General features: G+C 57.6%; 60 protein-coding genes and 2 tRNA genes (1 of these 62 only partly in view). 27 read left to right on the forward strand and 35 right to left on the reverse strand.

Features of this window, described 5'->3' with window-relative positions; all coding sequences use genetic code 11:
• Positions 1 to 143: 143 nt before the first annotated feature.
• Positions 144 to 359 carry a toxin-antitoxin system HicB family antitoxin gene (locus tag RCH06_RS09605; RefSeq protein WP_327081238.1) on the reverse strand — a complete coding sequence of 72 codons (216 nt, stop codon included), beginning with the start codon at positions 357 to 359 and terminating at the stop codon, positions 144 to 146.
• Complete coding sequence (locus tag RCH06_RS09610) at positions 356 to 784, reverse strand: PIN domain-containing protein (protein ID WP_327081239.1); 429 nt, start codon at positions 782 to 784, stop codon at positions 356 to 358. Before RCH06_RS09610 ends, RCH06_RS09605 begins: the two co-directional genes overlap by 4 nt.
• A gap of 72 nt (positions 785 to 856) precedes the next feature.
• Between RCH06_RS09610 and RCH06_RS09615 the strand changes: the two genes are divergently transcribed.
• Both RCH06_RS09615 and RCH06_RS09620 read left to right on the forward strand, forming a co-directional pair.
• The gene (locus RCH06_RS09615) at positions 857 to 4,252 is read left to right on the forward strand and encodes a type ISP restriction/modification enzyme (protein ID WP_327081240.1); all 3,396 of its coding nucleotides are present in this window, start codon (positions 857 to 859) and stop codon (positions 4,250 to 4,252) included.
• An 86-nt stretch (positions 4,253 to 4,338) separates the two neighbouring features.
• On the forward strand, positions 4,339 to 4,668 hold the full coding sequence (locus RCH06_RS09620) for a cupin domain-containing protein (RefSeq protein ID WP_327081241.1): 330 nt from the start codon (positions 4,339 to 4,341) through the stop codon (positions 4,666 to 4,668).
• A 51-nt stretch (positions 4,669 to 4,719) separates the two neighbouring features.
• Here the strand turns inward: RCH06_RS09620 and RCH06_RS09625 are convergent, their stop codons facing one another.
• The 4 genes from RCH06_RS09625 to RCH06_RS09640 all read right to left on the reverse strand — a co-directional run bounded on the left by RCH06_RS09625 (position 4,720) and on the right by RCH06_RS09640 (position 7,275).
• The gene (locus RCH06_RS09625) at positions 4,720 to 5,787 is read right to left on the reverse strand and encodes an NAD(P)H-dependent glycerol-3-phosphate dehydrogenase (protein ID WP_327081242.1); all 1,068 of its coding nucleotides are present in this window, start codon (positions 5,785 to 5,787) and stop codon (positions 4,720 to 4,722) included.
• Positions 5,788 to 5,832: 45 nt separating this feature from the next.
• Complete coding sequence (secB, locus tag RCH06_RS09630) at positions 5,833 to 6,312, reverse strand: protein-export chaperone SecB (protein WP_327081243.1); 480 nt, start codon at positions 6,310 to 6,312, stop codon at positions 5,833 to 5,835.
• Between the two features lie 175 nt (positions 6,313 to 6,487).
• Positions 6,488 to 6,748: a glutaredoxin 3 gene (grxC, locus tag RCH06_RS09635; protein ID WP_327081244.1), complete on the reverse strand. Its 261-nt coding sequence runs from the start codon at positions 6,746 to 6,748 to the stop codon at positions 6,488 to 6,490.
• 116 nt (positions 6,749 to 6,864) lie between these two features.
• Entirely contained in the window at positions 6,865 to 7,275 is a 411-nt protein-coding gene (locus tag RCH06_RS09640; RefSeq protein ID WP_327081245.1) for a rhodanese-like domain-containing protein, read from the reverse strand.
• 134 nt (positions 7,276 to 7,409) lie between these two features.
• Between RCH06_RS09640 and gpmA the strand changes: the two genes are divergently transcribed.
• The 3 genes from gpmA (at position 7,410) to RCH06_RS09655 (ending at position 10,771) form a co-directional block, all read left to right on the forward strand.
• Positions 7,410 to 8,156 carry a 2,3-diphosphoglycerate-dependent phosphoglycerate mutase gene (gene gpmA, locus RCH06_RS09645; protein ID WP_327081246.1) on the forward strand — a complete coding sequence of 249 codons (747 nt, stop codon included), beginning with the start codon at positions 7,410 to 7,412 and terminating at the stop codon, positions 8,154 to 8,156.
• A gap of 262 nt (positions 8,157 to 8,418) precedes the next feature.
• Positions 8,419 to 9,858, forward strand: coding sequence for a S41 family peptidase (locus RCH06_RS09650; protein WP_327081247.1), 1,440 nt, complete (start codon positions 8,419 to 8,421; stop codon positions 9,856 to 9,858).
• 133 nt (positions 9,859 to 9,991) lie between these two features.
• Positions 9,992 to 10,771: a HesA/MoeB/ThiF family protein gene (locus RCH06_RS09655; RefSeq protein WP_327081248.1), complete on the forward strand. Its 780-nt coding sequence runs from the start codon at positions 9,992 to 9,994 to the stop codon at positions 10,769 to 10,771.
• A gap of 23 nt (positions 10,772 to 10,794) precedes the next feature.
• On the opposite strand, the gene RCH06_RS09660 is transcribed toward RCH06_RS09655, so the two are convergent.
• The gene (locus RCH06_RS09660) at positions 10,795 to 12,816 is read right to left on the reverse strand and encodes an AsmA family protein (protein ID WP_327081249.1); all 2,022 of its coding nucleotides are present in this window, start codon (positions 12,814 to 12,816) and stop codon (positions 10,795 to 10,797) included.
• 356 nt (positions 12,817 to 13,172) lie between these two features.
• On the opposite strand from RCH06_RS09660, the gene RCH06_RS09665 reads away from it, so the two are divergent.
• Positions 13,173 to 13,574 carry a response regulator gene (locus RCH06_RS09665; protein ID WP_327081250.1) on the forward strand — a complete coding sequence of 134 codons (402 nt, stop codon included), beginning with the start codon at positions 13,173 to 13,175 and terminating at the stop codon, positions 13,572 to 13,574.
• A 134-nt stretch (positions 13,575 to 13,708) separates the two neighbouring features.
• On the opposite strand, the gene RCH06_RS09670 is transcribed toward RCH06_RS09665, so the two are convergent.
• A complete protein-coding gene (locus RCH06_RS09670) occupies positions 13,709 to 14,341 on the reverse strand; it encodes a response regulator transcription factor (RefSeq protein ID WP_327081251.1) in 633 nt (210 codons plus the stop codon).
• 133 nt (positions 14,342 to 14,474) lie between these two features.
• Between RCH06_RS09670 and RCH06_RS09675 the strand changes: the two genes are divergently transcribed.
• From RCH06_RS09675 to RCH06_RS09705, 7 genes are all read left to right on the forward strand, one after another.
• Entirely contained in the window at positions 14,475 to 15,815 is a 1,341-nt protein-coding gene (locus tag RCH06_RS09675; protein ID WP_327081252.1) for a CHASE3 domain-containing protein, read from the forward strand.
• 244 nt (positions 15,816 to 16,059) lie between these two features.
• Entirely contained in the window at positions 16,060 to 16,200 is a 141-nt protein-coding gene (locus tag RCH06_RS09680; RefSeq protein ID WP_327081253.1) for a DUF1328 family protein, read from the forward strand.
• A 76-nt stretch (positions 16,201 to 16,276) separates the two neighbouring features.
• The gene (locus RCH06_RS09685; RefSeq protein WP_327081254.1) at positions 16,277 to 16,675 is read left to right on the forward strand and encodes a hypothetical protein; all 399 of its coding nucleotides are present in this window, start codon (positions 16,277 to 16,279) and stop codon (positions 16,673 to 16,675) included.
• Between the two features lie 55 nt (positions 16,676 to 16,730).
• Positions 16,731 to 17,096: a hypothetical protein gene (locus RCH06_RS09690; protein WP_327081255.1), complete on the forward strand. Its 366-nt coding sequence runs from the start codon at positions 16,731 to 16,733 to the stop codon at positions 17,094 to 17,096.
• A gap of 24 nt (positions 17,097 to 17,120) precedes the next feature.
• The gene (locus RCH06_RS09695; protein WP_327081256.1) at positions 17,121 to 17,567 is read left to right on the forward strand and encodes a hypothetical protein; all 447 of its coding nucleotides are present in this window, start codon (positions 17,121 to 17,123) and stop codon (positions 17,565 to 17,567) included.
• A 26-nt stretch (positions 17,568 to 17,593) separates the two neighbouring features.
• Positions 17,594 to 18,106 (forward strand): ferritin-like domain-containing protein, encoded by a 513-nt coding sequence (locus tag RCH06_RS09700; RefSeq protein ID WP_442799636.1) that lies wholly within the window; start codon positions 17,594 to 17,596, stop codon positions 18,104 to 18,106.
• A gap of 95 nt (positions 18,107 to 18,201) precedes the next feature.
• Positions 18,202 to 18,516, forward strand: a complete 315-nt coding sequence (locus RCH06_RS09705) for a BON domain-containing protein (RefSeq protein ID WP_327081258.1) — start codon at positions 18,202 to 18,204, stop codon at positions 18,514 to 18,516.
• Positions 18,517 to 18,719: 203 nt separating this feature from the next.
• Here RCH06_RS09705 and RCH06_RS09710 read toward each other — a convergent pair whose 3' ends face one another.
• The 8 genes from RCH06_RS09710 to hrcA form a co-directional block, all read right to left on the reverse strand.
• Positions 18,720 to 19,271, reverse strand: coding sequence for a BON domain-containing protein (locus RCH06_RS09710; protein WP_327081259.1), 552 nt, complete (start codon positions 19,269 to 19,271; stop codon positions 18,720 to 18,722).
• Between the two features lie 390 nt (positions 19,272 to 19,661).
• On the reverse strand, positions 19,662 to 20,495 hold the full coding sequence (locus tag RCH06_RS09715; RefSeq protein ID WP_327081260.1) for a DUF429 domain-containing protein: 834 nt from the start codon (positions 20,493 to 20,495) through the stop codon (positions 19,662 to 19,664).
• Between the two features lie 58 nt (positions 20,496 to 20,553).
• Entirely contained in the window at positions 20,554 to 20,976 is a 423-nt protein-coding gene (locus RCH06_RS09720; RefSeq protein WP_327081261.1) for a BLUF domain-containing protein, read from the reverse strand.
• 10 nt (positions 20,977 to 20,986) lie between these two features.
• Complete coding sequence (folE, locus tag RCH06_RS09725) at positions 20,987 to 21,703, reverse strand: GTP cyclohydrolase I (RefSeq protein ID WP_327081262.1); 717 nt, start codon at positions 21,701 to 21,703, stop codon at positions 20,987 to 20,989.
• Between the two features lie 146 nt (positions 21,704 to 21,849).
• Positions 21,850 to 22,035, reverse strand: a complete 186-nt coding sequence (locus tag RCH06_RS09730; RefSeq protein WP_327081263.1) for a hypothetical protein — start codon at positions 22,033 to 22,035, stop codon at positions 21,850 to 21,852.
• Positions 22,036 to 22,101: 66 nt separating this feature from the next.
• Complete coding sequence (gene nudB / locus RCH06_RS09735; protein ID WP_327081264.1) at positions 22,102 to 22,566, reverse strand: dihydroneopterin triphosphate diphosphatase; 465 nt, start codon at positions 22,564 to 22,566, stop codon at positions 22,102 to 22,104.
• Positions 22,567 to 22,647: 81 nt separating this feature from the next.
• Positions 22,648 to 22,724 (reverse strand) — tRNA-Ile (locus RCH06_RS09740).
• Between the two features lie 25 nt (positions 22,725 to 22,749).
• Positions 22,750 to 23,763 carry a heat-inducible transcriptional repressor HrcA gene (gene hrcA / locus RCH06_RS09745; RefSeq protein ID WP_327081265.1) on the reverse strand — a complete coding sequence of 338 codons (1,014 nt, stop codon included), beginning with the start codon at positions 23,761 to 23,763 and terminating at the stop codon, positions 22,750 to 22,752.
• A gap of 48 nt (positions 23,764 to 23,811) precedes the next feature.
• Between hrcA and RCH06_RS09750 the strand changes: the two genes are divergently transcribed.
• The 3 genes from RCH06_RS09750 (at position 23,812) to rapZ (ending at position 27,362) form a co-directional block, all read left to right on the forward strand.
• Positions 23,812 to 24,687, forward strand: coding sequence for an NAD kinase (locus RCH06_RS09750; protein ID WP_327081266.1), 876 nt, complete (start codon positions 23,812 to 23,814; stop codon positions 24,685 to 24,687).
• Between the two features lie 36 nt (positions 24,688 to 24,723).
• Entirely contained in the window at positions 24,724 to 26,373 is a 1,650-nt protein-coding gene (recN, locus tag RCH06_RS09755) for a DNA repair protein RecN (protein ID WP_327081267.1), read from the forward strand.
• A 131-nt stretch (positions 26,374 to 26,504) separates the two neighbouring features.
• Complete coding sequence (rapZ, locus tag RCH06_RS09760) at positions 26,505 to 27,362, forward strand: RNase adapter RapZ (RefSeq protein WP_327081268.1); 858 nt, start codon at positions 26,505 to 26,507, stop codon at positions 27,360 to 27,362.
• A 24-nt stretch (positions 27,363 to 27,386) separates the two neighbouring features.
• Here rapZ and mutY read toward each other — a convergent pair whose 3' ends face one another.
• From mutY to mutM, 3 genes are all read right to left on the reverse strand, one after another.
• Positions 27,387 to 28,466 carry an A/G-specific adenine glycosylase gene (mutY, locus tag RCH06_RS09765; protein WP_327081269.1) on the reverse strand — a complete coding sequence of 360 codons (1,080 nt, stop codon included), beginning with the start codon at positions 28,464 to 28,466 and terminating at the stop codon, positions 27,387 to 27,389.
• A 46-nt stretch (positions 28,467 to 28,512) separates the two neighbouring features.
• A complete protein-coding gene (locus RCH06_RS09770; RefSeq protein WP_327081270.1) occupies positions 28,513 to 30,501 on the reverse strand; it encodes a dynamin family protein in 1,989 nt (662 codons plus the stop codon).
• 62 nt (positions 30,502 to 30,563) lie between these two features.
• The gene (mutM, locus tag RCH06_RS09775) at positions 30,564 to 31,379 is read right to left on the reverse strand and encodes a bifunctional DNA-formamidopyrimidine glycosylase/DNA-(apurinic or apyrimidinic site) lyase (RefSeq protein ID WP_327081271.1); all 816 of its coding nucleotides are present in this window, start codon (positions 31,377 to 31,379) and stop codon (positions 30,564 to 30,566) included.
• Between the two features lie 110 nt (positions 31,380 to 31,489).
• Between mutM and RCH06_RS09780 the strand changes: the two genes are divergently transcribed.
• The 7 genes from RCH06_RS09780 to pth all read left to right on the forward strand — a co-directional run bounded on the left by RCH06_RS09780 (position 31,490) and on the right by pth (position 37,664).
• Entirely contained in the window at positions 31,490 to 33,277 is a 1,788-nt protein-coding gene (locus tag RCH06_RS09780; RefSeq protein ID WP_327081272.1) for a tetratricopeptide repeat protein, read from the forward strand.
• A gap of 24 nt (positions 33,278 to 33,301) precedes the next feature.
• Positions 33,302 to 33,811, forward strand: coding sequence for an outer membrane lipoprotein LolB (locus RCH06_RS09785; protein WP_327081273.1), 510 nt, complete (start codon positions 33,302 to 33,304; stop codon positions 33,809 to 33,811).
• A 45-nt stretch (positions 33,812 to 33,856) separates the two neighbouring features.
• Positions 33,857 to 34,750 carry a 4-(cytidine 5'-diphospho)-2-C-methyl-D-erythritol kinase gene (ispE, locus tag RCH06_RS09790; protein ID WP_327081274.1) on the forward strand — a complete coding sequence of 298 codons (894 nt, stop codon included), beginning with the start codon at positions 33,857 to 33,859 and terminating at the stop codon, positions 34,748 to 34,750.
• A gap of 75 nt (positions 34,751 to 34,825) precedes the next feature.
• Positions 34,826 to 34,902, forward strand: a tRNA-Gln gene (locus RCH06_RS09795).
• Between the two features lie 218 nt (positions 34,903 to 35,120).
• Positions 35,121 to 36,101 (forward strand): ribose-phosphate pyrophosphokinase, encoded by a 981-nt coding sequence (locus RCH06_RS09800; protein ID WP_327081275.1) that lies wholly within the window; start codon positions 35,121 to 35,123, stop codon positions 36,099 to 36,101.
• 107 nt (positions 36,102 to 36,208) lie between these two features.
• Entirely contained in the window at positions 36,209 to 36,865 is a 657-nt protein-coding gene (locus RCH06_RS09805; protein WP_327081276.1) for a 50S ribosomal protein L25/general stress protein Ctc, read from the forward strand.
• Positions 36,866 to 37,004: 139 nt separating this feature from the next.
• The gene (gene pth, locus RCH06_RS09810) at positions 37,005 to 37,664 is read left to right on the forward strand and encodes an aminoacyl-tRNA hydrolase (protein ID WP_327081277.1); all 660 of its coding nucleotides are present in this window, start codon (positions 37,005 to 37,007) and stop codon (positions 37,662 to 37,664) included.
• A gap of 97 nt (positions 37,665 to 37,761) precedes the next feature.
• Here the strand turns inward: pth and RCH06_RS09815 are convergent, their stop codons facing one another.
• The 5 genes from RCH06_RS09815 to RCH06_RS09835 all read right to left on the reverse strand — a co-directional run bounded on the left by RCH06_RS09815 (position 37,762) and on the right by RCH06_RS09835 (position 42,180).
• Positions 37,762 to 38,031, reverse strand: coding sequence for a YfhL family 4Fe-4S dicluster ferredoxin (locus RCH06_RS09815; protein ID WP_327081278.1), 270 nt, complete (start codon positions 38,029 to 38,031; stop codon positions 37,762 to 37,764).
• 2 nt (positions 38,032 to 38,033) lie between these two features.
• Entirely contained in the window at positions 38,034 to 38,531 is a 498-nt protein-coding gene (gene coaD, locus RCH06_RS09820; RefSeq protein ID WP_327081279.1) for a pantetheine-phosphate adenylyltransferase, read from the reverse strand.
• An 86-nt stretch (positions 38,532 to 38,617) separates the two neighbouring features.
• On the reverse strand, positions 38,618 to 39,301 hold the full coding sequence (gene rsmD, locus RCH06_RS09825) for a 16S rRNA (guanine(966)-N(2))-methyltransferase RsmD (RefSeq protein ID WP_327081280.1): 684 nt from the start codon (positions 39,299 to 39,301) through the stop codon (positions 38,618 to 38,620).
• Positions 39,298 to 40,650: a M16 family metallopeptidase gene (locus RCH06_RS09830; RefSeq protein ID WP_327081281.1), complete on the reverse strand. Its 1,353-nt coding sequence runs from the start codon at positions 40,648 to 40,650 to the stop codon at positions 39,298 to 39,300. Before RCH06_RS09830 ends, rsmD begins: the two co-directional genes overlap by 4 nt.
• Before the next feature lie 30 nt (positions 40,651 to 40,680).
• Positions 40,681 to 42,180, reverse strand: coding sequence for a M16 family metallopeptidase (locus RCH06_RS09835; protein ID WP_327081282.1), 1,500 nt, complete (start codon positions 42,178 to 42,180; stop codon positions 40,681 to 40,683).
• Between the two features lie 28 nt (positions 42,181 to 42,208).
• On the opposite strand from RCH06_RS09835, the gene ftsY reads away from it, so the two are divergent.
• From ftsY to rpoH, 3 genes are all read left to right on the forward strand, one after another.
• The gene (ftsY, locus tag RCH06_RS09840; protein ID WP_327081283.1) at positions 42,209 to 43,363 is read left to right on the forward strand and encodes a signal recognition particle-docking protein FtsY; all 1,155 of its coding nucleotides are present in this window, start codon (positions 42,209 to 42,211) and stop codon (positions 43,361 to 43,363) included.
• Between the two features lie 79 nt (positions 43,364 to 43,442).
• Positions 43,443 to 43,712, forward strand: a complete 270-nt coding sequence (locus RCH06_RS09845; protein ID WP_327081284.1) for a hypothetical protein — start codon at positions 43,443 to 43,445, stop codon at positions 43,710 to 43,712.
• A gap of 365 nt (positions 43,713 to 44,077) precedes the next feature.
• Positions 44,078 to 45,016 carry an RNA polymerase sigma factor RpoH gene (gene rpoH / locus RCH06_RS09850; RefSeq protein WP_327081370.1) on the forward strand — a complete coding sequence of 313 codons (939 nt, stop codon included), beginning with the start codon at positions 44,078 to 44,080 and terminating at the stop codon, positions 45,014 to 45,016.
• Positions 45,017 to 45,081: 65 nt separating this feature from the next.
• Here rpoH and RCH06_RS09855 read toward each other — a convergent pair whose 3' ends face one another.
• From RCH06_RS09855 to RCH06_RS09875, 5 genes are all read right to left on the reverse strand, one after another.
• On the reverse strand, positions 45,082 to 45,714 hold the full coding sequence (locus RCH06_RS09855) for an SCO family protein (protein WP_327081285.1): 633 nt from the start codon (positions 45,712 to 45,714) through the stop codon (positions 45,082 to 45,084).
• Positions 45,711 to 46,628, reverse strand: a complete 918-nt coding sequence (cyoE, locus tag RCH06_RS09860; protein WP_327081286.1) for a heme o synthase — start codon at positions 46,626 to 46,628, stop codon at positions 45,711 to 45,713. The genes RCH06_RS09855 and cyoE overlap by 4 nt, the downstream gene beginning before the upstream one ends.
• Positions 46,625 to 47,809, reverse strand: a complete 1,185-nt coding sequence (locus RCH06_RS09865; protein WP_327081287.1) for a COX15/CtaA family protein — start codon at positions 47,807 to 47,809, stop codon at positions 46,625 to 46,627. The genes cyoE and RCH06_RS09865 overlap by 4 nt, the downstream gene beginning before the upstream one ends.
• Before the next feature lie 224 nt (positions 47,810 to 48,033).
• Positions 48,034 to 48,666, reverse strand: coding sequence for a hypothetical protein (locus RCH06_RS09870; RefSeq protein WP_327081371.1), 633 nt, complete (start codon positions 48,664 to 48,666; stop codon positions 48,034 to 48,036).
• Positions 48,667 to 48,764: 98 nt separating this feature from the next.
• Entirely contained in the window at positions 48,765 to 49,508 is a 744-nt protein-coding gene (locus RCH06_RS09875) for an SURF1 family protein (protein ID WP_327081288.1), read from the reverse strand.
• 18 nt (positions 49,509 to 49,526) lie between these two features.
• On the opposite strand from RCH06_RS09875, the gene RCH06_RS09880 reads away from it, so the two are divergent.
• Positions 49,527 to 49,748 (forward strand): twin transmembrane helix small protein, encoded by a 222-nt coding sequence (locus tag RCH06_RS09880; RefSeq protein WP_327081289.1) that lies wholly within the window; start codon positions 49,527 to 49,529, stop codon positions 49,746 to 49,748.
• Positions 49,749 to 49,839: 91 nt separating this feature from the next.
• On the opposite strand, the gene RCH06_RS09885 is transcribed toward RCH06_RS09880, so the two are convergent.
• The 6 genes from RCH06_RS09885 to coxB all read right to left on the reverse strand — a co-directional run.
• Positions 49,840 to 50,721 (reverse strand): cytochrome c oxidase subunit 3, encoded by an 882-nt coding sequence (locus RCH06_RS09885; protein ID WP_327081290.1) that lies wholly within the window; start codon positions 50,719 to 50,721, stop codon positions 49,840 to 49,842.
• Between the two features lie 58 nt (positions 50,722 to 50,779).
• On the reverse strand, positions 50,780 to 50,998 hold the full coding sequence (locus tag RCH06_RS09890; protein WP_327081291.1) for a DUF2970 domain-containing protein: 219 nt from the start codon (positions 50,996 to 50,998) through the stop codon (positions 50,780 to 50,782).
• Positions 50,999 to 51,000: 2 nt separating this feature from the next.
• Positions 51,001 to 51,609: a cytochrome c oxidase assembly protein gene (locus RCH06_RS09895; RefSeq protein ID WP_327081292.1), complete on the reverse strand. Its 609-nt coding sequence runs from the start codon at positions 51,607 to 51,609 to the stop codon at positions 51,001 to 51,003.
• Between the two features lie 34 nt (positions 51,610 to 51,643).
• Positions 51,644 to 51,766: a cytochrome oxidase small assembly protein gene (locus tag RCH06_RS09900; protein WP_327081293.1), complete on the reverse strand. Its 123-nt coding sequence runs from the start codon at positions 51,764 to 51,766 to the stop codon at positions 51,644 to 51,646.
• 5 nt (positions 51,767 to 51,771) lie between these two features.
• Positions 51,772 to 53,409, reverse strand: a complete 1,638-nt coding sequence (gene ctaD / locus RCH06_RS09905; RefSeq protein WP_327081294.1) for a cytochrome c oxidase subunit I — start codon at positions 53,407 to 53,409, stop codon at positions 51,772 to 51,774.
• 94 nt (positions 53,410 to 53,503) lie between these two features.
• On the reverse strand, positions 53,504 to 54,438 hold the 3' portion of the coding sequence (coxB, locus tag RCH06_RS09910) for a cytochrome c oxidase subunit II (protein ID WP_327081295.1). Its footprint extends 253 nt past the window's final position; 935 of the gene's 1,188 nt are visible here — the last part of the coding sequence; its start codon lies beyond the right edge, outside the window — the gene reads right to left on this strand; its stop codon occupies positions 53,504 to 53,506.

A 54,438-nucleotide genomic window follows, 5' to 3' on the forward strand; every position in this document is an offset into this window, starting at 1 on the left:
CTCGTCCTTTTGCGCAGGACTGAGTTCGCTGAGATCGGGCAGGCTGGGCATTGCTCTTATTCTCGCTTATCACTTCGAGGGAGCTGAGTAGTTACAAAAAATGATTAGTTGGCGCATTAGAAACGGCTAAAAATCTCCCTGCTTCAGCCCAGCGCCTTGCCCAGCAGCGCCAAACCCCGTTCAGCCTGGCCAGCACCGGCCTGCGCACGCACCCGAAAGCGCGTTTCAGCATCAAACTCGGCCAGCATCAGACTGGTCATTTCATCCATTAATCGATTGATGGTGGTGCCCCGACTGCGGGCCAGCAGGCGCAGGCGCTGGTGTTTGTCGTCTGGCAACCGGAGGGTCAAAGCGCTCATGATGAGATCTCCTTCAAAAAAGTTTCAGGACTGACGATTCGCAGCCCAGGGAACGCCAATTCGCTGGCTGCAAAGTCGCGCAAATTTCGTGTGACCAGGTAGTGTGCGCCGCCTGCTACGGCAAGTTCCATCAAATGGTTGTCACCCTCGTCACGCAGATTGGGGCGCCAGCCAAAATATATCCGCGTCCATTCACAAGTAGCCAGATAGATGTCCAGCAACTCAGACCTTTCTGGCTGCGTTAGCCGGCAAGAGGCAAACAACGCATCGCGCCCAAGAACTGCCTCATGCTCCAGGAACAAGGCCGAGCCCATCAACGGCAAATACAAGCCCTGCAAACCGGCGGCAAGCGCCTGATTTGAAGCACCAACCCCCAGGCAAGCGCCAATAAATATGTTGGTATCGAGAACTACTCGCAATTTCATACCTAAATGGTATCATTTTCGATACCAAAAATCACTTTCTCCCCAAAAACTACAACCATAAGACTCGGCTTCATGGCAAAAACGCTTTCTCTTGAAACATTCCTTCATGCCGTGCGCGGCGTTCATGGCAGCGGCGGCGGAACGAAAGAAACCTCCTGCTACACCGCGCTGAACAACCTGTTGGACGCCGTCGGCCACGCGCTCAAGCCGCGTGTGCGCTGCGTGATGCAACTCAAGAACCTGGGCGCCGGCAACCCCGACGGCGGCCTGTTCACCGCTGACCAGTTCGACCGCGCCAGCGCCGAAGTGAAAAACCTGGGCGCTCCGGCGCGCGGCGTGATTGAGGTCAAAAGCCCCGCCGAGCCCGTCAACGACACGGCCACCAGCCAGCAAATCAGCAAATACTGGAGCCGCTACCAGCTGGTGCTGGTCACCAACCTGCGCGACTGGCTCTTGATTGGTGAGCGCGGCGGCCAGCGCGTCACGCTGGAGCGCTTCACCCTGGCTGCTGATGAAGCCAGCTTCTGGGCGCTGGCCGCGCATCCGACCAAGGCCCAAACCGACCAGGGCGAAGCGTTTGAAGACTTTCTGGCCCGCGTGCTGCTGCACAAAGCCCCGTTGTCCGACCCCAAGGATTTGGCCGCCTTGCTGGCCAGCTATGCGCGGGAGGCGCGTCACCGCATCATGGCAGCGGGCGACGTGGCCATTGCGCCCCTGAACGCCCTGAAAGCCAGCCTCGAAAAAGCCCTCGGCCTGACGTTTGAAGGCGACAAGGGCGAGCAGTTTTTCCGCTCGACGCTGGTACAAACCCTGTTTTACGGCATGTTTGCCGCCTGGGTGTTGCAGCATGAATCCGATGCGCCGCCAGAGAACTTTGACTGGAAAACCGCCGCTCACAGCCTGCATGTGCCCATGGTCTCGGCACTGTTCGAGCAGCTCACGCTGCCCAGCAAGCTCAAGCCGCTGAACCTGGCCGAAGTACTGGACTGGGCCGCAGACGCGCTGAATCGGGTGGACAAACCCGCTTTTTTCAGCAAGTTTGAAGCCGACCGGGCGGTGCAGTATTTCTACGAGCCCTTTCTCGAAGCGTTTGACCCGGACCTGCGCCGCGAACTGGGCGTCTGGTACACGCCCGAAGAAATCGTGCGCTACCAGGTGGCGCGCGTCGATGAGCTGCTGCAAACCGAGCTGGGTTTGCCCGACGGGCTGGCCGACCCGAACGTGGTGGTGCTCGACCCGTGCTGCGGTACGGGCGCCTATCTGGTGGAAGTGCTGCGCCTGATCGGTGAAAAATTCAAGGCGCAAGGCATGGACGCCATGACCGCCCATCAGCTCAAGCAGGCCACCACCACCCGCCTGTTCGGCTTTGAGCTGCTGCCCGCGCCTTACGTGGTGGCGCATTTGCAGATGGGACTGGTGCTGCGCAAGCTCGGCGCGCCGCTGCAGGACGGCGAACGCGCTGGCGTGTACCTGACCAACTCGCTCACCGGCTGGGAGCCGCCGCCGCCCGGCTCGCCCAAGGAGCAGATTGAGCAGTTCCCCGAAATCGCCCAGGAGCGCGAAGCCGCAGAAAAAATCAAGCGTGGCCAGCCGATATTGGTGATTATTGGCAACCCGCCCTACAACGGTTACGCGGGTGCCAGCATGGCCGAAGAGCGCGACCTGAGCAACGCCTACCGCGTCGCCAAAACCGGGCCACAGCCGCAAGGCCAGGGGCTGAACGATTTGTATGTGCGCTTTTTCCGCATGGCCGAACGCCAGATTGCCGAACATGCCGGACGCGGCATCGTCAGCTACATCAGCAATTACTCGTGGCTCGATGGCCTGAGCCACCCCGCCATGCGCGAGCGGTTTTTGGATGTGTTCGACCAGATTTGGATCGACAACCTGCATGGCGACAAATACCGCACCGGCAAACTCACGCCAGAAGGCCTGCCCGACCCCAGCGCCTTTTCCACGCCCAGCAACCGCGAAGGCATTCAAGTCGGCACCGCCATTGCCACGCTGCTTTGCACCGGACGTAACCACGGGGAAAAAAGCCTGCAGCTCGCCAACAGCGCAGCACCGCCCGCCCATGCGAAAGCGCCCGTTCATGTGCGTTCTTTCTGGGGTGCGGGCAAGCGCAAGCTGCTGGCTGAGTGCGACGGGGTATCCGGCCCTGTGTGGCAAAGCATTGCGCCCGCCGCCGTTCTGGGTCACGTCTTGGCACCGCTGGCGACTGCCGTGAACTACCTCGACTGGCCGCGCCTGCCCGAACTGTTTCCGGTGTCTTACCCTGGCGTGAAAACCAGCCGCGATGCCGCGCTGATCGGGATGGACCGCACCGAACTTGAGCAGCGCATGCAGCGTTATTTCAACCCGGACGTGACCGATGCCAGCATCGCGCAAGAAATACCGGCGCTCATGCAAAGCGGCGGACGTTTCAATGCGGCCCAGGAACGCAAGGAAGCCATCCATCACGGCATGGAGGTCGGAAGTTATGTTCGTTACTGCTATCGCCCAATGGATATGCGTTGGCTGTTTTGGTATCCGATTGGCAAATTGCTGGACGAAAAGAGACCGGATTACGCACCGCAGGCATTTGCAGGCAATCTATGGATTTTTACAACCGCTCGCACCCGCAAGGAAACACCGGAACCCGCCTTTGCCACCCATCTACTGGCAGACTTGAATTTGCAAGACAGCGGAACGCGGGGAATTCCCCTCTATTTGAGCGATGAAACACAGGCTTCGACCGATTCATCGCATTGGCGTGAAAACCTGACGGCAACAGCGGTTCACTATCTGGAACAAGTCCAGGCCGGGGCGAAAGATCTTTTTTTCCATAGCCTGGCGGTGATGCAATCCCATAGTTACCTCACCGGCAACTCCGGCGGTTTGCGCCAGGACTGGCCCCGCATTCCCCTGCCCGCCTCGCGGGGCGCCCTGCTGGCGTCTGCCGCGCTGGGCCGTCAGGTCGCCGCCCTGCTCGACACCGAAACCCCGGTGCCCGGCGTGACGCAAGGCGCGATACGCGATGAACTCAAGCCTATCGCCGTCATCAGCCGCACCGGCGGGGGCGCGCTCACACCCGCCGAATTTGCCTTGACGGCCGGCTGGGGCAGCGGCGGCCAGGGCAGCATCACCATGCCGGGCAAGGGCAAAACCGAGCCGCGCGCGCCCCAGCCCGGCGAGCAAGCCGCTGCCTTGGGCAGCACGCCGACGCTGGACGTGTACCTCAACGCCACGGCCTGCTGGAAAAACGTGCCCCAGCCGGTCTGGGACTTCACGATCGGCGGCTACCAGGTGATCAAAAAGTGGCTCAGCTACCGCGAGCAACGCGTGCTGGGCCGCGCCCTGACGATGGCCGAGATCATGGAAGTCACCGCCATGGCGCGGCGCCTGGCGGCGCTGGTGCTGCTGCAACCCCGGCTGGACGAAAACTACCAGGCAGCGGCAGCCGCAACCTGGACACCGCCAGCGGTTTAAGCCACGCCCTCACAATGGCTTTGCCCGCGCTGCGCGGTATAAACTTTGTAAAAACCTTTCATCTCCCGTTTTCAAGGAACTTCACTATGGCCATTACCCACGCCGCCCCCGGACAACTGGTTGACGTTCAGCCGCTGGGCGACCAGCTGTCTGAGTCGCGCAATGTCGCGCTGTTCAAAAGCGATGAACTGGAGGTCATTCGCTTGGTCATGCCGGCGGGCAAAAGCATGCCGTCGCACGGGGTCAGGGGCGACATCATGATTCACTGTCTGGAGGGCGCGATTAACCTGACGGCAGGCGGGCAAACCCGGCAAATGATGGCCGGTCAGCTGATCTGGCTCGAAGGCGGCGTCGACCACGCGCTGGAGGCGGTGCAGGATTCGTCGCTGCTGCTGACCATCGTGCTTCGGAAATAATGATCAAATATGCCTATCCCGCAACCGGGACGGGCGTGACCAGCTATTGAATCAATAGCATGCCATTTCGGCTTTTGGCTCGCGCTCCATCAGCAGCGCGACCGCTTCGGACGGCTTGAGCTTGCCGTCGAGCAAGGCCACCACGCTCTGCGCAATCGGCATGTCCACGCCCAGGCCGGCGGCGCGTTGCACCACGGTGCGGGCGCAATAAACCCCTTCAGCCACATGGCCGAGCGACGCCAGCACTTCGGGCAGGCTTTTGCCTTGCGCCAGCAGCAGGCCGACCTTGCGGTTGCGGCTCAGGTCGCCAGTGGCCGTCAGCACCAGGTCGCCCAGGCCCGACAGGCCGGTAAACGTCTCGGGTCGCGCGCCCAGCGCCACGCCCAAGCGTGTCATTTCGGCCAGACCCCGGGTGATCAGGGCGGCGCGGGCATTCAGACCCAGCTGCAGTCCGTCGCACAGGCCGGTGGCAATCGCCAGCACGTTCTTGACAGCCCCGCCGACCTCGACACCCACCACGTCGTCGGTGGCATACACCCGCAGGCTGGGACTGTGAAAGGCCGCCACCAGCGCCGCGCGCACTTCGGCGTGTTCACTGGCAGCCACCAGCGCCGTCGGCTGGCCGCGCGCCACTTCCAGCGCAAAGCTCGGGCCGCTGAACACACCTGCTCTTAAATGAATAGCGACTTGCGCCCGTACTTCATGCACCATGCGGCCAAAAGGTGCTGAAAGCGCAGTTGAAGCCAAATCTGGCGCAACCGGCGCAACCGGCGCTTCAAACCCTTTGCTGAGCCACGCCAGCGGCACTGTCACGTGCTGCAGGCGCTGCAACATGCCGCGTGCGGCGGCAACCGGGGTGGCGAGGATGATCAGGTCTTGTCCGCTGACCGCCTGGGCCAGCGACGCTTCGCCGCCGCCATGCAGCAGCAGGCTTTCAGGCAAGGCGATGCCGGGCAGGTAGCGGGTATTGGCGCGCTCGGCCTGCAGCGACTGCACTTGTGCGGCATTGCGTGCCCACAGGGTGACCTGGTGCCGCGTCATGCCGGCATGGGCAGCGCGTGCGGCATTCACGGCCAGGGCAGTGCCCCAGGCACCGGCTCCCAAAACAACTATTTTCATGGCGATTCAGCGTGACGGCCCGGGACATTCATCCCGGGCCGACCATCAGACAATGATTTGCGGCGCTTCAGGCAGGGGCATGGCAGAAGCCATCGCGGCGTCGGCCTGCTGCTGCTCGTACATGGCCTGGAAGTTGATTTCGGCCATGTGCACGGGCGGAAATCCGGCGCGCTGAACGACGTCGGCCACATTGCTGCGCAGGTACGGGTAAACGATTTGCGGGCAGGCAATGCCGAGGAGCGAGCTCATCTGCTCGTCCTGGATATTGCGGATTTCAAAAATACCGGCTTGCTTGGCTTCGACCAGAAACACGGTCTTGTCTTCGATCTTGGTGTGCACCATGGCGGTCACGGTGATTTCAAACAGGCCTTCGGCGACCGGCTTGGCGTCCACGCCGAGCTGGATTTCGACGCTGGGCTGCTCCTGGTTCAACAGGATTTCAGGCGAATTGGGTTGCTCGAGCGACATGTCCTTGAGGTAAACGCGCTGGATCTGGAATACGGGATCAAGATTGGTTTCGGCCATGGTGTTCTTTCGTCAGGGTGCTAAAAAATCGGAAGGGATCAATCTGCCTCGGTGTCGGCCAGCGCCCGTCAAAGGCACCGGCCCAGAGGCAGGCTGAGGCGCATTATCACCGGCCAGCCGCCCGCAAAAGCGGCCCTCCGGCGGCATCAATCACGCCATGCAGGAAAGCGCTGGATCAAGCGCCAGCCAGCAAGGGAAGCAAGCCGCCACGCTCGTCAAGGGCGACCAGATCGTCGCAGCCGCCCACATGGGTGTTGCCGATAAAAATCTGCGGCACGCTGCGCCGGCCGGTGATTTCCATCATTTTCTGGCGCTCACCGGGCACCAGATCAACCCGGATTTCGTCGAGTTCGGTGACGCCGCGCTGCTTGAGCAGTTGTTTGGCCTGAATGCAGTACGGGCAGGAGCCGGTGGCGTAAATCTTGACGGTTTGCATGGGGAGTTTCTCCGGGTCAGTGCCCGCGCATGTGGCGGGCAGGAAAGAAAGGGATCAGTTCAATGCTTGGCCGCTGCATTAAAAGCAGCCGGGCATCTACAAGAACTGGCGCCTGTTCAGGCTTTTTCAATCGGCAGATTAGCGTCTTTCCACGCCTTAAGTCCACCGCCCAGCGATTGGGCTTGCTCGTAGCCGAGTTTTTTGGCAATCGCCACTGCGCGGCCGGAACGCGCGCCGGTGGCGCATACGATGATCAGCGGCAAGGCTTTGTTCTTGACCACCAAAGGCAGTTTGGCCTCTAGCTCGCCCAAGGGCACGTTTTTGGCGCCGCCGACATGGCTGGCAGCAAATTCAGCCGGCTCGCACACATCAATGACCACGGCTTTTTCGCGGTTGATAAGCTGCACCGCGCCGCTGGCATTCAGCGCACCGGCATTCATGCCGCCGGCAATCATGGGCCAGAGCAGCATGCCGCCAGAGGCAATGGCTATCGAAATCAGCATCCAGTTATCGATCAGAAATTTCACGTAGACCCTTTGTATGTTTTTCACTCAAGCGGTGATTTTAGAATGGAGGCAGACGTTAGCCTAAGGGCATGCCCTTTATTCCGCGCTTATGACTATTTCCAACTCTTTTCAATTCTTTTAAACCTTCAAAAACCATGTACAAACTCGTGCTCATCCGCCACGGCGAATCAACCTGGAATCTGGACAACCGCTTTACCGGCTGGACCGATGTCGACCTTACCGAAACCGGCATCGCGCAAGCGAAAAATTCAGGCCAGTTGCTCAAGGCAGAAGGTTATGAATTTGACATGGCCTATACCAGCGTGCTCAAACGGGCGACCCGCACGCTTTGGCATGTGCTGGACGAGATGGACCAGACCTGGTTGCCGGTGGTGCACAGCTGGCGGCTCAACGAACGGCATTACGGCGACCTGCAGGGGCTGAACAAGAGTGAAACCGCCAAGAAGTTTGGCGACGAGCAGGTGCTGGTCTGGCGCCGCAGCTACGACACGCCGCCGCCGCCGCTGGCCGCCGATGACATCCGCAGCGAACGCAGTGACCGGCGTTACGCCAAGCTGCAGCCCGGCCAGGTGCCGCTGACCGAGTGCCTCAAGGACACCGTAGAGCGCGTCATGCCGTTCTGGACAGAAGCCATGGCGCCCGCCATCAAGGCCGGCAAACGCGTCGTGGTGGCCGCGCACGGCAATTCGATCCGGGCGCTGGTGAAGTACCTGGACAACATTTCAGACAGCGACATCGTCGGCCTGAATATTCCGAATGGCATCCCGCTGGTGTATGAACTGGACGCTGAACTCAAGCCGCTGCGCAGCTATTACCTGGGCGACCAGGAAGCCGCAGCCAAAGCGGCCGCAGCGATTGCGGCACAGGGGAAATCGGCATAAAACCGGATGAATCACCCGGCAAGCGCCCTGAAAAGCTTGCCGGGACTGCCAGTGCGCGCAGCCATGAATGCCACTGATGCGCACATTGGCCGCCAGATTTGTAAAAATCCGGTAAAGCCTTGCAAAACCAGTCCGTCAGCCGCACTTTTAGAAGGTCGCGGTGCGCGGCGGGTGGAACTGAAATGTTCAGCGTATCTCCAAGGTGTATATTTCTTCGATACCAAGGAGCATGGGTTCCTCAACAGGCTTAGGAAAATTTTTTATGGGTCAGAAGCTCAAGATAACAGGCTGGATTGCCATTGGCGCAATGGCAGGAGCACTTACCACGGTGCAACTGCAGGCGGTCGCCCGTGCCGGCATGGCACCTTTGCCACTGGAAGAATTGCAGCAGCTCGCAGCAGTTTTCGGCATGGTCAAAACTGACTATGTGGAGCCCGTGGACGAAAAGAAACTGATCACCGACGCCATCACGGGCATGGTGGCCAGTCTGGACCCGCATTCGGCGTATTTTGACAAGAAGTCGTACAAGGAATTCCGCGAGGGCACGTCGGGCCGTTTTGTCGGTGTGGGCATCGAAATCACCCAGGAAGACGGATTGGTCAAGGTGGTCTCGCCGATCGAAGGCTCGCCCGCCGACCGCGCCGGCTTGAAGCCGAACGACCTGATCACGCGCATTGATGACACGGCCGTCAAGGGCTTGAGCCTGAACGATGCCGTCAAAAAAATGCGGGGCGAACCCCAGACCAAGGTGCTGCTGACGATTTTCCGCAAAGATGAAAGCCGCACCTTCCCGGTCAGCATCACGCGTGAAGAAATTCGCACGCAGTCGGTTCGCAGCAAAGTCATTGAACCCGGCTATGCCTGGATTCGCCTGAGCCAGTTTCAGGATCGCACGGTGGATGACTTTGTCACCAAGATGGAGCAGATTTACAAGCAGGAACCCAACCTGAAAGGCTTGGTGCTTGATCTGCGCAATGACCCGGGCGGCTTGCTGGATGCTGCGGTTGCGGTGTCAGCCGCCTTTTTGCCTGAGAACGTGACGGTAGTTTCGACCAACGGGCAGCTGCCCGAAAGCAAATCCACTTTCAAGGCGTCGCCCGAGTTTTACCAGCGCCGCAGTGGCGCTGACCCGCTCAAAGGTTTGCCAGCAGCCCTTAAGACGGTTCCGCTGGTGGTGCTCGTCAACGAAGGCTCGGCCTCGGCCAGTGAAATCGTAGCTGGCGCATTGCAAGACCACAAACGCGCCATTATCATGGGCAACCAGACTTTCGGCAAAGGGTCGGTGCAGACAGTGCGTCCGCTGGGGCCTGACACGGGCATCAAGCTGACCACGGCGCGCTACTACACGCCAAGCGGCAAGTCGATTCAGGCACGCGGTATCGTGCCTGACGTGATGGTGGATGAAACCGCCGAAGGCAGTCCTTTTGCCGCATTGCGCACCCGTGAAGCCGACCTGGAAAAGCACCTCAACAGTGGCCAGGGCGCTGAAGTAAAAGACGCAGGCCGTGAAAAAGCCCGCGAAGACGCATTGAAGCGGCTTGAAGAAGAAGCGAAAAAGACACCTGAACAACGTCGCCCGCCCGAACTGGGCAGCGACAAGGACTTTCCGCTGGCGCAGGCCCTCAATCAACTCAAGGGCAAGCCTGTACTGGTCAGCAAGACAGCAGTGGTTGAACCCAAGAACGAGAAAAAAGATAACTAAGCGAGTCTGATCTCAGTCTCTGGTCACAAAAGGCCGGCTCTTGCACAATCAAGACGCTGGTTTATCCTTTTTTAATTTTTGAAGTCATCAACCTGCCGCGTCGCCTTCAAGCGGCCGGCTTTTTTACTTTTCCATGAACGACGAACAGCTGCTTCGCTATTCCCGGCACATCCTGCTCGACGAAATAGGCATTGAAGGGCAGGAAAAGCTCCTTGCATCGCATGTGCTGATCATTGGCGCTGGCGGTTTGGGCTCGCCGGTCGCTTTGTACCTGGGTGCGGCGGGCGTTGGACGCATCACCCTGGTAGACCATGACCGCGTGGACGCTACCAACCTGCAGCGCCAGATTGCCCATACCCTGGAACGAATTGGCGAATTCAAGGCGGATTCGGTGGTGCAGGCGGTTGCCGCTCTCAACCCCGATGTAAAAGTGATCCCGGTGACTGAGCTGGCTGACGACAGCCTGCTTGAACGGCTAGTGGGCGGAGTCGACCTGGTGCTGGACTGCACCGATAATTTTGCGACCCGCCACGCCATTAACCGGGCCTGTGTCAAACATTCAAAACCTCTGGTCTCGGGGGCGGCGATACGTTTTGACGGACAGGTAACGGTGTATGACCTGCGCAGTGCCGCCTCGCCCTGCTATGCCTGCATTTTTCCGGAAACAGACCTGTTGGAAGAAACGCGATGCGCCGCCATGGGCGTGTTTGCGCCTCTGGTGGGCATTATCGGCACGGTTCAGGCCGCAGAAGCCCTGAAAATTTTGTGCGGTATTGGCCAATCACTCACAGGAAGACTGCTGATGCTTGACGGGCGGAATATGGAATGGCATGACATGAAACTGATGCGTAATCGGGCCTGTTCGGTTTGTGCCGGAACCGCCCCGGAAGGCTCCGCCACATCAGCCTTCTGACCAATCGCCCGGTCCGGCAAAAATTACTTTTTGACAGTCGATGAAGATTTCGAGGTTGACTTGCGTTGGTCAGCTTCCTTGAGAACGGCAGCGCAATCTGCATTGACGCCGGGGCCGGTTTCTATCGTTGCAGCCAGCGCCAGCAATGGATTGATAGCCCCCAGAAGCAGCGCCAGACCGGCCCGGCCGGCCAAAGCTGCTTTTTCCGGCCCTGCTGACATATCGGCGAACGTACCGCCAATTCGCAGTGGTGACCGCAGACTCAAAATACTCATGTCTTTGGGTTTTGGCTTGAGCAAGATATCGAGCGTTTCGTTGCGCAGACTGATCTGCCCTTCTCCGGTAATCACGGTGTCACTGGTATCAAGCACGATGGCGCGGCTGCTCATCAGGCCCTGCTTCACATCAAAGGCCGCTGCAGCGCACCTTAACTGCACATTACGGTCGCCTCTCAACAGGAACTTGATCACTTCGCCGCCGTCGAGTCCCATGAATTCGAGCAGGATGTTGCTGATTTCGCCTTTACCCATCAAAACCGCCACATTGCCTGACGCAGAGCCCAGCATTTCAGCCACTGAATTGCCACGCCCTTTCAAGTCAAACTGTCCGCTGATCTTGCCCAGGCTGGTTTTGGTGTTCTTGACAGTCGGAAACAACTGGTTGAGCTGCAAAGCGCGCGCGTCCAGGTTAGTGGTGAAGGACGCAGGCATCACATTGGCATCAATGCGGATCGTGCCAGCCAGTGCGCCGCCAGCTATTCCGAGTGAAATAGGTTCGAGCTGCAGCAGCCCTGCATTGAGCTTGATGTGAACAGAACCCTTGTCAAGCGGCAATTCGCGCACGTGCCGGATGTCAGCGGCTGCGTATGTCACATCAGCATTCATGGCTTTGAGTTTGGTGACATCCAGCGGTGTTGTGGGCAACACCTTGCCCGGAGCAGTTCCAGCGGTAGCGGCACGTTTGCCTGAAGTGGCAGCCGATGGCTTGGCTTTTTTGTTATGTGCAGCGGCCACTGCTTTTGGGGCTGAGCTGCTGGAGGGCTCCAAACCAATGATGGGCCCCAAATCCGCAAAGTCCATTATTTTTGAATGTATTTTTCCGCTTAAAAGAGGTGTCGCCGCAGACTGATCAAAACTCAATACACCGCTGAGATCGGACTTGCCGAGCAGCCCCTGCATCTGAGTGACTGCCCAGAGCTTTTCCTTTTTTTCCAGCTTACCGCGCAGTTTGTAAGGTGGCGTTGATGGCATCACTACGCCCAGCAGCGTGTACAGATCGTCCAGATTTTGACCCTGCAAGTCGAACGTCGCATCAATCCCCTCCAAGTCGGCAAGATTAGCAATCGAACCCTTGGCTTTCAAGGTGGTTCTTCCTGCCACGGCGTTTACCTCAATCGGAAAAGGCGCTTGCGTGTCCTTGCTGAATTTCAATACGCCCCCCGTACGACCGTTGGCCGTAAATGCGCCATTTTTCCATTTGCCGCTTGCTTTGTAGCTCAGGGGAAGCGGATTGCCTGACTCCGGGGCTAGAGAAAAATCGATATCCAGATCGGCACCTTGCTCTCTGGCGAGGTAATTCACACTGCCCTTATCCACTATGACAGCGCCAATCTCTGGCACCGCACTGGTGTCAGAAGTGTCCCGCGAAAGCGCCCAGGTTCTTCTGCCATCGGGCTCAATCTGCAGGCCAGCCTTGGGTTCGGTCAGAGAAATTCGGGACAGCACCACTTTTCCGAAGAGAAGCGGAAACAGCCTGATGTCAAATTCGGCCGCAGTGGCTTTCAGTAGGTAGGGGTCATGGGCCCATTCAGGATTGGCAATTTCTACCCCTTGCGCCCGAACCGTGGTGGTGCGTCCAACATCTACAGACAGGTGTTGCGTAATCTCAAAACGCCGACCCAACTGCTCTGAGACATAACGATTGATAGGTCCTCGCAAGAGATCCCAAGGGAAAAAATAAACCAGCAAGACAAGCATGACCAGCAATGCCGCAAGTCCAGCCAGCCAGCGGCGAAAAGTGGTCGATAACAACAGGGAATACTTCATGCTTGGGTACAGGGGTTATTCGCCATTTCCAGAATACGCGCGCTGCACTGAAGATTCAGATCAAATAACACGCAAGAATGCCGCTGGGCATGCCTCTGACTATTGCCCAGGTCTTGGCTTTTGATCGTCAGAAAGCGCGATAAAAAACTGTCGGCACCTGCCTACAGGGCATTGACATAAAACCGTCGGAAATGCCCTACAAATACTGGCAAAGGCCGCTGGCACAATAAACCACTACGAAACGGATACAGTAACTTACAAGCCAAGCTGGCATCTTCTGGCTCTTGCCAGCCGTATTGGTCGGAATTTTCGCAACTCATACCGAATTTACTGCCACCGTTAACTGGACATGAGCCGTGAGACTGAAAACATACATCGTCGAAGACAACCCCACTATCCGGGAAAATCTGATTGGCACTCTGGAAGAGCTTGCATGCATCATTGCTGTAGGAACAGCAGAAACTGAAAATGATGGCAAAGCCTGGTTGACCGACAACTCCCAGGAATGGGATCTGGCCATAGTCGATTTATTTCTGAAGCAAGGAAGTGGATTGGGCGTGCTGGCCGCTTGCAGGGATCGCCCTTCGCGGCAGAAGGTAGTGGTTCTAAGCAACTACGCCACAGCAGATATCCGCCAGCGGTGCGCGCAGCTTGGCGTAGATGCAGTGTTTGACAAATCCAATGAGATTGATGCCTTGATCGACTACTGCCTTGAACAAAACAGTACGGCTATCGACGCTGAAAAACCTTCCAGCTGAGCCAATGGCCGAGCACGGCTTGCGCAGCCATAAGCCTTTATCCGGCACAAGAGCAAAAAACAATAAGTAACGCGTTTAACCATTGAATTTATAGCCGCGCATTCTTTAAAGAATTTTGCGGCTACAGCAGTTTCTCAGTCAATCAGCTTGTTTTTAAGCGCGTAATAAGTCAAGTCGCTGTTGGAAGCAAGGCTCATCTTTTCCATCACGCGGGTGCGATAGGTGCTGACTGTTTTCACGCTCAGAGAAAGTGCTTTGGCAATATCGCCCGCAGTTTCACCCTTGGCCAACTTGAGGAAAACCTGGAACTCACGCTCGGACAACTGCTCATGCGCAGCCACGTCCTTGGGACGATTCAGCTGCTGCGCCAAAAGCTCCGCAACGGCCGCAGTGATGTAGCGCTTGCCCAGCGAAATCACCCGAATTGCATCAACAATTTCAGATGGATCGCATTCCTTGTTCAGGTAGCCGCTCGCGCCCTGACGAATCAGGTTGACCGCGTAATGCTCTTCCGGATAACCGCTCAGGATCAGGATACCTACATCAGGCGCTTTGGCACGTATCATGGCCAGCGCATCAATTCCGCTTTGCCCTGGCATAGATAAATCCATGACCAGAATGTCCAGTTCGACATTGCGAACCAGATCAATCGCTTCGCGTCCGTTTGCAGCTTCGCCGACAACACGCAAGTCCACCTGGTCCGAAAAAAACTGTTTCAGTCCAGAACGCACAATCGCGTGGTCATCCACAATTCCAATTTTTATCATGTCGCTCTCTTTCTATAAAACCTGTATTGCCCGGCAATCTCAACCCAAACTATTGTTGAACCGGGACAACTGCATTGATTATCAGCGCTCATTATTGACGAGTTATTCATTGAAGTACTGATTGGAGCTTGCCTTGAAAAATTTTGCCCTGCCCAAGATGGCCATCAGCATGCCACTGGCCGTCTTGGCCGCAGCCTTTCTTATTTTCATCAACGAAGTCAGTTTTCAGCAGTCGACCACTGCGGTCGCCAACTTTGAGCAGGCTCAACAGACCCGCAACGCCATCAACCAGCTGATTCGTCAGGTGCTCGATGCGGAAACGGGTCAGCGGGGTTATTTGCTGACAGGGGACTTGCGCTACCTGGCGCCTTACCACGCGGCGGTAGGAGACATCAGCGAAAACCTTGACCTCTTGCGCAAGCTGTTCATTGCAGAACCGTCGCAACTTAACGACTTTGACATCCTGTCGCGTCATGTGTCGCAAAAGATGGCCGAGATGGACTTGAGCGTGCGCATGCGCAGGGATGGCAACGAAGATGGCTGGAAATTTGTCCTTACCACCGATGTGGGCAAGGAGCAGATGGATGCCATTCGTGAGCAATCGAGCAAACTTTCGGCGACCAGCATCCAGAAGATGGAAAAGGGACAAAGCCAGATCAAAAAAGCGCTGCAGCTGTCGCGCATCGGCATTGCCGCGACGGCACTGGTGGGGCTGCTGGCTTTTTACATGTACCTGATACAAACCAAAGTACTCCTTGCATCGGGCCAACGTGAGCAAGAGGCGCTAGAACGCGAACGTGATCTGCTTGAAAAACAGGTCAGAGACCGTACTGCCAGCCTGGCCGAACTGGCAACCCATTTGCAAAATGTGCGTGAAGACGAACGCGGCCATCTGGCACGCGAGCTGCACGATGAACTGGGAGCATTGCTGACGGCGGCAAAACTTGATGTTGCGCGGTTGAAGTCGCGACTGGCTGGAAACTTACCTGAAGCCCTGGAACGGCTTGAACACCTGACTCGCACCCTGAATACCGGCATTGCCCTGAAGCGCCGCATCGTGGAAGACTTGCGCCCGTCGTCCCTGTCCCACTTGGGCTTGGTAGCCTCACTGGAAATCCTGGCACGAGAATTTGAAGAACGATCCGGACTTTCTATCGCGACAGATCTTGAAACAGTAGAACTCGGTGGTGCAGCGCAACTCACTGTTTACCGGCTGGTTCAGGAGTCACTGACCAATATAGCCAAGTATGCCAATGCCACCCAAGTAGAGATCAGCCTGCATGACTTTGAGAGCTACATCAGCATTGACGTCAAGGACGACGGCCAAGGCTTCAAGGTGGAAAGCATCAGCCCTGGAAGCCACGGGCTGGCTGGAATGCGTCATCGTGTTGAAGCCGCTGGCGGCAAATTAACTGTGACCAGCACCGAAGGAGACGGCACCCAGGTGGGTGCGGTATTGCCGAAAGATGCATGAAAAAATTTAGCGTTCCCACACCCCGAAATCCAATTCAACCCAGCAAAACTGCGCGTAACAAAATGTCGTCTTTTTCCTACAAGGCAGCATCCAAGCCACTGACAGACGTATAGGTCTAAAGCTGATGAAGAGCTGCCGTGTCGTGGGTTAACCTACGTTGACCTAATTCAAAGAAGAATCGATATGCGAAAACCCATAAAAGCATAACAAGGATATCGAGATGCCTCATTAGTCAGTTGTCTTCTTGGTGATCACCCTGATTGCAGCTGTTTTCGGCTTCGGTGGCATCGCTGCTGGCGCTGCAGAGATTACCAAAATTCTTTTTTTTCTGTTCGCTATCATGGCCATAGTAAGTCTTGTGGTTAGCCCGACAAGGAAAGAATAATTTTTAAGTTACTCGTTTCACTTTTCAGCACTTTTTTTCTGCTATCTTTTTCATTTAACTACCAAGGAACCTAGACATGAATACCCCTTCAAACATTGCTCATGATGCTGCACCTGCAATTCGCAAAGCTTCAGACGACATGCTTCAATCTGCTGGCAAAGCGCTTGATACCACCCGCGAGCACGCCAACGATGCACTGGACAAGGCTGAAAGCAAGGTACGCGAATTGCGCGGCAGTGTCGACCCTGTAGTTGATATGCTGGCATCCAAAGCCCAAAAGTTGGCACGCCAAAGCCTGGACATGGCTTCAGAAGCCAAAGAGCGCGCAGAAAAATCTTTCAAGCAAGCCGCTGACGCCACCACGCGTTATGTCTCCGATCAGCCGATGCGCTCAGTGTTGATGGCCGCAGCTGTAGGTGCGACGGTAGCCTTGCTGGTTTCTGCATCGCGCCACCGCAATCGCAACCGTTATTGAAAACTGCGCCTGACCGCCCCTGACAACCGTCAATAACCAACCCGACTCCTTATTTATGCTGCATCCTCTTTTTTCAACGATTGTGCAAAGGCCGGATCTGGTCATGGACCATCTCTCAGCCTACGGCTCGTTGTTCCATAAAGAGGCCACAACCGCAGGTTCGGAGTTGTTGGCGCGCGTGGTGGCGGGCGTCGTGGCTATTTTGGCACTGGTGGTTTTTCTGGGTCTCTCCGGAACCGCCGTGATGCTGGGGCTTCTTCAGAATCAATTTCACTGGGCATTGGTAGCTGTGCCAGGCTTTGCGCTGGCCTTGTTGATTGTTGCTGTCATGATCGCTATGAAACCGCTCAAAAGTGAGCGATTTCCAGAGCTCAAAGCCCAGATTGACAGCGATGCGCAGGCATTGCGCACGGTTGCTTGAAGAGTTCTACGGAAAGACACTGGCATGGCCCCCCTTATCGAACTTACTCCTCAAGAGCGCTTGGCGATCAGCCGCAGGGCCATCATCAGGCACATGAACCGACATAGCCTTGAAGTCGATACTTTGGGTGATGAAGGTTTTGACGACTCAGATGAGCCTCGCCAAAATTCTGTCGGCACGATGGGCATCATCAAACATGCCATGCGCGTGTGGTGGCACCGCAATCCGGCCAGCACTGCCGTTGAACTGGCCAGCCCTCTGTTGGACGACTACGCAAAAGCACATCCCTTTAAACTGATCAGTATTTCAGCAGGTGTTGGTGCCGCAGTGGTTGTGATTCGGCCGTGGCGTATGGTTTCAACGGGTACCTTGCTGGCTGCAGCCATAAAGTCATCAGGCCTTACCAGCGCTCTGATCTCCATGCTTTCTTCTGTAGCCTATCACCCCCAAAACACGGACAAGACACCATGACTACAAAATCCAACGATTCAAGCGAAATGAAACTTGACCAAGCCGCACTCGATGCAGTGCGCACCAGTCTTGACCAAGGTGCGATTACACCGGCTTATGGCCCACATCGCGATGCCATCATCAAGCTGCTGAACGACGCACTGGCCACCGAACTGGTGTGTGTGCTACGCTACAAACGCCATCACTTTATGGCCAGTGGCGCATCGTCTCCCAAAATTGCCGAAGAGTTCATGGAGCACGCCAATGAAGAAGCGGGCCATGCAGACCGCATTGCCGAACGTATTGTGCAGCTGGGCGGCGAACCTGACTTTTCGCCTTCTACACTGCTGCAACGCAGTCACGCCGACTACAACGAATCCAATGATTTGAAAACCATGATTCGGGTCAATCTGGTCGCTGAGCGGATCGCCATTGAAGCCTACCGCCAGATGATCGCGCTGCTTGGAGACAAAGACCCCACAACCCGACGCATGCTGGAAGATATATTGGCAGTCGAAGAAGAGCATGCGGATGAGCTCAAGGACTGGCTGGACATTTAAAAACCAGGTGCAGGTTGATGAGCGTGGTGCCGCTGATCAACAGGCCTTTTAAACTTTGCACTAACTCAACTAAATCAACTCGAAGAGGAAACCCTATGAAATACGCTCGCGCAATCGCATTCGCCGCATTGGCCGGAATCACCATCATTGGCAGCGGCTGCGCCGTCGGGCGTGGTCAGCAGACCGCTGGTGCCTATGTCGATGATGCTGCCATTACGACGGCGGTCAAGGCCAAGTTCGCAGAAGACAAGACCGTGTCGGCGACCTCCATCAGCGTTGAAACGCTCAATGGCACCGTGCAATTGTCGGGTTTTGCCAAATCAGGCACCGAAAAAATGCAGGCTGACAACATTGCCCGTGGCGTGAAAAACGTCAAGAGCGTTCGCAACGACATCGTCGTTCGTCCTTAAGCGACTCTTGCAGTCTCTTGCACCGTCTGATAAAGACGGTGCAGATCAAGCAGGCAATGAACTTGTTCATTGCCTGCTTTTTTATGAGCGCTTGATTCGCCATCGCAAACCCATGCACCCATAAAAATCGGGCTACAGCCCGAAGTTTTTTAGCAGACGGCCCTGTACTTATTTCAAGCTACAGGCCGTTCAGAATGAAGTGGTCAAGCTGGTTTAACAATCAGCTTGTTGTCCACCGACAGTACACCGCTGAATTTTTTGGCAATCGCGCTAGCGCGTTCGCGCGCGGCTTCATTCGGGGCAGAGCCGTTCAAAGTGACTGCGCCATCCTTGGTATCCACATTAATTTTAAGAATGCTGAGGTCGGGATCTTTGCCCAGCTCTGCTGAAATCGCCGTGCTGATAGCCATATCGTCCATTTTTTCAACGGCTTTACCGGCGACCTCTTTTGCAGAAGACTCGGCATTTTGCGTAGCATCTTTCAATGCGGCGCCTGCATTGGCAAATGTTTCTTCAGTTTTGGCTTTGACCTGGGACGCCGATTGCTCGGTTTTCAGCTTGGCCTCTTCTGCAGCCTGCCCGGTTTTGGCAATGGCCGAATCGAGTTTTTGACCTGCAGTCTGATTGTCGTCCTGCTTGCCACAAGCGCTTAATGCAAGCGCCAGCGTGAGTGATGTGAGCACAAGCAGCGGCGTATTGAGGCGACTGGGTTTGTTGGTTGGACGATTGGATACGTGCAAAATTTGAGTGTTCATGGTGATTTCCTATTCTTGAGTTCGGTCTACTCAAAGACCGAATATTTGCCGGGAAAGGTTGACACAGCGCCTTTGAGGCAGGTCGGCTTGACTCTAGCTTGTGGACGACCTTCAGGTAGTGCGCATCTGCCGAAGTGGCCGTAGGATAAAAGACAGAGTTGTATTCTTGGATAAAGTAAAACATGTTGAATGCTATTAATTTTATAGCTATATACGCCCGTCTATACTGCACAAAGCCAATATTTCATGCATAAAACGGTGTCATCACATTCATCTGACGCATGAAGGCATAAAAGAAGATTTTCTCGTGATCAATAGCGCTTGGGGAAAGCCGCTTGCAATTGAAGTGTGCGCATCAGGCTGGGCAGTGCCCGCCCCGTACTCTGCCTTTCAGGTCGTCACAATCCAGCCTTCAAGCGAATCCATCTCGGCAGGCAACCCATAAGCCGGCGCGCCCTGCCCTGCAGCCCACGCTGCTTGCAACAGGCACAACACGGCATCCAGACTGTCGCCGCTGGCATCATCGACCAGCGCGTCTCGCTGGGCATGACTGACTTTGAGGCGCAGGCCGAGCCGGTTTTGGCCGTGCTCCAACGCAGTAATCAAGTCCTTGCGGGCAATCAAACGCTCGGGCGTCTGTTTGGCCTTGTCATCGCTTTTGTAAGAACGGTTTCCCAGCACTTCGCGCGCCAGCATGCCCGGATAACCTTCCAGCGCAACGCGCCGGATGTCACCGTCGTGAAGGCCAGGCAGATGAACGTCGGCAGCCAGCAGTCGCGGCACGCCAGCATGCAGCATGTACGCCACCGGTGGATTGACCCACTTCATGGATGGACTGGAGCCAGCGGGCTTGTCGGTGCTGCGGTGAGCAAATTTGTGGCCGGCCGGACGTGCATCGCAAAACGCAGCAAAAGTGTTGCGTATCTCAGGCCGGCTCAGGCTTGCATAGTGGCGCATCAACTCAAGCCATTGCGTGGGCCAGCCTAGGTGCATGACCAGCTCGCGCGGCAGGCCGAAGGGAAAGTCAAAAGCGCCTGTCCACGCACGTTCTTGGCGCAGCCACTGCTCAAAGCTGTCAAGCGAATCCAGCCGCTCCAGATTGGCCAGCACCACGCGCCCTTTGAGCGCGCTGCCTGTGGCCATCATGATGGGCTTGCGGCGGCTCGGACTGGATGAAAAGTCGCAGCCGACCAGAAGTTCGGAAATAGCAGCCCGTGTACTCATCTTGACGCTTTACCCGCAGTGCGTAGCGTGTCGCACTGGCAAGGCAAATGGGGATTTCTCAGGCGCGGCCGATGATGGCGGCTGTGGCCATCAATTCTTCCAGCAATGCCAGTGATACCTTGCCCGAAGCCAAATACGGATCGAGTTCGGCTTTTTCCGAGTATTTGAGCAAAATGGAATGGTTCAACTTGAGCAGGTTGACCGTTCCCATCGTCCAGCCGCCAAAGCGGCGTTCGGAAATTTCTTCATAGTCCAGCAACACCACATCTTTATGACGCAGGTCTTTCTGGATGTGGCCGTAAAGCTCATTGACGGCCATGCGGCCGCCTTCAATCGCCTGCAGGAAAATTCCGCCCCCGTAGCAAAGAATGCCGGTAATACCGCAGGTCGGGTTGTACTGGCGGGACTGGGCCAAAATCGCTTCAATCGCGCTGGCGCCGGTGTCTACAGCGCGGCTGGCGTACAGCAAACGTACCAACATGATTTGATCCTTAGCGTGGAATGAGCGCGAGAAATTCACGGCGCAGGGTTGAATCTTTCAAAAACACGCCGCGCATGACCGAGTTGATCATCTTGCTGTCCATGTCTTTGACGCCGCGCCAGGCCATGCAGTAGTGGCTCGCTTCCATCACAATGGCAAGACCGTCAGGCTGGGTTTTTTCCATGATCAGGTCGGCCAATTGCACCACCGCCTCTTCCTGGATCTGCGGACGGCCCATCACCCACTCGGCCAAACGCGCATATTTGGAAAGGCCAATCACATTGGTGTGTTCGTTGGGCATGATACCGATCCAGATTCTCCCGATGACCGGGCAAAAATGGTGCGAGCAGGCGCTGCGAACGGTAATCGGCCCGACGATCATCAACTCATTGAGATGCTCGGCGTTGGGGAATTCGGTAATTCTGGGTGGCGCGACATAGCGGCCATTGAATACCTCTTTGAGGTACATTTTTGCGACCCGGCGCGCCGTATTGCCCGTGTTGTGGTCGCCGACGGTGTCGATCACCATGCTGTCGAGCACGCCCTGCATCTTGACTTCCACCTCGTCGAGCAACAGTTCGAGTTCACCCGGCTCAATAAATTCGGCGATGTTGTCATTGGCATTGAAACGCTTGCGCGCCAGCACCAGGCGTTCGCGAATCTTGACCGATACAGGCGTTCCTTCATCAGTCACGTCTTGGGGATGCGTAGTAGTTTTCATAAGCATGTTGGATATTACCAGCCTGCCAAAAACCGCTCTGACCGCCTGTTTATAGACCTTTCAGGCCCCATGCGCTTTACCTGCCTGCGTATCCAGCTATGTATTCAATAGCAAAGGTTTGCGACTGATGGTGCGCTGACCTGCAAGAAGCGTCAATAACGCTGACCCGTCAACAGCAGCGCCAGCCGCATCAAGGCATAGGCGACCCCGCCCTGCCCACGCATGACCAGAGAGCGCTGGCTATAAGCTGCCGCATCAAGGCGCTGTCCGCGGTGGGCCACGGCTTCATGCACACAAGCACGCAGTTGCCCGGCAAAGGCTTTGTCCTTGATTACCACGTTGGCTTCGCGTGCCAGCAGTATTCAGCGCACTCTCTGAACAGCAGCGCAAAGCTTCAGCGCGCTTTAATCCTTTGAATCCACGAACCTCGGCAACAGCAAAACAGCCTCGGCATTGGAGGGCGAAAAGCAGGTATCGGCAGCAGTCCGATACGGCAGCCACTGCCAGGCAATGTGTTCACTCGGACTGAGCGTGACAGCGCAGGTCGTTGGCACGGTCAGACCGAATACATGCTCTGCGTTGCGCGTGACACCGGGCGCATAACGGTGCCGCCAGGCCGGGTAAATGTCGTACACATTTATCAAGCCCCAGTCGCGCAGTTGGGCCGGCGTGGCCGCAATGCCGGTTTCTTCAAATACCTCGCGCCGCGCTGTCTCGGCCAAGGGTTCGTCCAAAGCATCCCTGGAGCCCGTGACACTCTGCCAAAACCCCGCATGGCCGACACGCTCAATCAGCAGCACGTCAAGTTGTGGCGTGTAAATGACGACCAGTACGGATTCAGGAATTTTGAAGAGGCTGGCTTGGGTCATGGTGAATTATTGCGGTTTGAGCAAACGCAGCCCATAAAAAAGCCTGCTACTTTGTAAGCAGCAGGCTTTCCATATCTAGCGTGGTAGGGCGTCACAGACTTGAACTGTGGACCAAAGGATTATGAGTCCTCTGCTCTAACCAACTGAGCTAACGCCCCATGCCACCGGCAGATTGTAGTGGCTCTATTTGCTGTGGCTCAGGGCGGTGCTGACCAGTTTGGACGTGATGTCGACAATATGGATCATTTTTTCGTACGGCATGCGCATCGGGCCAATCACGCCCAACGTTCCCACGACCTGCCCGTCGACTTCGTAAGGTGCGGTGACCACCGACAGTTCCTGATACGGAATGACCTGGCTTTCGCCGCCGATGTAAATCCGCACGCCCTCTGCCCGGCTGGACACATCGAGCAGGCGCATCAGTTGCGCTTTCTGCTCAAACAGGTCAAACAACTTGCGAAGATTGCCCATGTCGCTGGAAAAATCACTGATGGCCAGCAGGTTGCGCTCGCCGGAAACGACAACCTCGTCGCGTGACTCGATGGCTTCTGAGCTGACCAGCACCGCTTCCTGCATCAAGGTGGCAATTTCGCCCCTGAGCGCTTCGACTTCATTTTTCAGGCGCTCGCGCACTTCTTCTATCGCCATGCCGGCATAGTGCGAATTAAGAAAATTCGACGCCTCAACCAGTTGCGAAGCGGTGTAGTCGGCCTCGGTAAAGATGACGCGGTTTTGCACATCGCCGTCCGGGGAAACAATGATGACAAGAAACCGCTTTTCAGACAGGCGTAAAAACTCGATGTGTTTGAACACCGAAGTGCGGCGCGGCGCCATCACCACGCCCACAAACTGCGACAGGCTCGACAGCATGTGGGCTGCGTTGCTGATGACTTTCTGGGGCTGATCCGGTGCGATACGCGCCATGTGCGAGGCAGCCGAGAACGGATCGCGCTGCGTGGTGAGCATGGTATCGACGAACAGGCGATAGCCTCTGGCGGTGGGAATGCGGCCCGCAGAGGTGTGCGGGCTGACGATCAGGCCCATATCCTCCAAGTCGCTCATCACATTGCGGATGGTGGCGGGCGACAGTTCAAGGCCTGAAGCCTTGGACAGCGTACGTGAGCCGACCGGGTGGCCATCGGCAATATAGCGCTCAACGAGCGCTTTCAACAACAAACGGGCACGACTATCAAGCATGGGAACATTTTACGAAGCTTGCAAAGAATGTTGTGATGTAATTTGACGATGAAGTCGCAATTCCGCCATGTCGCCCTGATCGGCAAATACAACGCCCAAGGCTCTCGTTCCGCACTGGAGGACATTGCGCAGTTTCTGGGCACCCAGGGCTGCGAGGTCACGCTTGAGGAAGACACCGCCCGCAATACCGGTTTGAGCCAGTTTCCTACCCTTAATGCAGCCGGAATCGGCGCTCACTGCGATCTGGCGCTGGTCGTGGGCGGCGACGGCACCATGCTGGGCATTGGTCGCCAGCTGGCTCAATTTGGCGTGCCCGTGGTGGGCATCAATCAGGGGCGGCTCGGCTTCATCACTGACATCGCCTTTGAAGACTATCAGGACACGCTCAAACCCATGCTGCGCGGCGAGTACGAAGAAGACCGGCGCGGCATGATGACAGCCAAGGTCATGCGCGACGGTCACTGCGTTTTCAGCGCAACGGCCATGAACGATGTCGTGGTCAATCGCGGCGCGACTTCCGGCATGGTCGAATTGCGCGTTGAAGTCGATGGCCGCTTTGTGGCCAACCAGCGTGCCGACGGCTTGATCATTGCGTCGCCGACCGGCTCCACCGCTTACGCGCTGTCTGCGGGCGGCCCGATGCTGCATCCTTCCATCGCCGGCTGGGTGTTGGTGCCCATTGCCCCCCATACCTTGTCAAATCGGCCTATCGTGCTGTCTGACTCAGGGGAGATAGCTATCGAAGTTGTAGCAGGCAGGGATGCGAGCGCAAGTTTTGACATGCAGTCGCTGGCCAGCTTGCTGCACGGCGACCGGATCGTCGTCAGGCGGTCGGAGTTCCAGATGCGTTTTCTGCATCCCAAGGGCTGGAGCTACTTCGATACCTTGCGTAAAAAACTGCACTGGAATGAAGGCGTGGCCTGAGCGCACACGGCTTCGCCGCCTGATCTGGATGGAGTCATGAGCCTTAAAAGCATTAGCCTGCGCGATTTCGTCATCGTCCGCGAAATGAACCTCGATTTGACAGATGGATTTACGGCGCTCACAGGAGAAACCGGCGCCGGCAAATCGATCTTGATTGGCGCTTTGCAACTGGTGCTAGGCGCACGCTCGGATGCCGGCGTGGTCCGCGAAGGCGCTGCCCGCTGCGAAATCAGCGCAGAATTTGACAGCCCGGCGCGGCTGACACCGTGGCTGGAGCAAGCCGGCCTTGAAGCGTGTGAAACCCTGCTGCTGCGCCGCACGGTCGATGCGCAGGGAAAAAGCCGGGCCTGGATCAACGGCAGCGCCGTCACCGCCACCCAACTCAAGGAATTCGCGGGCCAGCTGGTTGATATTCATGGTCAGCATGCATGGCAAAGCCTGACACGCCCCGAGGCCGTTCGCGGCCTGCTGGACTCTTATGCCCAGGTTTCCTCCGAAGCGTTGTCTTTGCTCTGGCAGCAATGGCGTCAGGCGCAGAAAGCACTGACCCAGGCACAAGGCGCACAAGACAGCCTGCTGCGTGACCGGGAACGGCTGGCATGGCAAATTGGCGAGCTGGAAAAGCTGGCCCCTGACGCCGGCGAATGGGAAGAGCTCAATACGCAGCACGGACGGTTGTCAAACGTCCAGGCTTTGCGCGAAGCGGTGCAGACTGCGGTCGATGCCTTGCAGGAAGCCGACGACAACGCGGCCACGCTGCTTTCCCGCGCCATCAGCTCACTACAAAATCAGGAGCACATAGAGCCCGAATTCAAAGCGCTTACCGAGCTTTTGAACGCGGCACTGGCACAAATGGAAGATGCCGTGCATTCCTTGCGCGGCTATGCAAGGCACGCCGAACTGGAGCCACAGCGGCTGGCCGAACTCGATGAACGTCTGGGCCAATGGGTCAGCCTGGCACGCCGCTACAAACGCAAGCCGGCCGAGCTGCCTGAATTGCTGGCGTCCTGGCAGCTGGAACTGCATCAGCTTGATAAAGCGGCGGACCTGGTCCAGCTTGAAAAAAATGAAGCCCACGCCCAAGCGGCTTATTTGCAAGAGGCGCAGCAGGTTTCCACTCTGCGCAGCCAATCCGCGCCCCTGTTGTCTCACGCCATTACGCAGGCCATGCAGGAGCTGGGCATGCGGGGCGGCAGGTTTGAAGTCGTACTGATGCCGCTGGAGCAGCCAGCGCAGCATGGGCTGGAGCAGGCCGAGTTTCTGGTCGCTGGCCACAGCGGCAGCACGCCCCGACCGGTTTCAAAAGTCGCCTCGGGCGGCGAACTCTCGCGCATTGCCTTGGCCATTGCCGTGACCACCAGCCAGCTGGGACAGGCACAGACACTGATTTTTGATGAAGTCGATTCCGGCGTGGGCGGCGCGGTGGCGCAAACCGTGGGCCGGCTCATGAGGCAGCTTGGCAAAGACCGGCAGGTCATGACCGTCACGCATTTGCCGCAAGTGGCGGCCTTTGCCGACCATCACCTTGTTGTCGCCAAACGATCCGAACAAGGCATCACGTTCAGCACCGTCGAGCATGTCACAGGCGAGCAGCGCGTGAACGAAGTTGCCCGCATGCTGGGCGGGGAACAACTTTCTGGCGCCACGCTGGCGCACGCCAAAGAAATGCTCGAGCAATGCCCTTAAGACCCTGTTTGCTGGCGGGCGTTGAGTACGATAGGGCGCATGAATACATGGCTTCAACTCTCTTCAGCTGGACACTTTCCGGGCGCTTTTAAGGCTGGCCTGGCGGCACTCACAACGGCGAGGTGCACAACATGGAAATAATCCTGATTACCGGAATGTCGGGCTCCGGAAAGTCGGTCGCCCTGCATGCGCTTGAAGACTCGGGCTATTACTGCGTAGACAACCTGCCGCCCGAGTTACTGTCGTCTTTTGTCGCACTCAAGCGACCGCACAATGCCTCCAAGCTGGCCATTGCGATGGATGTCAGAAGCGCCACTTCCCTGCCGCTGGTTCCGCAGCAACTCAAGGAATTGCAGGGGCAAGGTGTCAGCATACAGTCCTTGTTTCTGGATGCAGATACCGAAACGCTGGTGCGGCGCTTTTCAGAAACCCGGCGGCTCCATCCACTGTCCAGAGTGGACGCTACTGACCAGCACAGGGCGCTGGAAGTAGCCATAGAACTGGAGCGCGACCTGCTTGCCGAGATGCGCGAGCAGGCGCATGTCATCGACACCAGCAAGATCCGCTCGGCACAGTTGCAGGGCTATGTGAAGTCGTTAGTCCAGAATCCAAGTCGTCAGCTGACGCTGGTTTTTGAATCGTTTGCCTTCAAACGCGGCGTTCCGCTGGACTCCAACTATGTGTTTGACGTACGGATGCTCCCCAACCCGCATTACGAAGCAGGCTTGCGACAGCTGACCGGCAGGGACCAGCCCGTTATCGACTTCCTCAAGACGCAGCCAGAAGTCGATGACATGTTCAGGCATATCGAGCAATTCCTGAACCACTGGCTGCAGGCGCTGGTGCGGGACCATCGCAGTTATGTCACCGTAGCCATTGGCTGCACGGGTGGCCAGCATCGCTCGGTCTATCTGGTCGAAGCGCTGGTGGCGGCTTTTGCCAAGGACTGGCCCACCTTGAAACGGCATCGTGAACTTGAAGCGCGCTGAACGATCTGGCCCCTTTGCATCGATTCAGGAAGGTGCATCCTGCGTGAGCAGTTTTCGGATCGGCGCGGGCAAACCCAGTTCCGGCCATGCCGCCGGACTGAACCACGCCGCAGGACACGCTTCCGAAACCATTGTCTCGGGCATCGCCTGATCGGCCTGAAAGCCGGCAATCCACGGTGACAAGTGCAAATCCTTGTGGGTCAGCACATGCACAAATTTGGGCAGGGCTTCAAACCGCCCGTCCAGGCTTTCGGGCAGCTGCGACTTGAGGTCTTCATCGCTGGCAAACACAGGCAAGCAATAAAGCCCGCCCCAGATGCCGGTTGCCGGACGTTTTTCCAGCCATACCGAGCCGTCAGGCTTTTGTGCCCATAACAAACTCAAGGCCTGCGCACTGCGTTTGAGTTTTCGGGTCTTGACCGGGTATTTCTCGGGCTCGCCACTGGCAAGGCCCAGACACATCTTCTGCACCGGGCAAAGCAGGCACTTGGGTTGCCGGCTGCTGCAGAGCGTGGCACCCAGATCCATCAGCCCCTGCGTGTAGCGCGGCATGGTTTGGGCCAGATTTTCATGCGGCAGCAGCTCAGTGGCTTGATTCCAGAGCGCACGCTCATTGGCGCTTTGTGCCAGATCGGCAGAAAAACCCAGCACCCGCGCCAACACCCGTTTGACGTTTCCGTCAAGAATCGCCACGCGTTCAGCAAAGCAAAAAGACGCGATGGCAGCGGCCGTCGAGCGACCGATGCCCGGCAGCGTTTGCAACTGCCCGGCTGAGCGCGGAAACTGCCCGCCGTGCAATGCCATCACGTCTTGCGCGCAACGATGCAGATTGCGTGCGCGGCTGTAGTAGCCCAGACCGCTCCACAAGGCCAGCACCTCATCCTGCGATGCAGCCGCCAGGTCGCTGACGGTGGGGAAACGCTGCAAAAACCGGTCGTAATACGCCAGCACCGTCGCCACCTGCGTCTGCTGAAGCATGATCTCTGACAACCAGACCCGATACGGATCGCGCGTGTTTTGCCAAGGCAGGCTGTTGCGCCCATGCGTCTGTTGCCAATGCACGATCTCGGCAGAAAATTCGGAAAGCGCGACAGGAGTCAGCATGGGCAGACTGCCTGCACACGGCGCGAAGGGTCAAAAATAAAATTCATCAAACTGCCTTTTCCGGCTCAGCCACGGCGACGGGCACTGAAGCCACAGGGGATGACTGCGCTGCGCCATGCAAAGGTCGTAGTTCCAGAAGGTCAGCTGTCAATTCTTCCAGTTTGGCCTCCATTTCCTTGAGTTGGTTTTCCTGATCGTTCATTTCGCTGATTCGTGCATCGAGCCCCGACGCCGCCTGCTGGATTCGCTCAATCGCTTCAAGTCGGCGCTCAAAATTGCGACGCCTCTCACGCAGCTGTGTATCGAGTTGCGCCAATGCTGACTTGTTCCATAGTTGCACTTCTGACAAAGCGGTCTCAAATACCATCCGCACACGGCTGCTCAACGCACGCCCCAACCGCTCTACAAACTCTGTCTGCACCAGCCGGAATACATTACCCAAGCCGAAATACTGCAAGTGGCTGCGTTCTATCAGTTCCAGGTCTTGCAGATACCGGCTCATCTCGGGCGCCTTAGGAACTTGCAGCGAAAAGCCGTAACTGGCATTAATGTGCCGGAACGAGGTGTCCAGCATGGACTGGATGGTGCCCATCAGTTCCTGCGCTTTTTGCAAACTTTCGCGCAGCCGCGAAAAAGTGTCGCCGTATATTTTTTTCACACGCAGCTTGATTCCGGGCTGCTTCAGTGCAGTCATCAGCCCAATGAGTTCAGCCTTGAGCGCGGGCATACTCAGCAAAGTGACCACCTCATCCAGAACGGTGAGATGAACCGAGCGAGCGGCATGGATTTTTACGTTACCGGTAGAAAAATCAGTCTGCTCCTGCTCGACGCGGGTACGCATGAGCTTGATGACCGAAACGTTTTTACCCTTCAAGCCGCGCAGTTCCAGCAGCTGCTCGACCTGATCGCGCCGACGCACGCGCAGCACGCGTCCGGCTTCACTTTTAAGCGCCCCAATGCCGGCAGCGACCGCAGTCTGCAGGATTTTCTGGCGCTGCCCCATCACGCCCTGCCCCAGAGCCAGTTCAAGTGCGGGCAACTGGCTGGCCTGCAGCAATGCCGCGTCACCCGTCACTTTGGCCACCAGCCCTTTTTGCGCCGATACCGGAAGCACGTGAGATACAGGCAAGCCCAATATGTCAGCCGACGTCAGCCTTTGGCGGTCAATTTGCGCTTGTACCTGCTCCGGCGTGCTCAAGGCGTCCCATAAAGTATCAATTTTGTTGAGCACCACCAGACGGTTGTCGTCGCCATCGCTCCCGGCTACCAGGTGTTCCCGCCAGATGGAAAGGTCGGATTTGGTAACGCCCGTGTCGGCCGCCAAAATAAACACCACCGCATGCGCCTGCGGAATCAGGCTTACCGTCAGTTCAGGCTCTGCGCCAATGGCGTTCAGCCCCGGCGTATCCAGAATCACCAGCCCCTGTTTGAGCAGCGGGTGCGCAATATTGATCAATGCATGCCGCCATCGGGGCACTTCAATCAAGCCGTCGGGGCCGGTGGGCGGGTTGTCTTCAGGGTTGTTGTCATGCCAAAAACCGAGCGCCCGGGCTTCGTCCTGGGTTACATGCCGAACTTCGGACACTTTCTGAAGCGCCTGTGCCAGTTGCGCCGAATCATCGACATCCAGGCCAATCTGCTGCCATTTTTCGGGCGCCATGCGCCACTCCATCAGCGCCTGCGGTTGCAGCCGAGTTTCAATCGGCAACAGGCGAAGGCAAGGCGGTATGTCGGCGTCATAACCCAGCTCGGTCGGGCACATGGTGGTTCGGCCAGCGCTGGCGGGCATGATGCGCCGCCCATACCCTGAAAAGAAAATGGCATTGATCAGCTCGGATTTTCCGCGTGAAAACTCCGCCACAAAAGCCACCATCACCTTGTCGGCGCGCACCTGCGACTCCAGCCGCTGCAAGCGCTCTTCGACAACCGTATTGAGCACGTCGTTCGCCTTCATCCATTGACCAAGCTGTTTCAGCCTTGATGCAAATTCCTGTCGCCAGATGCCGTGCTGATCAAATTGTTCATTAAAAGACATGCGCCGCCGTCATAAAGTTATCAAACCAATATATCACCGGCAATTTCTACAGGCGCAAGGGCTCAGGGCTTCTGGCAATGAGCGCAATAGAAAGTCGAGCGTTGACCCTGCCGAATACCTTTGATGGGCGCTGCGCACACCTTGCAGGGCAAACCGGCCCGGTCATAGACCATGGCATCAAGCTGAAAGTGACCGGCCTCGCCATCGGCATTGGAGAAATCCCGCAAGGTGCTCCCGCCTTTGGCCACGGCTTGGGTCAAGACCTGCCGGATGGCTTGGCGAAGCCGCGCAGCGCGCGGTTTGCTGATGCGAAGTGCGGGAGTTGCAGGCCGAATGCCGGCCAGAAACAGGACTTCTGACGCATAGATATTGCCGACCCCCACTACCACCTGTCCCTCAAGCAAAACCTGCTTGATCGCCGTCTTGCGGCCCTGCAGCGCCTGATGAAATACAAGCGCGTCAAACTCATCGCCAAGCGGTTCCACCCCCAGCCGGCCCAGCAGTTTTTGCGCCACCGGATCATCTTCGCCGCTGACATACACCACGGCGCCGAAGCGGCGTGGGTCATGCAGGCGCAAGGTACCCAGACTGGTCACCATGTCAAAGTGGTCATGCTTGCCCACTGGTTGCAGGTGCAGGCCAAAACTCACGCTGCCCGACATGCCCAGATGCATCAGCAGTAAACCCCCACTCAAGTCAATCAACAGGTATTTACCCCGGCGGCGCACCGTTTTGATGTGCTGCCCGGTCAAGGTCTGTGCCTCACAGCCCAGTGGCCAGCGCAGGGGTTTTCCCATCACGACGGCTTCGATGCGTGCGCCGGCAATACGTCCGGCAAAGCTCAGGCGAGTGACTTCAACTTCGGGCAGTTCCGGCATGGCTTTAGAAACCCTTCAGGTAAACAAGTGACTTGCCAACGCATCCCCGTGGAGTTCCCTGTCAGGTCAAGGGCGAAGCGTCGGGTGGAAGCTTCAATTATCATGGTCTGATGAAGAAAAAACTTGGTGTTGCTTTCGCTTGCCTGTGGATGGCGGCTCCATGGGCGCTGGCACAGCCCACCCCACCCAAATCCACTGCGCCCGCCGCACCTTCTAGCTTGATAAAGGACAAGGCTGCGCAGGCATCCGCGCCGTTATCGTCGCTTGACAGCAACCTGTTTTACGAATTGCTGGTAGGCGAGATCAGGGCGCAGGAGGGCGAGCCTTCCATCGGGTTTTCATTGCTGCTGGACGCCGCCCGAAAAACCGGCGATGTGCAGCTTTACCAGCGGGCGACCGAAATTGCCCTGCAGGCACGTTCCGGCGATGCGGCACTGCAAGCAGCCATGGCCTGGAAGCAGGCTGTGCCGGCGTCACGCGATGCAAACCGCTATGTGCTGCAGATACTGATTGCACTGAACCGCATTGCCGACACGCTACAGCCGCTGAAAACCGAACTCAGGATGGCGCCCGATGCAGAGCGCGGCGCCGCAATCAACGCGCTGCCGCGTGCCTATTCCCGCGCCAGCGACCGCAAGCTCGCCAGCAGCGTAGTGGAAGACGCCTTGGCTGACTATCTTTCCCAACCGGAAATCGGCAGCGTCGCCTGGACGACGGTTGGGCGCATGCGGCTGGCCGCCGGCGACAACCTGGGCGCACTTGATGCAGCCAGGCGCGGTCAAGCCCTAGATGCGCGCGCCGAAGGCCCGATCGTGCTGGCGCTTGAATTGATGGATCCAAAAATGCCGGAAGCCGAAGCGCTGGCCCAAAAATACCTGGATGACCAAGACAGCAACGCCAAGGCAATTCCCGAAATCCGCATGATTTATGCCCGCATCCTGCTCGATGCGCAGCGCTACGCCGAAGCCACGGCTCAGTTGCAGCGCGTGACGCAAGACCAGCCTGACTACCCCGAAGGCTGGATGATTCTGGGTTCGCTGCAATTGCAGGAAAACCAGCTGGCGCTGGCCCAAGCTTCGCTGGAGCGCTATATTGCGCTGGTCCAAAAAGCACCAAAGAATCAAGCCGACACCGGCTTGGCGCAGGCTTATTTGTCGCTTTCGCAATTGGCTGAAAAACGCAAGGACTATGCGGCCGCAGAAAGCTGGCTCAGCAAGATTGAAAACTCGGGTGACCTGGCGCAAGCCCAAACCCGGCGCGCCTCCATTTTGGCAAGCCAGGGCAAACTCGAAGAAGGCCGCAACCTGATTCGCCAGCTGCCCGAACGCACCCCCCAAGAAGCCCGACTGAAACTCAACGCTGAAGTCGGCCTGCTCAGGGAATTCAAGCAATATCGCCAGGCCTATGACGTGCTGGCGCAGGCGCTGGTGAAAACACCCGACGACACCGACCTGCTCTACGAGCAATCCATGCTGACTGAAAAGCTGGGGCAGCTCGATGAAATGGAGCGCCTGCTGCGCCGGATCATCCAGCTCAAGCCAGACTATCACCATGCCTACAATGCCCTCGGCTATTCGTTGGCAGACCGCAATATTCGCCTGCCAGAGGCGCGTGAACTAATCCTCAAAGCGGTGCAATTCGCACCCGCCGACCCCTTTATCAAGGACAGTCTGGGATGGGTCGAGTTTCGTTTGGGCAACAAGCCCGAAGCGGCGCAAATTTTTGCGGCCGCCTACAAAGCCAGGCCCGATGCCGAAATTGCCGCGCATTACGGCGAAGTACTCTGGAGCCTGGATCAGCGCGACCGCGCCCTGGCCATCTGGAAGGAAGGCCAGTTGATCAATCCAGACAACGAAACACTGCGCGGTACGCTCAAACGTTTCAACATAAAGCCTTAATAAAGCCTCACCCCAGGAACCGACTTGCACTTCACCAACCGACTGCGATTTTTTCTGCTTCACAGCCTGCTGTTTGCTACTTTTTTAATAGCTGGTTGCGCCCACCCTATAAGCGGTAAAGCACAAAGTGACTCCTTAAAAGAGTTTTGGACAGGCCGAATCAGCCTGAACATAAAAAGTGAACCAGCACAGTCTTTCTCAGCGGGTTTTGAGCTTAAAGGCAAGCCCGAGCGCGGCGAGCTGACCTTGATAAGTCCTCTGGGTAACGTACTGGGCGTTCTGCGCTGGTCACCCGGCGAAGCGGAGCTGGATTCAGGCAATCAGAAAATCCAGCGTTTCGATTCGGTCGATGCCTTGATGGCGCAAGCCACGGGGGCAGCCGTGCCCTTGACTGCGCTGTTCGCCTGGCTTCAAGGCGACAACGCCAATATCAGCGGCTGGTCGGCCGATTTGTCGCGGCATGACGAAGGCCGAATTTTGGCAAAAAGATCACAGCCCACCCCCGAGGCTGATCTTCGCATCGTGCTGGACTGATAAATTCCTACGGTTTCATTTCCGCAGTTTTTTGAAAATTCAAACGTGACCCAACTTGCCCAATTTTCGAGCCCGCTCAGGGCGCTGTACGACGTGCCTGCGCCGGCCAAGCTCAACCTGTTTTTGCACATCACAGGACGCCGGCCCGATGGCTATCACCTGCTGCAATCGGTCTTTATGCTGATTGACTGGTGCGACACGCTGCATTTTGAGTTGCGCAACGACGGGCAAATCAGCCGCACCGATCTGAACCCTGCTGCAGACACTAATACTGAGGCGTTGCCCGCCGACGACCTGGCGGTACGGGCGGCGCGAGCCTTGCAAGCGGCCTGCGGCACTTCGCTGGGCGTTCACATCAGCCTGGAAAAAAATATTCCATCGCAGGCCGGCATGGGCGGCGGCTCCTCCGATGCAGCCAGTTGCCTGATGGCGCTGCAGCGGCTGTGGGGCGTGCGGATTCCCCCTGAAAAGCTACGTACCCTGGCCCTTTCGCTGGGCGCAGACGTCCCTTTTTTCCTCTCAGGCGGTCATGCCTGGGTGGAAGGAATTGGCGAGAAAATCACACCCATTACGCTGCCTGCGGCTCAGTTTTTGGTGGTCAAACCAGCCGCCGGAGTTTCGACTCAAGATATTTTCACTTCATGTGGCCTTAAACGTGATTCAGAGACTGCTACAATACTAGGCTTTGCTGCATACGCTGATAATCAAGTCTTCGGATTTGGTCATAACGACTTGCAGCCGGTAGCGCAGAAGATATGTCCGCAAATTAGCCAGTCACTTGTCTGGTTAGAATCGCAACAACTTCAGGGACGCATGACCGGCTCTGGAAGTGCTGTATTTGCACAGATGGTTGACGATGTTGATCTTTCGGTAGCCCCCGGCAACTGGATCATCCGCAAATGCAAAAATCTGGAAATGCATCCTCTGATCGGTTGGTAAAATACCGGGTCTTGAGAATATGTTTGCAAGCAACAAGTTATAGGTCGGTTGTTGGCAACAACAATTGTCCTGTGTAGGGGTGTCGCCAAGTTGGTTAAGGCACTGGATTTTGATTCCAGCATTCGCAGGTTCGAATCCTTCCACCCCTGCCAAATTTCCAGATCTGCCAAGCGCAGGTCTGTGTTGACAAAGATCCGCAAGATGCATGAATCTGCGGATCCCCCAGACCCGCAAAGTGGCGGGTCTGTGTATTTTGGAGCAGCTGTAGCGGCACTCACTGCCAAGTCCGCTTTGTACCTTGTTCCCGTGCGTATTTTGCTTCGATAAAAACATTCACCCACTTCAAAGTCCGACAGCAGCCGGGCGACACATGCAAATGCACCATCCCGACTTCATGGTTTTCACCGGCAATGCCAATCCTGGTCTGGCCGAAGAAATTGCCCAGAACCTTGGCATCTCCCTGGGCGCTGCCCATGTGGGACGGTTTTCGGATGGTGAAGTCACTGTTGAAATCCAGCAGAACGTCCGAGCCCGCGATGTGTTTGTCGTGCAGTCCACCTGTGCACCCACCAACGACAACCTGATGGAATTGCTGATCATGGTGGACGCGCTCAAGCGCTCATCGGCTGATCAGATTGCTGCCGTCATTCCTTACTTCGGTTATGCCCGCCAAGATCGTCGCCCACGTTCGGCACGCGTTCCCATCACCGCCAAGGTGGTCGCCAACATGCTGCAGGCCGTCGGCGTCACCCGCGTTTTGACGATGGACCTGCATGCCGACCAGATCCAGGGGTTTTTTGACATCCCAGTGGACAACATTTATGCCTCGCCCGTGTTGTTGGGCGACCTGCGCCAGAAAAACTACACCGATTTAATGGTGGTATCGCCCGATGTCGGCGGCGTGGTGCGTGCCCGTGCGCTGGCCAAGCAGCTCGGCTGCGACATGGCCATCATCGACAAACGTCGCCCGAAGGCCAATGTGTCCGAAGTGATGCATGTCATTGGCGACATCGAAGGGCGCAACTGCGTGATCATGGACGACATGATCGATACCGCCGGCACGCTGGTCAAGGCGGCTGAAGTGCTCAAGGAGCGCGGCGCCAAAAAAGTTTACGCCTACTGCACCCATCCGATTTTCTCGGGCCCAGCCATTGAACGCATCACCCAAGGCGATGCGCTCGACGAAGTCGTGGTCACCAACACGATTCCGCTGAACGCGAATGCGCTGGCCTGCAAAAAAATTCGCCAGCTCTCCGTGGCACCGCTGATCGCTGAAACCATGCAGCGCATCGCCAAGGGAGAGTCGGTCATGAGTTTGTTTTCTGATCAAGACCAGCCTGATTTGATCTAGAGCAATAGCCGACTGCACAGCCCAAAAACCTGCGGGTTTTTGCGGTTTTAGCAGTCTTTTTAACGTCAGGGTGAACTGGTCGCGGTCCACCCGTTTTGGAGAAGATTATGAAATTCGTCGCTTTTGAACGCGCAAAGCAGGGCACGGGTGCGAGCCGCCGTCTCCGCATCACCGGCCGCACGCCCGGTATTGTTTACGGTGGTACGGCCGAACCCGTCCTGATCGAAATCGATCACAACACCTTGTGGCACGCCATCAAGAAAGAAGCTTTCCACGGCGCCATCCTTGAGATGGAGCTTAGCGGCAAGGACCACAAAGTTCTGCTGCGCGACCTGCAAATGCACCCGTACAAGCAGCAAGTTCTGCACATCGACTTCCAGCGCGTTGAAGCCCGCACCCGCATGACCGTGAAAGTGCCAGTGCATTACAGCGGTGAAGAAGAATCCCCGGCTGTCAAGACGGAAAACTGCATCGTCAACCATGTGTTGACCGAGATGACCGTATCCTGCTTCCCAGCTGACATTCCTGAATTCATCGCCGTCGATCTGAGCGGCCTGACCAAGAGCAGCTCGCTGCGCGTCAAGGACGTTGTGCTGCCAAAGAAAGTAAAAGCCGTTGCCAAAGGCCAGGTCAATCCGGTCATGGTGTCGGTCACGCCAATCGTCGAAGAAGTCGAAGCCGCACCTGTCGAGGCTGTGGATCCAAAAGCCAAGCCAGGCGCAAAGGGCGGCAAGCCCGCAGCAAAACCTGCAGCCAAGAAGTAATTCCCGGCTTGCGGCATCGGCCTGAAAAGGCCGTGTCCAGGAAATTGGCCCTTATCCTTTAACGAGGTTGAGGGCCTTTTTTATGCGCGCAGCCTTCTGCTACGCTACACCGCCCTCCCCACTCTTTTCTTCGCAAAACATGATCAAACTGTTTGTCGGCCTGGGCAACCCCGGCCCCGAGTACGAAGCCACGCGCCACAATGCGGGTTTCTGGTGGATAGACGCGCTGTCGCGTGAATTGAAGGCACCGCTCAGCCTGGACAAGAACTACCACGGCCAGGTCGCCCGCACCACCCTCAACGGCCAGACGGTGTGGCTGCTCAAGCCGCTGACCTTCATGAACCTGTCCGGGAAATCAGTCGCGGCACTGGCACGATTTTTCAAGGTTCTGCCCAGCGAAGTGCTGGTGGCGCACGACGAACTCGACATCGTTCCGGGCCAGGTCAAGCTCAAGTTCGGCGGCAGCCATGCCGGCCACAACGGTTTGCGTGACATTCATGCGCAACTCGGCTCAGCCGATTACTGGCGTTTACGCATTGGTGTGGGCCACCCGGGCGTCAAAGCGGAGGTCATCAACTGGGTGCTGAAAAAACCATCGCAGGAACACCGCGTTGCGATTGAAGAATGCATTGATCGCTCAATGAAAGCAGTGCCTGAACTGTTGAAGGGCGAGATGGAAAAAGCCACGATGATGATTCATACCAGTCAGCCGCCGCGCCCCAAACCACCCCGGCCAGCTACAGCGCCGACAACTTCAACGGCGAATCAGCCAGTGAACGAAAACTCGAAATCTGCTTGATTTTGCTATTACTTTAATAGCTGGTTACGCCCGACGGTATTGCGCCAGCGGCTTATTTAATCATTAAATTGATATGTAACCTGCGATGCTTGCCGCATCAGCGAACCACCACCACCGGAATCACGGCTTGCAGCCGATGGTATTTTTCCCAGAGCGTTTCCCGGGTTTCGCGGTGCTGCGAATCGACCGGAATGCAGGCCACCGGGCAAACCTGCACACACTGCGGTTCGTCAAAATGGCCGACACATTCGGTGCATTTGTTCGGGTCAATCTCGTAGATTTCCTTGCCCAAGTAAATCGCCTCGTTCGGGCATTCAGGCTCGCACACGTCGCAGTTGATGCATTCGTCGGTAATCAGTAAAGCCATCGTCAAGCTCCCTTTGTGGCGTGGACGGCGGCCAGCGCAGCCGCAACGGACGGACTCACCATCTGCGCCACACTGCCGCCGAGCTTGCTGATCTCGCGCACCAGCGTGCTGCTGATGCAGGCCATCGGTGCATCGGGCAACAAGAAAACGGTTTCGACCTGCGGACGCAGCTTGCGGTTCATGGCGGCCATTTGCGCTTCGTAATCAAAGTCGGTCAGGTTGCGGATGCCGCGCACGACAGCGCAGGCATTTTGCGCAGCGCAAAAATCCATGATCAGCCCGTCGAATGGCAACACTTTGACGCCCGCTATGCTTTTAGTAGCTTGCTCCACTTGCTGCACGCGCGCTTCGAGCGAAAACAATGTTTTTTTGTGGTGCGCAATCGCCACGGCGATGATCAGCTGGTCAAACAGTCCGGCCGCGCGGCGCACAACGTCGTCGTGGCCGAGCGTGAAGGGATCAAAAGTACCGGAATAAACAGCGATGCGGGGGATGGACATGGGGGAATTATGCCCCGACCCCTTTTTGTGCCGCCCGGCCCGTTCCGTAACCCTGAAGGCGGCACGGGCGGTTTACGGCAAATAAATCAGGCCGGCAGCGGCTGCGGCTCTTGCGGCGTTGCTTCGCGCTTGGCCAGCAGGTGAAAATGCACCGCCCCCGCCTTGGCGCTGCGGTGAATCTTCAGGCCCAGCGGCGCCAGTTCCTCATCGAGCCAGACGCGGGGCGCTTCCAGATACACCATGCCGGTCGGGCTGATGGCCTGGGCGGCGGCTTTCAAGGCGGCCTCAAACACGGTCGAGTCAAAAGGCGGGTCAATCAGCACCAGTTGCAGGCTGCCGGCATCGAGCCGCTTGAGCGCGCTCAGCCCGTCGCCGCGTTCAACGCGCACGGTACTGGCTTTGAGCCGCGCCTGCACGGCCTTGAGCTGCAACACCAGCGCCGGGTCTTGCTCGCACAGCAGCACGTCAGCCGCACCGCGTGAGGCGGCTTCAAAACCCAGCACGCCGGTGCCGGCAAACACATCGGCGCAGCGCCAGCCGGTCAGGTCCTGGCCGAGCCAGTTGAACAGGGTTTCGCGCACGCGGTCGGGCGTGGGGCGCAGGCCGGGGTGACTGGGTACAGTGATTTTGGTGCGCCGGTACTGGCCGCCGATGATGCGGATTTCACCCGGCGGCTTGAGGTGGGCGGTGCCCTTGGGCTTGACGGTTTGGGCTTTGGCCGAGGGTTTTCCAGCCGGCTCGATGGCGATGGGTTTGGGTGTGTATTTCATTTTGCGGCTCCGAGAATAACAGTGACCATTTTTTCGGGCTGCAATTTACGGCCAAAAGCGGCCTTGATGTCGGCCACGCTGACTTTTTGAACCTGCTGCGTCCAGGTGTCGAGGTAGTCGAGCGGCAAATCGTTCCAGGCCATGCCGGCCAGGTTGCCCAGCAGCTTGCCGTTGCTGTCGATGCGCAGCGCAAAGCCGCCAATCAGGTTGTCCTTGGCAGCCTGGAGTTCTGCTGGCGTTGGCCCGCCGGCCACAAAGTCGCTCACCACCTGTCGGGCAATTTTGACTGCCTGCGCGGTTTGGTCAGGCCGGGTCTGCAGGCCGACGGTGAAACTGCCGGCGTTCAGGGCGGGCGAAAAGGAGCTCGAAACGCCGTAGGTCAGGCCGCGCTTTTCGCGCACTTCGTTGGTCAGGCGCGAAACAAACCCCCCGCCACCCAGAATGTAATTGCCCACAATCAGCGGGAAATAGTCAGGGTCGGCCCGCTTGAATCCGGGCTGGCCGATCAACACATGCGCCTGCGCCGAATCGAAAGGAATGTTGATTTCCTGGGCCTTTTCAAGCGGCGCAACTTCAGGCACGACCGGCAACGGCGGCAGGCTGGCGCATGGCACTTGCGGCAGCCGTGACAGCAGCCGTGCAGCCAGCACATCGGCCTGCGCGCGCGTGACGGCGCCCACCATGCTGATGCGGGCGCGGCAAGCCACGACGCCTGCGACATGCGCAGCCTGCAGGTCAGCGACGCTGATGCGCGCCAGCGTGGCGTCGGTCATTTCATAGCCATAAGGGTGCTGGCCATAGACGGCTTTTGCATAGGCGCGGCCAATCACGCTGGCCGGTCGGGTGTAGGACTCCTTGAGCGCGGCTTGCAGACGCTGGCGTTCACGCATCCAGACGGCGTCGGGATAAGACGGCTCAGCGATCTGACGCGCCGCCAGCGCCACGGCCTGGTCGAGCAGGGCCGGGTCGGTCAGCGAGCGCAATGAAAAGCTCATGCGGTCGGCGGTCGCCCCTGCGCCAAATTGCGCGCCCAGGTCGGCCCAGGCTTCGCCGAGAGCATTTTCATCAAGCGCGGGTGCTGCCCCGCTTGCGCGCACGCCTTTGTCCACCATGTCGGCCGTCATGCTGGCCAGCCCGACCTGTTCGGGCGGGTCGCGTCGACTGCCGGCGTCAAAGTCGATCTGCACATCGAGCATGGGAATAGCCGGGCTTTCGACCAGATAGACCTGCGCGCCGCTGGTTTGCGTCCAGTGCTGGACTGGGATCGTCGCCAGCGCCAATGTATGAACAAAAAGGCCTGCTGCGCACACCGCTATTGCGCGAGCAGCTATTTTTTTAGTAGCAATCATGATTTAGTCAATCAGGGGTTCAGGGCGGGTTTAATGCAGGTCGCCGCGCATGGGGGCAACCGCTTTGGACGGCTTGCGGTTGGGATCCATCGGTTGCGGCAGCAAAGTCGCCTGCGTCATCTGGTCGTCACTGAAATATTTGGCTGCCACCGCCTGCACTTCGGGGGCGGTAATGGTGCGCAGCTGGGCAATCAGGCGCGTGCTGGCGTCCAGCGGCAGCCCCTGAACCCAGTTCGAGCCGAGTTCACGCGCCTGGCTGAACACCGAGTCGAGCTTGTAGGTTTCACTGGCGACCCACTGGGTTTTGACGCGCTGAAGTTCGGCCTCGCTGACGCCTTCGCGCGCCACCAGCGCGACTTGCTGGCGCAGGGCATCGGCCACCTGCTGCGTGGTTTTGCCTTCAGCCGGAACCCCGTCGAGCGTGAACAGTTGTGGCCCCCGGCCCAACAAGCCGCTGGAAGCACCGGCGCTGTCAGCCACGCGGCCACCGGCTGACTGGCCCTGCCCTTGCACCAAGGCGCGCTCCAGCCGCGCGCCGCTGTAGCCGTCGAGCACGGCGGCCAGCACCGTCAGCGCCAGTGCTTCGCGGCTGGCGGAGGCCGTCGGGGAAGCTGCGCCGGACGCTTGCAGATCAGCCGCCTCGACCTTGGGCACCTTGAACGCCATGCTGACATAGGCCTGGCTGGCGGGTGCCTTGAAGTCAAGGCTGCGCATGCCGGCCTGTGCAGGCTCGGTGCGCGGTTTGCGCTCGGGCACCGGGCGCGCCGGAATGCCGCCGTAGTATTTCTCGGCCAGCTTTTTGACCTGCGCTACTTCAACATCGCCGGCTACCACCAGCGCCGCATTGGCCGGTACATACCAGCGCTGGTAAAAGCTGCGCACGTCAGCCGGCGTCATGGCGTCCAGATCGCTCATCCAGCCCACAATCGGGCGGCGGTACGGCGACGCCAGAAAGGTGATGGCGGCGGCCTGTTCATACAGCATGGCGTGCGGCGATTCTTCGGTGCGCATGCGGCGCTCTTCCTTCACCACCTCGATCTCGCGCTTGAATTCGTCGTCGGGCCATTGGTTGTGGGCAAAGCGGTCGGACTCCAGCCGCATCACGTCTTCAAGCCTGCTGGCCGGAATCTGCTGGTAATAGCCGGTGTTGTCGCGGCCGGTAAAGGCGTTTTCCTGACCGCCCAATGCCGCCACGCGCCTTGAAAACTCGCCCGCCTTGACCTTCGGCGTGCCCTTGAACATCATGTGTTCCAGCGTATGGGCCACGCCCGACGTGCCATCGACCTCATCCATCGCGCCGACACGCACCCAGAGCATGTGGGCCACGGTGGGCGCCCGGTGATCGGGTTTGACAATCACCGTCATGCCATTGGCCAGGGTGAACTGCTCAACCTGAGGTGGCGGCCCGGCTTGGGCGGCAGTGCCGATCAGCGCCAGGGCAACCGGCAGCAAAGCGCCTGAAAAATGGCCTGCCGCACGTCCGATAAGGAATACTTGAGGCTTGACGGGATTTCGCATGGGGTGTTTCATAGAATGGTGGACTCTACAAGACTATTCAATGTTCAGTTTCTTCAAAAAAAAATTACGCCCTGCCCCGCCGCCGCCCTCAGTTGACGCGCCTGCACCGCTTGCCGCGCCCGTCATCGGCGACGTACCCGCTCTAACGCCACCATCGACGACCCATCTGAAATCGCCCGCCAGCAACGGCGGCTCGATGATTGGCAGTGCGCTGGTGACGCCGATCGACATTCCGAAAGCCATCGCCTTGGTCGTGGCGCCGGAGCGCCAGCCTTGGTTCAGCAAGCTGCAAGACGGCCTGCGCAAAACCGGCTCCAGCATTTCGACTGTTTTTACCGGCAGCCGGATCGACGACCAGCTTTATGAAGACCTTGAAACCGCGCTGTTGATGGCCGATACCGGCGTCAGCGCCACCGAGCATCTGCTCGCTGACGTCAAGCGCCGGGTCAAGGAAGGCGGCATGACGCACCCGGTGGCCGTCAAGAATGCGCTGATCGAATCCATCACGGCACTGCTCAAACCGCTCGAAAGGCCGCTGGTCATCGGTGAATTCACCCCCACCGTCATCATGGTGACGGGCGTCAACGGCGCGGGCAAAACCACGTCCATCGGCAAGCTCACGCGCCACCTGGCCAACGAAGGCGCTTCGGTGCTGCTGGCGGCGGCTGACACTTTCCGGGCCGCTGCGCGCGAGCAACTCAGCGTCTGGGCCGACCGCAACACGGTCGAGATCGTCAGCCAGGAAAACGGCGACCCGGCCGCCGTCAGCTTTGACGCCGTCGTCGCCGGCAAGGCGCGGGGCCGCGATGTGGTGCTGGTCGATACCGCGGGCCGCCTGCCGACGCAGCTGCACCTGATGGAAGAGCTGCGCAAGATCAAGCGCGTGGTGCAAAAAGCCGACGCCACTGCACCGCACGAAGTGCTGCTGGTGATTGATGGCAACACCGGCCAAAACGCGCTGACTCAGGTCAAGGCGTTTGACGACACGCTGCAACTGACCGGCCTGATCGTCACCAAGCTCGATGGCACAGCCAAGGGCGGTGTGCTGGCAGCCATTGCACTGTGGGCGCGTGAACGTGCCAAGTCGTCACCCGGATTGCGGCCCGTTGCGGTGTATTTCATTGGCGTGGGTGAAAAGGTGGAAGACTTAGAGACCTTCAATGCCCGCGAGTTTGCGCAGGCGTTGCTGGGTTGAAAACAGGCAAATTGGCTTCATTTGAGTCGTTTAAAGGATTGCCCACATGTCTAACGCTGTGAGTCAAATTTTTCGTTTTATGTTGAAGCTGGCTTTGGGCCTGTTTGCAGCGCTGTTTGCCATCAGCCTGCTGGCTGCCGCCCTCATCGCCTTCGCGTTCAGCATGTTGAAAGCGTTGATTACCGGCCGCAAACCCGCTTCAGCCGTGGTATTCAGCCGATTCCAGCAGTTTTCACGGCAAGGCCTGTGGCCAGGCAATCCAGCGGCCCAAACCGCCTCCAAAGCCGCCTCAAGCCAGATCGTTGACGTGGAAGCGCGTGAAATCCCCGATGACCGGCGCAATTCCTGATACTGGGGCCAGCCTTTTAGCAACCCCAGCCTGTCACTTCATTATTGATAGCAGTCAGCACCCTGCCAGTATGCACAACAGAGTCTTTTAGCGCTTGAAAGCTTCTGCGGCACAAGAAACGCACCCCTTTCTGCGAATCAGCCAGCGCTTCACATTCAGCACCCTCTCTTTACAAGCGCGAAACCAAGTGCGCTGAACTAAGCCCTCGCGGCGGACTCTTATCTCTATCAGGCACGTATTGATTAGCCTTTCGCTATTCAGCCGATAGAACCTATTGCTTGGCACTCTCTTTAACAGAGTGCTAATATTTCGCATTAGAGAAAAGGAGTTTTGCCATGTCTTATGCCCTTTCCCCCAAGTCCATGATGTCCGGCGCGGTCGCAGCTGCGGCGTCAAACCATGCTGTCGCTGCCGTCAATCCCTGGTCGATGGTGCCCCCTCTGGGCAATCTGGACGCCTATATTTCAGCGGCCAATCGTCTGCCCATGCTTACGTTAGAGCAGGAGCAGGAGTTCTCCAGAAAGCTCAAGGAAAACAACGATCTGGATTCCGCCGGCAAGCTGGTGCTGTCCCATCTGCGTCTGGTGGTCTCGATTTCGCGCAAGTACCTCGGCTATGGCCTGCCCCACAGTGACCTGATCCAGGAAGGCAACATTGGCCTGATGAAGGCCGTCAAACGCTTTGACCCAGACCAGAATGTGCGCCTGGTGAGCTACGCCATGCACTGGATCAAGGCCGAGATCCACGAATACATTCTGAAAAACTGGCGCATGGTCAAGGTGGCTACCACCAAAGCCCAGCGCAAGCTGTTTTTCAATCTGCGTTCCATGAAGCAAGGCTTTAAAGATGATGCGGATGCGGCCACGCACCGCGACACACTGACCGAAAGCCAGATTGACTCAATGGCCAAAACGCTCAACGTCAAGCGCGAGGAAGTCATCGAAATGGAGCAGCGCATGTCGGGCGGCGACGTGCTGCTGGACCCGAGCCCGAGCGATGACGGCGAAGACGCGTTTGGCCCGATTGCCTACCTGGCCGACGCCACGCAAGAACCCACGGCCCTGATGGAGTCGCGTGAACGCGACAACCTGACCACGGGCGGCCTGAGCACTGCGCTGCAGGAACTGGACCCGCGTGCGCGCCGTATCGTCGAAGAGCGCTGGCTCAATGTGAACGATGACGGCTCAGGCGGCATGACGCTGCATGACCTGGCGGCTGAATACAAGGTCAGCGCCGAACGGATTCGCCAGATTGAAGTGGCGGCGATGAAAAAAATGAAGAAGGTGCTGGCGACCTACGCTTGACCTGGCGACCGGCATTTGCCGGTTTCGTTGCCCAAAGCCTGCGCTGAAAAGCGGCAGGCTTTTTTTCAGCTTGATTTGATCAGCAAGCGAATGTCGGAAGCCAGTCCGTCCGCGCCCGAGCCGTAGCGGTTGTACAAGCGGATGCGGCCTTTTTCGTCAAATACATAGCTGCCTGCCGAATGGTCCATGGTGTAACTGCCCGGGGTTTTGCCATCGACTTTTTTGTAGTAAATCTTGAAGTTCTTGGCAACTTGCGGAAGTTGTTCTAGCGTGGGCCGCAAGGCCAGAAACGTCGGGTCGAAGTTGCCCATGTACGCCTTGAGCATCTCAGCGGTGTCGCGCTCCGGATCGACCGTGATGAAAATGGCCTGCAGTTTGTCACCATCGGCGCCAAGTTGCTGCTTGACCTGAGCCAGCTCAGCCATCGCGGTCGGGCAAACGTCAGGGCATTGGGTAAATCCGAAAAATACCACTACGACTTTGCCAGCAAAGTCCTTGAGCGTGCGCACTTTCCCGTTGTGATCTCTCAGGGAAAAACCCTGTGCATAGTCAGCACCCGTCAGGTCAATGCTTTTGAACTGTGGCTTTTCGGGCGAGCAACCCATCAAAAAACCCGACGCAGTCGAAAGCGCCACCAGACTGGCCAGGGTTTTGACAGCGCGCCTGCGGCTGGGCTGCATTGGAAAATTGGTTTTCATAACAGGTAGTGATCCAGCAGCAGCGCTGCAAACAAGGCCGACAGGTGAATCAGCGAAAAACGGAAGGTCTTGCGCGCCAGTGCATCGGAATAACTGCGCCACAGACACCACGCGTAACCACTGAAACCAATACTGAGCACGACCGCCACTGCCAGATACAACCAGCCGCTCATCTTGAAGATAAACGGCATCATGCAGGCAGCAAACAGCACCAGCGTGTACAAAAATATCTGCAGCCGCGTAAATTCATTGCCGTGGGTGACGGGCAGCATGGGCAGACCGGCCTTGCGGTAGTCTTCCACGCGGTAGAGGGCCAGCGCCCAGAAGTGCGGCGGCGTCCAGAGAAAAATGATCAAGAACAGGATCAGCGCTTCCGGGCCGACCGTGCCGGTCATGGCGGCCCAACCCAGCACCGGCGGCATGGCACCCGACGCGCCACCGATGACGATGTTTTGCGGCGTGGTGGGTTTGAGAAGGACGGTGTACACCACCGCATAGCCCACGAAAGTGGCAAATGTCAGCCACATCGTGAGCGGATTGACCCACACATACAAAATCCATGAGCCCAAGGCGCACAGGCCGGCAGAAAATGCCAGCGTCAACGGGTTGCTGAGCTGGCCCCTGGCCGTGGGACGCCAGGCCGTGCGGCGCATCTTGGCATCAATTTGCTGCTCGACCAGGCAGTTAAAGGCCGCCGCTGCACCCGCCACCAGCCAGATGCCGACGCAGGCAATCAGGGCCAGCCGGACATCAGCCCAGGTCGGCACGCCTGGCACGGCCAGCACCATGCCGATCAGCGCACAAAACACGATGAGCTGAATCACGCGCGGTTTGGTCAGGGCATAAAACTGGCTGAACCGGGAGGTAACGGGCGCGCCTGGTGCGGAGGCAGCAGAAGGATGAGGGGGGTTCATGCGGACAACCTCGAAGCATTCAATTTGGATATCCGCGACGACACGGGAATTTTGCGGCTTGAAAAAATAATGCCGGTCAGCACGACCACCAATGCAGCCGCACCGCCGGTATGGGCAACGGCAGCAAACAGCGGCCAACCCAGCACCACATTGCTCAGGCCGGTAATGATCTGAAGCAGCGTCAGTCCGGCCAGCCAGCGGGCCTGTTGGCGCAGGGCAGGAATGCGTTGCAAGCGAAAGGCCAGCAGCATCAGCACGACAAATACTGCATAAGCGGCCAGGCGATGCACATAGTGAATGGCTGTGAGCGCCTGAAAGGTGATGTAGCCGCCTTCATGGCCCGCGCCCAGTTCACGCCACAAGGTAAAACCCTGTTTGAAATCCATCACAGGCCAGAATGAATTCTGGCAGCTGGGGAAATCGGTGCAGGCCAGCACTGCGTAATTGGTGCTGACCCAGCCGCCCAAGGCGATCTGCAGCCATAGCAAGGCAAACGCAGCCATTAAAAACTGCCGGTTTCCCTTGCTCAGGACTGCGGGCAGGGTTTGTTCCTGCACCTGGGCATAACTGACGGACTGCGCACGCAACAACGCCAGCAGGATCAAGCCGCCAAGCAGGTGCATCGTCACAATCGCCGGAAACAACTTCATCGTCACAGTCAGCGCACCAAATGCGCCCTGCAGGCAGACCCAGACCAGCGTCAACACCGGCCACCAGATCGAAAGCAGATGGCTGCGGTTCGGGTCATGCAGGTTGCGCTGTTCTTCACGACGCGCCATCCAGGTCACCAGCGTCAACGTCATGATCAGCACGCCAACGCCGGTTGCCAGATAGCGGTGGATCATTTCAATCCAGGCTTTTGAATGCGTCACCGGGCCGGTCGGCATGGCGGTTTGTGCGGCTTCAATATGCAGCTGCGCGCCGACCGGGCTGGCACTGCCGTAGCAGCCGGGCCAATCAGGGCAGCCCAGCCCGGAATCCGTCAGCCGGGTGAAGGCGCCGAAGATCACCAGATCAAAGGTCAAAAACAGGGTAAACAGTGTCAACAGCCGCAGCCGTCTGGCGATCGGGGCGTTTTTATTGCGTACCCAGATCCAGGCCAGCGGCCCGAGCGCCACCGCCAGTCCCATGACCATCAAGCGCAGCGCCGGGCCGAGGTTGTAGAGGTCTTGCGTGTCCATGTTTAAAAAGCGCCAGAGTTTGCAGCACTTAATAATGTGCTAATGCCGCGTCCGTAAAACTGTATTACCCAATCGATAGACGCGGTAGCCCCAACGCTGCACATCGCCAGGCACAACAAGGTTGCACGCGAGCAGGGGCCGGGGAACCGGCTTCGCCGGGCCGCAGGCGCAGCAACCCCCTCGGGGGGCAGCAAACCACACGAAGTGGGGAGCATGCGGGCCATCTACCGGCCTTCCTTGTCCCAACTGCTGGAAGCGCGCAGCAGGCGGTCCAGGTCGCGCTTGGCCTTGGCGGCAGCGTCCGCATCCATGTCAGCGGGAAAACGCATCATCAGGTTGCCGCGCGGATCAACCAGAAAAATATGGTCTTGCAAGCGCTTGCCGGTCGTCGGCTCCAACCATTGCGTCACATCGCCAGGTGCGACGCGCAACACGGTAGCAGAAGCCAGTGCGGGCAACAAGACTTCGCGCACTGGCGCCTGGTCGTTGATCAGCCAGACGCGGTCCAGGCGTTCTTTTTCCCTTCCCAGCGATTCACGCAGCTGACGCTGGAAATACAGGTTTTGCTCACAGCGAACGTCACAGTTGCCGCCTGCCACGCTCAGCAGCAGCCACTGGTCTTTCAGCGCCGTCAGTTGTCCGGCCTTGCCATTGAGCGTTTGCGTGGCCACTGCGGGCAAGGGACGCTGCGGATCAATCAGCTCACCAAAGTTGCGCCGACCCTCAGGCCGGATCACGTAATAGGCGAAATAGGACGCAACCACCGGGCTGGCGCACACCAGCAACACAAAAATCATTTTCCAGCGACCGGCGCGGGTATCAGCCGGACGCGGCCCGGGTGTATTCAGCGAAGGCATGGCATGGACTGTCAAGCCCAGTGGATGATCGTGGGCTGCAGCGCCGGTGCGAATGGGGGAGGATTCGGAAGAGTCGTTTTTCACAATACTAGGGGCAGTTAGTCGCGGTCTTGGTTATGCAAGGCCGCACGAAAAGGAAGAATTATCTGAAACCAGACATACAGGCCCACCACCAGGGCGAACAAGCCAAACCATTGAAAGGCATAGCCATAATGCTTGTCCACGCCCAGGTTGGGAGCAGTCCATTCGCGCGTCAAGCCTTCGCTCGGCGCGCCGGTTTGCAGCAGCGAAACCTCCAGCAACGGTAAACCGGTTTCAAGGCTGAAAGCGGCCAAGTCCAGATTTTGCCGGATTGAGCCTGTATCCGCCCCCTTGAACTCATAGAGCTTGGACGGAGGCGGGGCAATCCGGCCTTCGACCGTGACCCGTCCGGTCGGTGTGGTGACTTCGGGCAAGCGGGTGCGGTCAGAAAAATTGCGCGCCACCCAGCCACGCTGCACCAAAATCACCTGGCCCGTATCCTGCAACGCCAGCGGCGTCATCACCCAGAAGCCGGTTTTCCCGCTCATCGGCCGGTTGTCAAGGTAAACCGTGTGCGCAGATTGCCAGACGCCTTGCAGCGCCACTTTTCTGTAGACCTCATCCGCTATATTTTTAGTAGCACTAAGCGCCCGCCCATCGAGCGCAGGAAGCATATTCTTTGCATCAATGGCAGTCTGTATGCCTTCTTTTTGTGCAGCGCGGCGCAATTGCCACTGGCCCAGCGAAAAAGTCAATGCGGCCACGAGCACGGCCGCCAGCGTCACCAACCAGAAACGGCGTGAACGCAAGACATCAGTCATGCGCCGATAATCCGCTGCATGACATATCTTGTTGCACTGGCATTCATCGCCATCCTGGCCGGTTTGGGCTCCGCTCTTTTTTTCATGATGAAAGACGGTGCCAATGGCAAACGCAAAACCAGCAACATGGCGCGCGCACTGGCATTCCGTGTCGGTTTTTCGATTTTGCTGTTTGTCTGCATTTTGATTGCGTGGAAGATGGGTTATATACAACCGACAGGCATTCCGTCCGGAATGTAATTGAGACGATGAATAAAAAAGGCCGCGTCAAGCGGCCTTAATGTTGAACTGCCTCAAAGGCAGATCGGTCAGCCTCAGGCGACTCGCCGCCTTAGAGCCAGTAAACAACGACGTAAAGGCCCAGCCACACCACGTCCACGAAGTGCCAGTACCAAGCCGCACCTTCAAAGCCAAAATGCTTGTCGGCTGTGAAATGTCCCTTTTGCAGGCGCAGCGTGATGAACAGCAGCATCAGCATACCGACCAGCACGTGAAATCCGTGGAAACCCGTCAGCATGTAGAAGGTAGAGCCATACACACCCGAGCTCATTTTCAGGTTGAGTTCAGAGTAGGCATGGAAATACTCGTAGCCCTGAACCCCCAGAAACACCGTTCCCAGCAAGACCGTCATCCACATGAAGGCAATGGTGCGGCCACGGTGATTCTCAAGCAACGCATGGTGGGCAATCGTCAAGGTCACGCCAGAGCTGAGCAACAAAGCTGTGTTGATCGTCGGCAACCAGAACGGTGTCATGGTCGTGAACGGCTCTACGATATCGGCGGGCGAGGCGGTCACGCCGGCAGCCAGGCTAGGCCAGACAGCCTTGAAGTCAGGCCAAAGCAAGGCATTGTCCAGACTGCCCAGTGCGGGCACCGAATGCGCGCGCGCCCACCACAAGGCGGTGAAAAATGCGCCAAAAAACATCACTTCGGAAAAAATGAACCAACTCATGCTCCAGCGATACGAAAGATCGATTCGATGGCTGTACAAGCCCCCTTCACTTTCAGCAATCGAGTCCCGGAACCACTGGAACAGTGTGCCCAGCCAGAAAAGCATGCCAAAGGCCAGCGACCAGGCACCCCAACTGGCACCATTGATCCACTGGCTGGCACCCAGAATTACAAAAAACAGGCCGATAGCGGCCATGATCGGATGCCTGGAAGGTCCGGGTACAAAATAGTAGGGGGTTGCCCCGTGGGTTGCTGCTGACATCGCTCGACTCCTGTTTTTCTCTCGAATTTTCACTGATCTTTTAATTTAACCGTAGTGACTAGCGCGCAACCGCCCAGTTCACCAGCAGTATCAAAACGGCTACAAATACAAAAATCCCGATCAACCCCACAGCAATGATGTGAAGAGGACTTAAATTCTTGATATCTTCCTCAAAATCACCCCGTGCACGCAACCCTACAAACGACCAGGAAACTGCCTTGACGGTTCTCCAGAGCGAAGTTTTTTTGCGTGATTTTGCAGAAGACTTTTCAACCATACTCAAGCACCTGCTGCACTGAGTGGAACTACAGTTTGTGCAGCAGCTTTTGACGTGTCCGGCGCAGCAGGCGTCTTGCCGCCCACCTCAAAAAAGGTGTACGACAGCGTGATGGTTTTCACATCGCCAGACAACTTCGGATCAATCACAAAGGCCACTGGCCACTGCTTTTTCTCACCCGGTGCCAGGGTGTACTGGCTAAAGCAAAAACATTCCAGCTTGTTGAAGTGCGGGCCGGCCTGCGCTGGCGCATAGCTGGGAATAGCCTGCGCGGACATGGTTCGGTTCTGCACGTTCTGGAATTCGTACATGACGGTTGTCAATTCTCCCGGGTGCACCTGCACAGAGCTTTTTTCGGGCTTGAAATGCCACGGGCCGCGTGAGTTGGCGTCAAACTCGACCGTGATGGTGCGCGTAAGATCAACTTGCGTGTTGGGCGGCAGTTTTGCCGTCGCCCCTGGAATCTGCCTGTCACCCAGCGCCAGCACATTGATGCCGGTCATTTCACAGATGGCTCTGTAGATGGGCACCAGCGCGTAGCCAAAGCCAAACATGGCAAGAACAATCACGCCCAGCTTGCCCAGCATGTTGAAGTTTTCGCGCTTGATCATCGGTTTGGTTGCCAGGTTTTGAAGTCTTATGGGCTTAGCGGCCCAGAAAAACCATCTTGGCGATGAAGCCCACAAAGAAGACAACCACAACCGACGCCAGGATCAATGCCAGGCGAAGATTGTTTTTCTTCAGTTCAGATTTCACAGGAGTCGTCATGGCGTTCAACCAATGATGCGGGTTGCCGTGGCATCCAGCTTCGGTGGCGTCTCAAAGGTGTGAAACGGTGCAGGCGATGGGACTTCCCATTCGAGGCCCTCAGCGCCCTTGCCGCCTTCATCGAGCCACGGATTTTGCTTGGCGGGCACGCCCTTGCCGCGCATAGCGGGCAACACGACGAAGAAGAAGAAGTAAACCTGGGCAAAACCGAAGAAGAACGCACCGACGCTGGCAATGGCATTGAAGTCAGCAAACTGCATCGGATAGTCGGCATAGCGGCGCGGCATACCGGCCAAGCCCAGGAAGTGCATCGGGAAGAACGTAACGTTGAACGAAATCAGCGACCACCAGAAATGGATCTGACCACGGCGCTCGCTGTACATCACACCTGTCCACTTGGGGCTCCAGTAGTAATAACCGGCGAACATGGCGTAGAGCGACCCGGCCACCAGCACATAGTGGAAGTGGGCGACCACGTAATAGGTGTCCTGCAACTGAATGTCAATCGGTGCTACTGCCAAAATCACGCCGGTCAGGCCGCCGATGGTGAACACGAAGATGAAACCTACGGCAAACAGCATCGGGGTTTCAAAGGTCATGGAACCGCGCCACATCGTGGCGATCCAGTTAAACACTTTCACGCCCGTGGGCACGGCGATCAACATGGTGGAATACATGAAGAACAGCTGGCCCGTGACTGGCATGCCGGTGGTGAACATGTGGTGCGCCCAAACCACGAAGCTCAGGATGGCAATAGAGCCTGTCGCATACACCATGGAAGCGTAGCCAAACAGACGCTTGCGTGCAAAAGCCGGAATGATCTGGCTGATGATGCCGAAGGCAGGCAAGATCATGATGTACACCTCAGGGTGACCGAAGAACCAGAAGATGTGCTGGAACATCACCGGGTCGCCGCCGCCGCCTGGGTTAAAGAAACTGGTGCCGAAATGACGGTCTGTCAGCGTCATGGTGATCGCGCCGGCCAATACAGGCATCACGGCGATCAGCAAATAAGCAGTGATCAGCCAAGTCCAGCAAAACATCGGCATTTTCATCAAGGTCATGCCAGGGGCGCGCATGTTCAGGATGGTCACGATGATGTTGATCGAACCCATGATCGACGAAGCACCCAGCAGGTGAATCGCAAAGATACCAGCATCCATAGCCGGGCCCATTTGCAATGACAGCGGTGCATACATAGTCCAGCCGCCGGCCATGGCACCGCCCGGCAAAAGGAAGGAAGTGGTCAGCATCAGCGCGGCCGGAATCATCAGCCAGAAGCTGAAGTTGTTCATGCGCGCAAACGCCATGTCAGAAGCGCCGATTTGCAGCGGAATCATCCAGTTAGCAAACCCGACAAAGGCCGGCATGATGGCGCCGAACACCATGATCAGACCGTGCATGGTGGTGAGCTGGTTGAACAGTTCCGGGTTGACGAGCTGCAGACCCGGCTGGAACAACTCGGCGCGAATCAACAGCGCCATCACGCCGCCCACCATCAACATCGTGAAGCTGAACAGCAAATACAGCGTACCGATGTCCTTGTGGTTGGTGGCCAACATCCAGCGACGCCAGCCTGTCGGGACTGCATGGTGGTCATGGTCGTCATGCGCATGATCGGGATGGTCTAGAACTGCACTCATCTTGGCTTCCTTTGGTGGCTTGGGCCTGTAGCTTTATCTTTGGGGCTGACGACGAATCGGGTCGGCAGCGGGTATTAACGGTGTCGGGGCGGGCTTACTTGCGTGCAGCCAAAACTTCAGCGGGTTGAACAATCTGACCGGTCTGGTTGGACCAGTTGTTCTTGGTATAAGTCGCAACGGCAGCCAGATCGGTGTCGCTCAAGGCTTTCCACGACGGCATGGCACCGCCAGCGGCACCATTCAGAAGAATCTGGATTTGCTTGTTGTGGTCTGCATCCAGCACGATGGCCGAGCCGTCCAGCGGCTTGATCGGGCCTGCACCTTTGCCGTTGGCTTGGTGGCAGGCGGCGCAGTTGGCGCCATAGACCTTCTCGCCACGAGCTTTCAGATCAACCAAAGTCCAGACTTTTGCAGGATCATCGGCTTTAGCAGCGGCTTCCTTGGCCTTGAGGGCAACCCATGCGGTGTATTCCTGGGCAGAAACCACTTTCACATGGATCGGCATGTAGGCATGCTCCTTGCCGCAGAGTTCCTGGCATTGGCCGTAGAAATCGCCCACTTTTTCAGCCCGAAACCAGGTGTCGCGCACAAATCCGGGAATCGCATCTTGCTTGATGCCGAAAGCTGGCACAGCAAACGCGTGAATCACGTCGTTGGCGGTGGTGATGATACGAATTTTTTTGTTGACCGGAACCACCAGCGGGTTGTCGACCTTGAGCAGGTAATTGTCTGGGGCAACTTCACCGGCTTTGGGGCCGCCGTTGTTGGACATGACACGCTGGTCGTTGTCGAGCGTAGAGACAAAACCGATGCCTTCGCCCTCGCCCTTGATGTAGTCATAACCCCATTTCCACTGGATACCTGTGGCCTTGATGGTCAGGTCTGCGCCCGTGGTATCTTTCTGGGCAACCAGCACTTTGGTGGCAGGAAGCGCCATACCGATGACGATCAGGAAGGGAATGATGGTCCAGGCAATTTCCACAGCGGCTGACTCGTGGAAGTTGGCGGCCTTGTGGCCCACCGACTTGC

The organism is Polaromonas sp. CG_9.5, from assembly GCF_035984465.1.
Classification (GTDB): Bacteria; Pseudomonadota; Gammaproteobacteria; order Burkholderiales; family Burkholderiaceae_C; genus Polaromonas.

Bases quoted from the DNA above. Each gene is read 5' to 3' on its own strand.
- RCH06_RS09695 (WP_327081256.1), top strand. From the start codon at position 17,121: ATGGCCCCCCTTATCGAACTTACTCCTCAAGAGCGCTTGGCGATCAGC.
- recN (WP_327081267.1), top strand. From the start codon at position 24,724: ATGAGCCTTAAAAGCATTAGCCTGCGCGATTTCGTCATCGTCCGCGAA.
- folE (WP_327081262.1), bottom strand. From the start codon at position 21,703: ATGCTTATGAAAACTACTACGCATCCCCAAGACGTGACTGATGAAGGA.
- coaD (WP_327081279.1), bottom strand. From the start codon at position 38,531: ATGTCCATCCCCCGCATCGCTGTTTATTCCGGTACTTTTGATCCCTTC.
- RCH06_RS09800 (WP_327081275.1), top strand. From the start codon at position 35,121: ATGCAAATGCACCATCCCGACTTCATGGTTTTCACCGGCAATGCCAAT.
- RCH06_RS09770 (WP_327081270.1), bottom strand. From the start codon at position 30,501: ATGTCTTTTAATGAACAATTTGATCAGCACGGCATCTGGCGACAGGAA.
- grxC (WP_327081244.1), bottom strand. From the start codon at position 6,748: ATGCAAACCGTCAAGATTTACGCCACCGGCTCCTGCCCGTACTGCATT.
- RCH06_RS09710 (WP_327081259.1), bottom strand. From the start codon at position 19,271: ATGAACACTCAAATTTTGCACGTATCCAATCGTCCAACCAACAAACCC.
- RCH06_RS09705 (WP_327081258.1), top strand. From the start codon at position 18,202: ATGAAATACGCTCGCGCAATCGCATTCGCCGCATTGGCCGGAATCACC.
- RCH06_RS09655 (WP_327081248.1), top strand. From the start codon at position 9,992: ATGAACGACGAACAGCTGCTTCGCTATTCCCGGCACATCCTGCTCGAC.
- RCH06_RS09750 (WP_327081266.1), top strand. From the start codon at position 23,812: ATGAAGTCGCAATTCCGCCATGTCGCCCTGATCGGCAAATACAACGCC.
- RCH06_RS09650 (WP_327081247.1), top strand. From the start codon at position 8,419: ATGGGTCAGAAGCTCAAGATAACAGGCTGGATTGCCATTGGCGCAATG.
- RCH06_RS09895 (WP_327081292.1), bottom strand. From the start codon at position 51,609: ATGATCAAGCGCGAAAACTTCAACATGCTGGGCAAGCTGGGCGTGATT.
- RCH06_RS09855 (WP_327081285.1), bottom strand. From the start codon at position 45,714: ATGAAAACCAATTTTCCAATGCAGCCCAGCCGCAGGCGCGCTGTCAAA.
- RCH06_RS09660 (WP_327081249.1), bottom strand. From the start codon at position 12,816: ATGAAGTATTCCCTGTTGTTATCGACCACTTTTCGCCGCTGGCTGGCT.
- RCH06_RS09900 (WP_327081293.1), bottom strand. From the start codon at position 51,766: ATGACGACTCCTGTGAAATCTGAACTGAAGAAAAACAATCTTCGCCTG.
- RCH06_RS09865 (WP_327081287.1), bottom strand. From the start codon at position 47,809: ATGGACACGCAAGACCTCTACAACCTCGGCCCGGCGCTGCGCTTGATG.
- RCH06_RS09610 (WP_327081239.1), bottom strand. From the start codon at position 784: ATGAAATTGCGAGTAGTTCTCGATACCAACATATTTATTGGCGCTTGC.
- RCH06_RS09720 (WP_327081261.1), bottom strand. From the start codon at position 20,976: ATGTTGGTACGTTTGCTGTACGCCAGCCGCGCTGTAGACACCGGCGCC.
- RCH06_RS09615 (WP_327081240.1), top strand. From the start codon at position 857: ATGGCAAAAACGCTTTCTCTTGAAACATTCCTTCATGCCGTGCGCGGC.
- RCH06_RS09845 (WP_327081284.1), top strand. From the start codon at position 43,443: ATGTTGAAGCTGGCTTTGGGCCTGTTTGCAGCGCTGTTTGCCATCAGC.
- rapZ (WP_327081268.1), top strand. From the start codon at position 26,505: ATGGAAATAATCCTGATTACCGGAATGTCGGGCTCCGGAAAGTCGGTC.
- hrcA (WP_327081265.1), bottom strand. From the start codon at position 23,763: ATGCTTGATAGTCGTGCCCGTTTGTTGTTGAAAGCGCTCGTTGAGCGC.
- RCH06_RS09875 (WP_327081288.1), bottom strand. From the start codon at position 49,508: ATGACTGATGTCTTGCGTTCACGCCGTTTCTGGTTGGTGACGCTGGCG.
- RCH06_RS09700 (WP_442799636.1), top strand. From the start codon at position 17,594: ATGAAACTTGACCAAGCCGCACTCGATGCAGTGCGCACCAGTCTTGAC.
- RCH06_RS09805 (WP_327081276.1), top strand. From the start codon at position 36,209: ATGAAATTCGTCGCTTTTGAACGCGCAAAGCAGGGCACGGGTGCGAGC.
- RCH06_RS09605 (WP_327081238.1), bottom strand. From the start codon at position 359: ATGAGCGCTTTGACCCTCCGGTTGCCAGACGACAAACACCAGCGCCTG.
- RCH06_RS09885 (WP_327081290.1), bottom strand. From the start codon at position 50,721: ATGTCAGCAGCAACCCACGGGGCAACCCCCTACTATTTTGTACCCGGA.
- RCH06_RS09690 (WP_327081255.1), top strand. From the start codon at position 16,731: ATGCTGCATCCTCTTTTTTCAACGATTGTGCAAAGGCCGGATCTGGTC.
- secB (WP_327081243.1), bottom strand. From the start codon at position 6,312: ATGGCCGAAACCAATCTTGATCCCGTATTCCAGATCCAGCGCGTTTAC.
- mutM (WP_327081271.1), bottom strand. From the start codon at position 31,379: ATGCCGGAACTGCCCGAAGTTGAAGTCACTCGCCTGAGCTTTGCCGGA.
- RCH06_RS09670 (WP_327081251.1), bottom strand. From the start codon at position 14,341: ATGATAAAAATTGGAATTGTGGATGACCACGCGATTGTGCGTTCTGGA.
- RCH06_RS09815 (WP_327081278.1), bottom strand. From the start codon at position 38,031: ATGGCTTTACTGATTACCGACGAATGCATCAACTGCGACGTGTGCGAG.
- RCH06_RS09890 (WP_327081291.1), bottom strand. From the start codon at position 50,998: ATGGTTGAAAAGTCTTCTGCAAAATCACGCAAAAAAACTTCGCTCTGG.
- RCH06_RS09870 (WP_327081371.1), bottom strand. From the start codon at position 48,666: ATGCCTTCGCTGAATACACCCGGGCCGCGTCCGGCTGATACCCGCGCC.
- rpoH (WP_327081370.1), top strand. From the start codon at position 44,078: ATGTCCGGCGCGGTCGCAGCTGCGGCGTCAAACCATGCTGTCGCTGCC.
- RCH06_RS09685 (WP_327081254.1), top strand. From the start codon at position 16,277: ATGAATACCCCTTCAAACATTGCTCATGATGCTGCACCTGCAATTCGC.
- ftsY (WP_327081283.1), top strand. From the start codon at position 42,209: ATGTTCAGTTTCTTCAAAAAAAAATTACGCCCTGCCCCGCCGCCGCCC.
- mutY (WP_327081269.1), bottom strand. From the start codon at position 28,466: ATGCTGACTCCTGTCGCGCTTTCCGAATTTTCTGCCGAGATCGTGCAT.
- pth (WP_327081277.1), top strand. From the start codon at position 37,005: ATGATCAAACTGTTTGTCGGCCTGGGCAACCCCGGCCCCGAGTACGAA.
- RCH06_RS09780 (WP_327081272.1), top strand. From the start codon at position 31,490: ATGAAGAAAAAACTTGGTGTTGCTTTCGCTTGCCTGTGGATGGCGGCT.
- RCH06_RS09880 (WP_327081289.1), top strand. From the start codon at position 49,527: ATGACATATCTTGTTGCACTGGCATTCATCGCCATCCTGGCCGGTTTG.
- RCH06_RS09625 (WP_327081242.1), bottom strand. From the start codon at position 5,787: ATGAAAATAGTTGTTTTGGGAGCCGGTGCCTGGGGCACTGCCCTGGCC.
- gpmA (WP_327081246.1), top strand. From the start codon at position 7,410: ATGTACAAACTCGTGCTCATCCGCCACGGCGAATCAACCTGGAATCTG.
- RCH06_RS09830 (WP_327081281.1), bottom strand. From the start codon at position 40,650: ATGATTGCTACTAAAAAAATAGCTGCTCGCGCAATAGCGGTGTGCGCA.
- nudB (WP_327081264.1), bottom strand. From the start codon at position 22,566: ATGACCCAAGCCAGCCTCTTCAAAATTCCTGAATCCGTACTGGTCGTC.
- RCH06_RS09835 (WP_327081282.1), bottom strand. From the start codon at position 42,180: ATGAAACACCCCATGCGAAATCCCGTCAAGCCTCAAGTATTCCTTATC.
- RCH06_RS09715 (WP_327081260.1), bottom strand. From the start codon at position 20,495: ATGAGTACACGGGCTGCTATTTCCGAACTTCTGGTCGGCTGCGACTTT.
- ctaD (WP_327081294.1), bottom strand. From the start codon at position 53,409: ATGAGTGCAGTTCTAGACCATCCCGATCATGCGCATGACGACCATGAC.
- RCH06_RS09620 (WP_327081241.1), top strand. From the start codon at position 4,339: ATGGCCATTACCCACGCCGCCCCCGGACAACTGGTTGACGTTCAGCCG.
- cyoE (WP_327081286.1), bottom strand. From the start codon at position 46,628: ATGAACCCCCCTCATCCTTCTGCTGCCTCCGCACCAGGCGCGCCCGTT.
- rsmD (WP_327081280.1), bottom strand. From the start codon at position 39,301: ATGAAATACACACCCAAACCCATCGCCATCGAGCCGGCTGGAAAACCC.